The organism is Paraburkholderia lebeckiae, from assembly GCF_014201005.1.
GTDB classification, from domain to species: Bacteria; Pseudomonadota; Gammaproteobacteria; order Burkholderiales; family Burkholderiaceae; genus Paraburkholderia; species Paraburkholderia tuberum.
This window is the reverse complement of sequence record NZ_JACHDK010000004.1, coordinates 1-55,119: the sequence shown is the minus strand read 5'-3', so window position 1 is coordinate 55,119 and position 55,119 is coordinate 1. Positions and strand designations below refer to the sequence as shown.

Annotated in this window: 57 protein-coding genes and 9 pseudogenes (1 of these 66 only partly in view); 28 read left to right on the top strand and 38 right to left on the bottom strand. The window is 62.5% G+C overall.

Translation table 11 applies throughout. From position 1 onward, the window contains the following. Positions 1-345, top strand: partial view of an aldehyde dehydrogenase family protein gene (locus HDG39_RS09445; protein ID WP_184005339.1) — the end only. Its footprint begins 1,098 nt before the window's first position; the window shows 345 of its 1,443 coding nt (coding positions 1,099-1,443); the start codon falls outside the window, past its left edge; it ends in the stop codon at positions 343-345. A gap of 153 nt (positions 346-498) precedes the next feature. Here the strand turns inward: HDG39_RS09445 and HDG39_RS09440 are convergent, their stop codons facing one another. From HDG39_RS09440 to HDG39_RS09430, 3 genes are all read right to left on the bottom strand, one after another. Beyond that, positions 499-765 carry a DUF4148 domain-containing protein gene (locus HDG39_RS09440; RefSeq protein WP_018422720.1) on the bottom strand — a complete coding sequence of 89 codons (267 nt, stop codon included), beginning with the start codon at positions 763-765 and terminating at the stop codon, positions 499-501. A 197-nt stretch (positions 766-962) separates the two neighbouring features. Next, complete coding sequence (locus tag HDG39_RS09435) at positions 963-1,796, bottom strand: DUF2182 domain-containing protein (RefSeq protein WP_184005337.1); 834 nt, start codon at positions 1,794-1,796, stop codon at positions 963-965. After that, positions 1,793-2,557: a DUF899 domain-containing protein gene (locus tag HDG39_RS09430; protein ID WP_184005335.1), complete on the bottom strand. Its 765-nt coding sequence runs from the start codon at positions 2,555-2,557 to the stop codon at positions 1,793-1,795. Before HDG39_RS09430 ends, HDG39_RS09435 begins: the two co-directional genes overlap by 4 nt. A gap of 167 nt (positions 2,558-2,724) precedes the next feature. On the opposite strand from HDG39_RS09430, the gene HDG39_RS09425 reads away from it, so the two are divergent. The 5 genes from HDG39_RS09425 (at position 2,725) to HDG39_RS09405 (ending at position 9,956) form a co-directional block, all read left to right on the top strand. Then, complete coding sequence (locus HDG39_RS09425; RefSeq protein WP_184005333.1) at positions 2,725-3,954, top strand: helix-turn-helix domain-containing protein; 1,230 nt, start codon at positions 2,725-2,727, stop codon at positions 3,952-3,954. 14 nt (positions 3,955-3,968) lie between these two features. Further along, positions 3,969-4,643 carry a Vgb family protein gene (locus HDG39_RS09420; RefSeq protein ID WP_184005331.1) on the top strand — a complete coding sequence of 225 codons (675 nt, stop codon included), beginning with the start codon at positions 3,969-3,971 and terminating at the stop codon, positions 4,641-4,643. Positions 4,644-5,254: 611 nt separating this feature from the next. Continuing rightward, a complete protein-coding gene (locus tag HDG39_RS09415; RefSeq protein ID WP_184005329.1) occupies positions 5,255-7,654 on the top strand; it encodes an alkaline phosphatase family protein in 2,400 nt (799 codons plus the stop codon). A gap of 121 nt (positions 7,655-7,775) precedes the next feature. Then, positions 7,776-9,257, top strand: a complete 1,482-nt coding sequence (locus HDG39_RS09410) for a cytochrome-c peroxidase (protein WP_184005327.1) — start codon at positions 7,776-7,778, stop codon at positions 9,255-9,257. Positions 9,258-9,284: 27 nt separating this feature from the next. Further along, positions 9,285-9,956 (top strand): SEN1982 family lipoprotein, encoded by a 672-nt coding sequence (locus HDG39_RS09405; protein ID WP_184005325.1) that lies wholly within the window; start codon positions 9,285-9,287, stop codon positions 9,954-9,956. An 87-nt stretch (positions 9,957-10,043) separates the two neighbouring features. On the opposite strand, the gene HDG39_RS09400 is transcribed toward HDG39_RS09405, so the two are convergent. The 7 genes from HDG39_RS09400 to HDG39_RS09370 are packed head-to-tail and all read right to left on the bottom strand — an operon-like array spanning position 10,044 to position 15,599. Further along, positions 10,044-13,139 (bottom strand): complex I subunit 5 family protein, encoded by a 3,096-nt coding sequence (locus tag HDG39_RS09400; protein WP_184005323.1) that lies wholly within the window; start codon positions 13,137-13,139, stop codon positions 10,044-10,046. Then, positions 13,133-13,507 (bottom strand): sodium:proton antiporter, encoded by a 375-nt coding sequence (locus HDG39_RS09395; protein ID WP_018422729.1) that lies wholly within the window; start codon positions 13,505-13,507, stop codon positions 13,133-13,135. Before HDG39_RS09395 ends, HDG39_RS09400 begins: the two co-directional genes overlap by 7 nt. 16 nt (positions 13,508-13,523) lie before the next feature. Continuing rightward, the gene (locus HDG39_RS09390; RefSeq protein ID WP_184005322.1) at positions 13,524-14,228 is read right to left on the bottom strand and encodes a Na(+)/H(+) antiporter subunit B; all 705 of its coding nucleotides are present in this window, start codon (positions 14,226-14,228) and stop codon (positions 13,524-13,526) included. Continuing rightward, entirely contained in the window at positions 14,225-14,569 is a 345-nt protein-coding gene (mnhG, locus tag HDG39_RS09385) for a monovalent cation/H(+) antiporter subunit G (protein ID WP_090810583.1), read from the bottom strand. Before mnhG ends, HDG39_RS09390 begins: the two co-directional genes overlap by 4 nt. A gap of 3 nt (positions 14,570-14,572) precedes the next feature. Continuing rightward, positions 14,573-14,815, bottom strand: a complete 243-nt coding sequence (locus HDG39_RS09380) for a hydrogenase subunit MbhD domain-containing protein (protein WP_018422732.1) — start codon at positions 14,813-14,815, stop codon at positions 14,573-14,575. Between the two features lie 3 nt (positions 14,816-14,818). After that, positions 14,819-15,079: an MrpF/PhaF family protein gene (locus HDG39_RS09375; RefSeq protein WP_184005320.1), complete on the bottom strand. Its 261-nt coding sequence runs from the start codon at positions 15,077-15,079 to the stop codon at positions 14,819-14,821. Beyond that, entirely contained in the window at positions 15,072-15,599 is a 528-nt protein-coding gene (locus HDG39_RS09370; RefSeq protein ID WP_184005318.1) for a Na+/H+ antiporter subunit E, read from the bottom strand. Before HDG39_RS09370 ends, HDG39_RS09375 begins: the two co-directional genes overlap by 8 nt. Before the next feature lie 461 nt (positions 15,600-16,060). Here HDG39_RS09370 and HDG39_RS09365 point away from each other — a divergent pair, with 461 nt between their 5' ends. Both HDG39_RS09365 and HDG39_RS09360 read left to right on the top strand, forming a co-directional pair. Next, the gene (locus HDG39_RS09365; RefSeq protein WP_184005316.1) at positions 16,061-16,843 is read left to right on the top strand and encodes an ABC transporter substrate-binding protein; all 783 of its coding nucleotides are present in this window, start codon (positions 16,061-16,063) and stop codon (positions 16,841-16,843) included. A gap of 255 nt (positions 16,844-17,098) precedes the next feature. Next, positions 17,099-17,425 carry a DUF190 domain-containing protein gene (locus HDG39_RS09360; protein ID WP_184005872.1) on the top strand — a complete coding sequence of 109 codons (327 nt, stop codon included), beginning with the start codon at positions 17,099-17,101 and terminating at the stop codon, positions 17,423-17,425. Here the strand turns inward: HDG39_RS09360 and HDG39_RS09355 are convergent. Beyond that, positions 17,371-17,754, bottom strand: a complete 384-nt coding sequence (locus HDG39_RS09355; protein ID WP_260327713.1) for a DUF2252 family protein — start codon at positions 17,752-17,754, stop codon at positions 17,371-17,373. The genes HDG39_RS09360 and HDG39_RS09355 overlap by 55 nt on opposite strands. Positions 17,755-17,981: 227 nt before the next feature. On the opposite strand from HDG39_RS09355, the gene HDG39_RS09350 reads away from it, so the two are divergent. After that, positions 17,982-18,266 carry a hypothetical protein gene (locus HDG39_RS09350; RefSeq protein ID WP_184005314.1) on the top strand — a complete coding sequence of 95 codons (285 nt, stop codon included), beginning with the start codon at positions 17,982-17,984 and terminating at the stop codon, positions 18,264-18,266. A 293-nt stretch (positions 18,267-18,559) separates the two neighbouring features. Here the strand turns inward: HDG39_RS09350 and HDG39_RS09345 are convergent, their stop codons facing one another. From HDG39_RS09345 to HDG39_RS09310, 8 genes and pseudogenes are all read right to left on the bottom strand, one after another. Beyond that, on the bottom strand, positions 18,560-18,988 hold the full coding sequence (locus HDG39_RS09345; protein WP_184005312.1) for a VOC family protein: 429 nt from the start codon (positions 18,986-18,988) through the stop codon (positions 18,560-18,562). Positions 18,989-19,128: 140 nt separating this feature from the next. Next, on the bottom strand, positions 19,129-19,608 hold the full coding sequence (locus HDG39_RS09340) for an SRPBCC family protein (RefSeq protein ID WP_184005310.1): 480 nt from the start codon (positions 19,606-19,608) through the stop codon (positions 19,129-19,131). After that, a complete protein-coding gene (locus tag HDG39_RS09335) occupies positions 19,601-19,936 on the bottom strand; it encodes an ArsR/SmtB family transcription factor (RefSeq protein ID WP_184005308.1) in 336 nt (111 codons plus the stop codon). The genes HDG39_RS09340 and HDG39_RS09335 overlap by 8 nt, the downstream gene beginning before the upstream one ends. A 596-nt stretch (positions 19,937-20,532) precedes the next feature. After that, positions 20,533-20,934, bottom strand: coding sequence for a c-type cytochrome (locus HDG39_RS09330; protein WP_260327648.1), 402 nt, complete (start codon positions 20,932-20,934; stop codon positions 20,533-20,535). Between the two features lie 77 nt (positions 20,935-21,011). Then, positions 21,012-21,467: a hypothetical protein gene (locus HDG39_RS09325; protein WP_184005306.1), complete on the bottom strand. Its 456-nt coding sequence runs from the start codon at positions 21,465-21,467 to the stop codon at positions 21,012-21,014. Between the two features lie 157 nt (positions 21,468-21,624). Beyond that, positions 21,625-21,765, bottom strand: coding sequence for a DUF3563 family protein (locus HDG39_RS09320; protein WP_184005304.1), 141 nt, complete (start codon positions 21,763-21,765; stop codon positions 21,625-21,627). A gap of 649 nt (positions 21,766-22,414) precedes the next feature. Beyond that, positions 22,415-22,974: pseudogene (locus HDG39_RS09315) on the bottom strand (MlaC/ttg2D family ABC transporter substrate-binding protein). 201 nt (positions 22,975-23,175) lie between these two features. After that, entirely contained in the window at positions 23,176-23,577 is a 402-nt protein-coding gene (locus HDG39_RS09310; RefSeq protein ID WP_184005301.1) for a hypothetical protein, read from the bottom strand. Between the two features lie 569 nt (positions 23,578-24,146). On the opposite strand from HDG39_RS09310, the gene HDG39_RS09305 reads away from it, so the two are divergent. After that, entirely contained in the window at positions 24,147-24,416 is a 270-nt protein-coding gene (locus HDG39_RS09305) for a MoaD/ThiS family protein (RefSeq protein ID WP_184005868.1), read from the top strand. A gap of 83 nt (positions 24,417-24,499) precedes the next feature. Continuing rightward, the gene (locus HDG39_RS09300) at positions 24,500-25,636 is read left to right on the top strand and encodes a WD40/YVTN/BNR-like repeat-containing protein (protein ID WP_184005299.1); all 1,137 of its coding nucleotides are present in this window, start codon (positions 24,500-24,502) and stop codon (positions 25,634-25,636) included. A gap of 712 nt (positions 25,637-26,348) precedes the next feature. On the opposite strand, the pseudogene HDG39_RS09295 reads toward HDG39_RS09300, so the two are convergent. The 3 genes and pseudogenes from HDG39_RS09295 to HDG39_RS09285 all read right to left on the bottom strand — a co-directional run bounded on the left by HDG39_RS09295 (position 26,349) and on the right by HDG39_RS09285 (position 28,733). Continuing rightward, positions 26,349-27,474: pseudogene (locus HDG39_RS09295) on the bottom strand (IS91 family transposase). A 16-nt stretch (positions 27,475-27,490) separates the two neighbouring features. Then, positions 27,491-27,643 (bottom strand): annotated as a pseudogene (locus HDG39_RS09290) (integrase); the annotation flags it as partial. A gap of 175 nt (positions 27,644-27,818) precedes the next feature. Continuing rightward, positions 27,819-28,733: a tyrosine-type recombinase/integrase gene (locus HDG39_RS09285; protein ID WP_184005298.1), complete on the bottom strand. Its 915-nt coding sequence runs from the start codon at positions 28,731-28,733 to the stop codon at positions 27,819-27,821. 441 nt (positions 28,734-29,174) lie between these two features. On the opposite strand from HDG39_RS09285, the gene HDG39_RS09280 reads away from it, so the two are divergent. From HDG39_RS09280 to HDG39_RS09270, 3 genes and pseudogenes are all read left to right on the top strand, one after another. Continuing rightward, on the top strand, positions 29,175-29,501 hold the full coding sequence (locus HDG39_RS09280; RefSeq protein WP_018424319.1) for a hypothetical protein: 327 nt from the start codon (positions 29,175-29,177) through the stop codon (positions 29,499-29,501). Between the two features lie 751 nt (positions 29,502-30,252). After that, entirely contained in the window at positions 30,253-30,393 is a 141-nt protein-coding gene (locus tag HDG39_RS09275; protein ID WP_184005296.1) for a hypothetical protein, read from the top strand. 28 nt (positions 30,394-30,421) lie between these two features. Beyond that, a pseudogene (locus HDG39_RS09270) lies at positions 30,422-30,598 on the top strand (sigma factor); the annotation flags it as partial. A 549-nt stretch (positions 30,599-31,147) separates the two neighbouring features. On the opposite strand, the gene HDG39_RS09265 reads toward HDG39_RS09270, so the two are convergent. Next, a complete protein-coding gene (locus HDG39_RS09265; protein ID WP_184005294.1) occupies positions 31,148-32,338 on the bottom strand; it encodes a TIGR03118 family protein in 1,191 nt (396 codons plus the stop codon). A gap of 562 nt (positions 32,339-32,900) precedes the next feature. Between HDG39_RS09265 and HDG39_RS09260 the strand changes: the two genes are divergently transcribed. Continuing rightward, positions 32,901-33,212, top strand: a complete 312-nt coding sequence (locus tag HDG39_RS09260) for a DUF4148 domain-containing protein (RefSeq protein WP_184005866.1) — start codon at positions 32,901-32,903, stop codon at positions 33,210-33,212. A gap of 597 nt (positions 33,213-33,809) precedes the next feature. Here the strand turns inward: HDG39_RS09260 and HDG39_RS09255 are convergent. Further along, positions 33,810-34,325, bottom strand: a complete 516-nt coding sequence (locus HDG39_RS09255; protein ID WP_184005292.1) for a DUF2867 domain-containing protein — start codon at positions 34,323-34,325, stop codon at positions 33,810-33,812. Between the two features lie 208 nt (positions 34,326-34,533). Continuing rightward, positions 34,534-35,109, bottom strand: a complete 576-nt coding sequence (locus tag HDG39_RS09250) for a TetR/AcrR family transcriptional regulator (protein ID WP_184005290.1) — start codon at positions 35,107-35,109, stop codon at positions 34,534-34,536. A 183-nt stretch (positions 35,110-35,292) separates the two neighbouring features. On the opposite strand from HDG39_RS09250, the gene HDG39_RS09245 reads away from it, so the two are divergent. The 3 genes from HDG39_RS09245 to HDG39_RS09235 all read left to right on the top strand — a co-directional run bounded on the left by HDG39_RS09245 (position 35,293) and on the right by HDG39_RS09235 (position 36,563). Then, positions 35,293-35,931 carry a glutathione S-transferase gene (locus tag HDG39_RS09245; RefSeq protein ID WP_409259231.1) on the top strand — a complete coding sequence of 213 codons (639 nt, stop codon included), beginning with the start codon at positions 35,293-35,295 and terminating at the stop codon, positions 35,929-35,931. 111 nt (positions 35,932-36,042) lie between these two features. After that, positions 36,043-36,348, top strand: coding sequence for a DUF6966 domain-containing protein (locus HDG39_RS09240; protein WP_184005286.1), 306 nt, complete (start codon positions 36,043-36,045; stop codon positions 36,346-36,348). A gap of 2 nt (positions 36,349-36,350) precedes the next feature. Next, complete coding sequence (locus HDG39_RS09235; RefSeq protein WP_184005284.1) at positions 36,351-36,563, top strand: hypothetical protein; 213 nt, start codon at positions 36,351-36,353, stop codon at positions 36,561-36,563. A 562-nt stretch (positions 36,564-37,125) separates the two neighbouring features. Here the strand turns inward: HDG39_RS09235 and HDG39_RS09230 are convergent. Then, on the bottom strand, positions 37,126-38,031 hold the full coding sequence (locus tag HDG39_RS09230; protein ID WP_184005282.1) for a lipid A biosynthesis lauroyl acyltransferase: 906 nt from the start codon (positions 38,029-38,031) through the stop codon (positions 37,126-37,128). Between the two features lie 420 nt (positions 38,032-38,451). Next, positions 38,452-38,775 (bottom strand): annotated as a pseudogene (locus HDG39_RS09225) (transposase); the annotation flags it as partial. Between the two features lie 43 nt (positions 38,776-38,818). Between HDG39_RS09225 and HDG39_RS09220 the strand changes: the two are divergent. Both HDG39_RS09220 and HDG39_RS09215 read left to right on the top strand, forming a co-directional pair. Continuing rightward, on the top strand, positions 38,819-38,986 hold the full coding sequence (locus HDG39_RS09220) for a hypothetical protein (RefSeq protein ID WP_184005280.1): 168 nt from the start codon (positions 38,819-38,821) through the stop codon (positions 38,984-38,986). A gap of 10 nt (positions 38,987-38,996) precedes the next feature. Beyond that, a pseudogene (locus tag HDG39_RS09215) lies at positions 38,997-39,332 on the top strand (FAD binding domain-containing protein); the annotation flags it as partial. Between the two features lie 96 nt (positions 39,333-39,428). Here HDG39_RS09215 and HDG39_RS34975 read toward each other — a convergent pair. Then, positions 39,429-39,758, bottom strand: coding sequence for a hypothetical protein (locus HDG39_RS34975; RefSeq protein ID WP_260327643.1), 330 nt, complete (start codon positions 39,756-39,758; stop codon positions 39,429-39,431). An 87-nt stretch (positions 39,759-39,845) separates the two neighbouring features. Beyond that, positions 39,846-40,298: a MarR family winged helix-turn-helix transcriptional regulator gene (locus HDG39_RS09210; protein ID WP_184005278.1), complete on the bottom strand. Its 453-nt coding sequence runs from the start codon at positions 40,296-40,298 to the stop codon at positions 39,846-39,848. A gap of 156 nt (positions 40,299-40,454) precedes the next feature. Here HDG39_RS09210 and HDG39_RS09205 point away from each other — a divergent pair, with 156 nt between their 5' ends. Continuing rightward, positions 40,455-40,874, top strand: coding sequence for a PPC domain-containing DNA-binding protein (locus tag HDG39_RS09205; protein WP_184005276.1), 420 nt, complete (start codon positions 40,455-40,457; stop codon positions 40,872-40,874). Between the two features lie 38 nt (positions 40,875-40,912). On the opposite strand, the pseudogene HDG39_RS09200 reads toward HDG39_RS09205, so the two are convergent. Further along, positions 40,913-41,395: pseudogene (locus HDG39_RS09200) on the bottom strand (LysE family translocator); the annotation flags it as partial. A gap of 531 nt (positions 41,396-41,926) precedes the next feature. Between HDG39_RS09200 and HDG39_RS09195 the strand changes: the two are divergent. Next, positions 41,927-44,575, top strand: a complete 2,649-nt coding sequence (locus HDG39_RS09195; protein WP_184005274.1) for a glycosyl hydrolase family 28 protein — start codon at positions 41,927-41,929, stop codon at positions 44,573-44,575. A 141-nt stretch (positions 44,576-44,716) separates the two neighbouring features. On the opposite strand, the gene HDG39_RS09190 is transcribed toward HDG39_RS09195, so the two are convergent. The 4 genes from HDG39_RS09190 to HDG39_RS09175 form a co-directional block, all read right to left on the bottom strand. Then, on the bottom strand, positions 44,717-45,103 hold the full coding sequence (locus HDG39_RS09190; RefSeq protein WP_184005272.1) for an MAPEG family protein: 387 nt from the start codon (positions 45,101-45,103) through the stop codon (positions 44,717-44,719). A gap of 187 nt (positions 45,104-45,290) precedes the next feature. After that, the gene (locus tag HDG39_RS09185; protein ID WP_184005270.1) at positions 45,291-46,973 is read right to left on the bottom strand and encodes an alkaline phosphatase family protein; all 1,683 of its coding nucleotides are present in this window, start codon (positions 46,971-46,973) and stop codon (positions 45,291-45,293) included. A gap of 108 nt (positions 46,974-47,081) precedes the next feature. Beyond that, complete coding sequence (locus HDG39_RS09180; RefSeq protein WP_184005268.1) at positions 47,082-47,573, bottom strand: hypothetical protein; 492 nt, start codon at positions 47,571-47,573, stop codon at positions 47,082-47,084. After that, entirely contained in the window at positions 47,518-47,922 is a 405-nt protein-coding gene (locus tag HDG39_RS09175) for a DUF427 domain-containing protein (RefSeq protein ID WP_184005267.1), read from the bottom strand. Before HDG39_RS09175 ends, HDG39_RS09180 begins: the two co-directional genes overlap by 56 nt. 349 nt (positions 47,923-48,271) lie before the next feature. Between HDG39_RS09175 and HDG39_RS09170 the strand changes: the two genes are divergently transcribed. Next, positions 48,272-49,258, top strand: a complete 987-nt coding sequence (locus HDG39_RS09170) for a hypothetical protein (protein WP_184005265.1) — start codon at positions 48,272-48,274, stop codon at positions 49,256-49,258. 51 nt (positions 49,259-49,309) lie between these two features. On the opposite strand, the gene HDG39_RS09165 is transcribed toward HDG39_RS09170, so the two are convergent. Beyond that, entirely contained in the window at positions 49,310-49,852 is a 543-nt protein-coding gene (locus tag HDG39_RS09165; RefSeq protein WP_184005263.1) for a DUF4142 domain-containing protein, read from the bottom strand. A gap of 165 nt (positions 49,853-50,017) precedes the next feature. On the opposite strand from HDG39_RS09165, the pseudogene HDG39_RS34970 reads away from it, so the two are divergent. From HDG39_RS34970 to HDG39_RS09150, 4 genes and pseudogenes are all read left to right on the top strand, one after another. Beyond that, positions 50,018-50,280 (top strand): annotated as a pseudogene (locus tag HDG39_RS34970) (hypothetical protein); the annotation flags it as partial. Between the two features lie 225 nt (positions 50,281-50,505). Continuing rightward, positions 50,506-50,694, top strand: a complete 189-nt coding sequence (locus tag HDG39_RS09160) for a hypothetical protein (protein ID WP_184005261.1) — start codon at positions 50,506-50,508, stop codon at positions 50,692-50,694. 54 nt (positions 50,695-50,748) lie between these two features. After that, positions 50,749-50,970, top strand: a complete 222-nt coding sequence (locus HDG39_RS09155; RefSeq protein WP_018422788.1) for a DUF2795 domain-containing protein — start codon at positions 50,749-50,751, stop codon at positions 50,968-50,970. Beyond that, positions 50,963-53,479 carry a membrane-bound PQQ-dependent dehydrogenase, glucose/quinate/shikimate family gene (locus tag HDG39_RS09150; RefSeq protein WP_221305679.1) on the top strand — a complete coding sequence of 839 codons (2,517 nt, stop codon included), beginning with the start codon at positions 50,963-50,965 and terminating at the stop codon, positions 53,477-53,479. The genes HDG39_RS09155 and HDG39_RS09150 overlap by 8 nt, the downstream gene beginning before the upstream one ends. 41 nt (positions 53,480-53,520) lie before the next feature. On the opposite strand, the gene HDG39_RS34605 is transcribed toward HDG39_RS09150, so the two are convergent. Next, positions 53,521-53,628: a DUF2474 domain-containing protein gene (locus tag HDG39_RS34605; protein WP_221305678.1), complete on the bottom strand. Its 108-nt coding sequence runs from the start codon at positions 53,626-53,628 to the stop codon at positions 53,521-53,523. 1 nt (position 53,629) lies between these two features. Continuing rightward, positions 53,630-54,448, bottom strand: a complete 819-nt coding sequence (locus HDG39_RS09145; RefSeq protein ID WP_311667991.1) for a cytochrome d ubiquinol oxidase subunit II — start codon at positions 54,446-54,448, stop codon at positions 53,630-53,632. Positions 54,449-54,510: 62 nt separating this feature from the next. On the opposite strand from HDG39_RS09145, the gene HDG39_RS09140 reads away from it, so the two are divergent. Beyond that, the gene (locus tag HDG39_RS09140; RefSeq protein ID WP_260327640.1) at positions 54,511-54,849 is read left to right on the top strand and encodes a hypothetical protein; all 339 of its coding nucleotides are present in this window, start codon (positions 54,511-54,513) and stop codon (positions 54,847-54,849) included. Here HDG39_RS09140 and HDG39_RS09135 read toward each other — a convergent pair. After that, positions 54,837-55,031 (bottom strand): annotated as a pseudogene (locus HDG39_RS09135) (DDE-type integrase/transposase/recombinase); the annotation flags it as partial. The gene HDG39_RS09140 and the pseudogene HDG39_RS09135 overlap by 13 nt on opposite strands. Positions 55,032-55,119 lie beyond the last annotated feature (88 nt).

Sequence of the window (55,119 nt, the reverse complement as noted above, 5' to 3'; positions counted from 1 at the left end):
ACGGAGACGACCCCGGCTATGCGCATCAACCGTGAAGAGGTATTCGGGCCGGTGGCGTCGGTCATCAAGGTCAAGGACTACCAGGAAGCGCTCGCGGTTGCCAACGGCACCGAGTTCGGGTTGTCGGCTGGCATCTGCACGACATCGCTGAAGTACGCGAGTCATTTCCGCCGCCATGTACAGGCCGGCATGGTGATGGTCAACACCGCGACGGCGGGGGTCGATTATCACGTGCCGTTTGGCGGGCGGAAGGGGTCGAGCTACGGTCCGCGCGAGCAGGGCGCCTACGCCCGCGAGTTCTATACGTCGGTGAAGACCGCGTATATCAACCCGGGCGCGGTCTGACGCAGAACTAACAACAGAGCTCCCCAAAACGGAACTGGCCCGCCATCGCATTCAATCGCGATGGCGGGCCAGTAGGGGAAGCTGCTAGAGCGCTAAGCCGAGCGCTCCGGCAGGTACAGCTACATCAACAGCAACTTTCCAACCTGCAACGCCTTACTGCGCTGCGTGACCTTGCTGCGACGAACCGCTGGTCACGCCGCCGACCGCGCTGTTTTGCGCCGCGACGCGGGCTTCGGCAGCCTGAATGTTCGACGGATATTCGTTCGGGTTCGAACGTGCCGGGTTGTAGCCGGCTTTTTCGATCTGAGCCAGCTCTTCACGGACTTGCGCGCGGGTCAGCGGCTGGTTCGATTGAGCGAAAACGGCAACCGGAGCAGCGAGGGTAGCGGCGATAACGACAGCTTGAACGAGCGATTTCATTTTTATACCTCCAGGTTTTGTCTTGTTGGGCTGCGAAACCATTGGTTTGCAGCAGTGATGACAGTCTAGGGGGAGCTGAAACTAGGGTAAATACCTAATTTCCGAACTCACTGTTTCCGAAACCAAAACAATAATGAGACAGCAAGGCCGTCGAGCATCGATTTGCGAAGCGATCGGCGACAGCTGGCGCGCATGAGTCAGCCGGCTGAGATGGCCTGGATGAGCAGCAAGCCCGCGCCGGCGACGGCTATGGCGCCGCTCGCCCGGGCGACGAGTGCGCCGTCCGGCGCGAGTCGCTCGGCCGTAATGGCCGTAGTCACGGCGGCCATCAAGCGCAAATCCGTCATGCCGACGACCAGCAGAATTGCCGTGAGACCCCCGCAGCAACCGGCGCAATCGATGCCGATGCGCAGACCGTATCTCCACGCGCTCGGCGCATCGGCGGGAAGGCTGGGCGTCGTGCGGCTGCAGGCGAGGCGGCGGGCTTTCCATGTGCTGAACTGCAACGCGCCCGCGAGCAATACGACCACGCTGACCGCCAGCGGCATCGAACGCGCGAGTGCTGGCCACCGCAACTCGAGCGCCGCGAGCGACGCGCCCAGCGCGAACACGGCCACGCCGAGCGCCGTCCATACGACCGCATACGCGCCGCTTACGAGCATCGTCAGCAGGGCCAGTCGCTCCGCACTTGCGCGCGAGCCGATCGCGTCGCGATAGCGCAGCAGCGTCGGCATCAACGACGGCAGCATCATCGCCGCCATCATCACGATCCACATGCCGACGAACGATGCCGCGGCGCGGGCCCACGTGCGCCCGCAGGTCGGCATCCACAGCGTCGACATCGACCAGCCGCCGGGCATCGGCAACGCGCCCATCGCCGCCATCGACGCGCCGTGGGCCAGTGTCGCCGCGACGCTCGCGGCGAACATCAGCACGCAGACGCCGACGAACACGCGCTGCGATGAGCGCGCCGCGCGCCGTGTGGCAAGGCGCTGCCCGCTCAAGCAGACAGCGCGCACGAGCGGGCTCATGACCGCTCGTACTCGTCGTGACGGCGCCACCAGATGCCCGTCTCGTTGCGCCCCTTCGGCGCGCGATCGAGCCACTGGTACATGCCCCACAGCGCATCGACACCGCGCGCGTAAGTCGAGTACGTGTGATAGACGACGCCGTCTTCGAGCACGAACGCGCTCATGCCGGGCCGGTCGCGAGAATAGGTGGCCGCGTCGGTGCCGCAGGTCGCCGCGAATTGCGCGACGGGTTCGGGCGCGGGACTCGCGTCCATCGCGTGACTGTTGCGTGCGTAGTTGTACTCGATATCGCCATTGCGCTGCTGTGCCTCGGTGAACGAGACGTTGAAGTCGAAATTGAAATCGCCGCTTGCCGACGAGGCCCATGGAAACGTCCAGCCCATGCGCCGCTTGTACGCCCGCAGCTTCTCCAGCGGCGCGCGCGACACCGCCGTCAGCATCACGTCGTGATGCGCGAGATGCACGGCGAAGCCGGCGAAGCCGTCCGCGATCGACGAGCATGACGGGCAGCCCGCCTTGTAGTCGGGGCCGAACATGAAGTGGTAGACGAGCAGCTGCGAACGTCCTTTGAACAGATCGGCGAGCGACGCACTGCCTTCGTCGGTATCGAAGCGGTAGGCCTTGTCGACCCTGACCCACGGCAGCGCCTGGCGTTGCCGTGCGAGCTCGTCGCCGTGTCGCGTGTGGGCTTTTTCCGCGTCGAGCAGCGCGCGTCGCGCGGCGAGCCACTGTTCGCGTGTTCCGATCGGATGCGTAGTCATCGTGGGTACCTCCGTGAGTCGTGCCGCGCCGCGCGAGCCGTTGCCCGACGGCGTCGGTGACGGTTGATGGTCGTGCTAGATTAGGGCTGGGCATCGATCAGGTGGGAGTGACAAGTGTGGCGGGATTCGCTTGATGCATTGACGTGCTACGCGCGGACTCGCACGCCGTGGACGCGCTGATTTCCGCGGCGGCGCGCGCGCTCGCGGCCGGCGATCCGCTTGGCGCGCTCGACCGCGTCGCGTTGCGCGACGACGCGCCGGCGCTCGCGCTGCGCGGCATTGCGATGGCGCAGCTCGGCGATTTCGGGCGCGCCAAGGCGTTGGTGCGCGATGCCGCGCGCGCGTTCGGCGCGCAGCATGCGGTGGCGCGCGCGAGATGCGTGGTCGCCGAAGCGGAGATCGCGCTGGCGTCGCGCGATCTCGCGTGGCCCGCCAAAACGCTCGACATCGCGACCGCCACACTCGACGCGCACGGCGATCGCGTCAATGCCGCGCATGCGCGGTATCTCGCGGCGCGGCGTCTGCTGCTGATCGGTCGTCTCGACGAAGCGGAGCGCAAGCTTGGCGCGCTCGATCCTCGGCCGTTTCCGCCCGCGCTGCGTGCCGCGCATGAGCTGGTGGTCGCAGGGGTCGCGCTTCGGCGTTTGCGCAGCGGCGCCGCGCGTGCCGCGCTGGCGCGGGCCGGACGAGCGGCACGCGAGGCCGGCATTCCGGCGTTGATCGCGGAAGTCGAAAGCGCGTCGGTGGCACTGGGCAAACCGGCCGCGCGCATGATCGCGCATGGCGAAGAAGAACCGATCCTGCTCGATGAAGTCGAGAAGCTGTTGACCTCGAATCGCGCTGGCGGCGCGTTGATCGTCGACGCTTGCCGCTACGCGATCCGCGATGCGAACGCGGCGGTTGCGCTCGCGAGCCGACCGGTGCTGTTTGCGCTCGCCCGCATGCTCGGCGAGGCATGGCCCGACGATGTGCCGCGCGACGCGCTCGTCGCACGGGCGTTCCGCGCCAAACGCGCCGACGAATCGCATCGCGCGCGGCTGCGCGTCGAGATCGGCCGGCTGCGCACGGCGCTCGGCACGCTCGCGAACGTCGGCGCGACGACGCGCGGCTTCGCGCTCGCGCCGCGTCACGCGCGCGAGGTCGTCGTGCTGGCGCCGCCGGTCGAAGGCGAGCATGCGGCGCTGCTCGCGTTTCTGTCGGATGGCGAAGCGTGGTCGAGTTCCGCGCTTGCCCTCGTGCTCGGCGCGAGTCAGCGCACCGTGCAGCGCTCACTCGACTCGCTCGCCGCGGCCGGCAAGGTGCAGCCAGTGGGCGAGGGGCGCGCGCGCCGCTGGATGACGCCCCCGCTGGCCGGATTCGCGACGGCTTTGTTACTCCCTTCCCCGTTCCCTTCATGATTAGGATGGCCACCATGAACCGCTCTGCCGCCAGAATCGTCCGTGAATATGGGCCCTTTACGGGCGTCGATAAAGTGCATGGCGTCACCTACGACGGCCGACAGGTGTGGATCGCGACCGGCGAACGGCTCGACGCGTTCGATCCGGCGAGCGGCGAGACACTGCGCTCGATCGCGGTGCCCGCCGACGCGGGCACGGCCTTCGACGGCGAACACCTGTTCCAGATCGCGCACGGCTGCATCCAGAAGATCGACCCGCAGAGCGGCCGCGTGCTGTCGACGATCGCGGCGCCCGGCGACGGCGGCCACTCGGGGCTGACATGGGCCGAAGGTTCGCTGTGGGTCGGTCAGTATCCCGAACGAAAAATCTATCAGGTCGATCCGGACACTGGCGCGGTGCTGCGCACGATCGAATCGAATCGCTTCGTGACCGGGATCACGTGGGTCGACGGCGAGCTATGGCATGGCACGTGGGAAGGTGACGAGAGCGAGCTGCGCCATCTCGATCCGCGCAGCGGCGAGGTGCTCGAGCGCGTCGAGATGCCGGCCGGCGCGGGCATTTCCGGACTCGAATCGAACGGCGCGGATCTGTTCTTCTGTGGAGGCGGCGGCAGCGGGCTCGTTCGCGCCGTGCAGCGTCCCGTGCGAGAGAGCGACTCGCAATTGCCGGTCGATTCGACGAACGAGTAATTCGTTATGCAAGCAGCGCGTCCTCTTACCGGCGCTGGTGTTTGGCTTACTTGTACTCGGCGATAACGTAAGTAATCGTTGGTAAAAGAAATATTACATTGCGTTACTTTAATCGCGAGACTACTTCCCATACGCGGGCCGCCTGCAGCGACTTCTAGCAGGCCGTGGCAAAGCACTCAGCCACCGCCGGATAGCGGTCCCGTCATCTCGTTTCTTCGGCCTCGCCCCACCAGTGCTCGCATCAGACCCACCGACGCGGCGCATGCGCCACCACCCGGTACTCGAAAGTCCAAACCGCAACACACTCGGATGCTGCACCGCACACGCGAAGCATTCCGACTGTGTATCAATAGTAGCGGGGCATTGAGAGAGCATTTTCGTTGCACCCGCAACAAGTCCGACGATTGGTTCTCAGCTTTATTTCCGTCTTCGTTGCTTGCCCGTGCATTGCGGCTTTTCGAAAAGATGTGATCAGAACCAAGCCAGATTCTCACTCCAATCCTTATCGCGTGCAGACATACCTTTTACACAATCTGTTCATATTATTCGCTGGTTTTACCAAGTCTTGCCCCACACAAGCGGTTGCCGATACAACTAACAAGGGTCCCCAAATGTCATCGCATCACAAAATGCGCCCAGCGCTTTGTCTAACGTCCGTTGCCGCCGCCTGTGTGCTCGCAGCTTGCGGCGGAAATTCGGATAGCCCCTCTGCCAGCAACAACGGTGGCACGACTTACTCGGGCGTGGTCGCCGCAACTGCCTTCGTCCAGGGCAGCTCGAGCGGCAACCCGACCTTGAAGGCCGGCTACTACTCTGGCGCCACCGTGTTCGTCGATGCCAATGGCAACGGCGTGCTTGACAGCGGCGAAGCCTCCGCGAAGACCGACGGCAACGGGCATTTCTCGTTGACCACGACCGCGACCGGTCCGCTCGTCGCTGACATCACGACCTCGGCCACCAACACGGCATCGGCCGCCAAGGTCGCCAGCCACCTGATCCTGCGCGCTTCGCCCGACCAGATCGCCGACCAGGGCGCCACCAAAGTCGTGATCAGCCCGATGTCGAGCGAAGTGCAGCGCCTCGTCGAAGCCAACGGCAGCAAGTACGCGACCGAGAAGGCTAATCTGTCGACCCGTCTGTCCGGCCCGGCATTCAACAACGCCTCCGTGACGGTTCCCGCCGGCGACGTCCTGGCCGACGCCAACACCCTGTCCGGCGCCGAGCAGTACGCGGTGCTGTTCGAAGAAAACGCACTGACGAACCGCTACACGTACGCCACCGCGAAGCTCGATCGTGGCGACAAGTACCCCGACGCGCTGGCCGTTGCAGGTGGCGACCCCACCCTGACCGGCGTTTCCGGCATCACCGCTGGCGAAACCATCCCGACGGATACGCGCAAGGCGATCACCTTCGCACAAGCCCAGCAGGCTGCGTTCAACGTCGAAGCGATTCCGCGTTACGACAACGTCTTCGTGATCATGCTGGAGAACAGCAGCACGAACCGCGTCAAGGGTTCGCCGTACATGCCGGCGGTCAACTCGATGATCACCAACGGCAACTACTTCTCGACCTACTTCGCGACCGGCAGCCCGTCCGAGCCGAACTACACCGCCCTGGGCGGCGCCGACGACTTCGGTATCGGCGACGACAACTGGTGGGGTTGCGCCGCGACCGGCGCCAACGCCCCGACGGACAAGGTTTTCGCCGGCGGCACGGCTTCCGACGGCCAGCCCCTGCCGTCCCACGTCGCGCTGACGTCGAACGACCCGATCATCGGTACCACCGCCGGCGGCGCCACCGTGGCCGTTGGATCGCTGCTGTCCAATTACACGGCGGCCAGCAACCAGGCGTGCTCGACGGACGGCACCGGTTCCGTCGCCAATCACAACATCATGACCGCGCCGAACCTGTTCACGCAGATTTCGAGCGCGGGCCTGACGTGGCGTACCTACAGCGAATCCATGAACCCGGGTCAGGATCCGCGCGCCGACAGCCTCGGTGACACGGGTGTATCGCAGGCCTACAACCAGACGGACGGTAGCATCACCGTGACGGGCACGCCGTTCGCCATGCCCGGCTCGCTCTACAAGACCAAGCACCATCCGGGCATGGCCTATCAGAACGTGCGTAACCAGCCGGAGTTCTTCGCGAACAACCGCACGATCTTCGGTACCCAGTACTACACGAACGCGGCTGACCTGACCAACACCACGCTCTACAAGGTTCCGACCGGCTACAACGTCGACCAGTTCAGCACCGACCTGGCCAACGGCGACGTCGGCACCCTGAACTTCATCATGCCTGACCAGTGTGATGACCTGCACGGCACCGGCAGCGACGGCACCTGTAAGGACAGCACGACCGCCTCGGGTTCCGTTCCGGCTCACGCGCTGCTGACCCGCGCCGACTACTACACCAATGCCGTGGTGCAGAAGATCAAGGCCTCGCCGCTGTGGCAGAACAAGCAGCGCAACGTTGCCATCGTGGTCATGTTCGACGAAGGCAATGGCACGTCCAACGGTGCCGGCAGCTCGTGCTGCGGCTGGGACGTGGGTGGCAAGGCTACGCAGATGCAGAACGCGGACGGCAGCTGGACTCCGGTTCAGGCGAAGTACGGCAACGGCAACAAGGGCCATGGCAACTCGATCTTCGTTCTGCTGACCAACCAGCAAGACGTGGGCGCCGCGCCGAAGGGCATCGCCGACAGCGATACGTACAGCCACTTCTCGTTCGTGCGCACGGTGCAGGACATGTTCCAGCTGGCCGACCCGGCTGTTCCGACCTCGTACGCCAACCGTTCGAAGTACACGGAGTCGTACATTGCGCAGAACATCGCCAACCTGCCTGAGTACGCTGGCAGCGCCGACACGCACTACGACGCGGTTCGTCCGATGAACCACGCCTACGTGATTCCGGCCGGCTACACGCAGAAGTTCCAGACGGGTGACGTGAGCGATCCGGCGCAAGTTGGTCCGGACGCGACCCAGAAGAACCTGTGGGCGACGAAGTAATAAAAAGCACTAAACGGTAAGCACGCGCAAGCGTGCCATTCATCAGGCAGTAGCCTGCGCGGGGGAGCGGTTCGGCCGCTCCCCCGCCAGCTGTTTTATCGAACAAAGGCGGGGAGTAGCGATGCGCAAGGTTTATGCGGGGGCGCTGTATGTCATCTTGTCGACACTGGCCGCTTGCGGGGGCGGGGGCTCGTCACAGTCTGCTTCGACGGACGCAGGCACGGGCTCCACGGGCTCCACGGGGTCGGCGCCCACGAGCAAGCTGAGCGCTGCGGCCCAGATCGGTCAGCAAATGTTCTTCGACAAGAACCTGTCCGGCGGCAAGAACCAGGCATGCGCGACCTGCCACGATCCGGCGTATGCCTACGGCCCGCCCAACAGCCTGGCGGTGCAGCTGGGTTCCGATGGCGTATCGGAAGGCCAGCGCGCGGTTCCCTCGCTGCGCTACAAGGCCGTGACGCCGGCCTACGACGACAACGCCTCGAACCCCGACGGCATCACGGCGAACGCGCCTGGCGGCGGGTTCATGTGGGACGGCCGCGGCAAGACGCTGGCCGACCAGGCGGCGCTGCCCCTGCTCAATCCCATCGAGATGAACAACGCCTCCAAGGACGCGGTGGTGCAGGCGGTGAAGAGCTCCTCGTATGCCGCACAGTTCACGGCGGTGTACGGCCAGGCCGTGTTCGGCGATACGGACACGGCGTTCCAGGACATCGGACTCGCGCTGCAGGCCTACCAGAATGAGGACCCGAGCTTCGCGCCGTATTCCAGCAAGTTCGACCTGTATGCGAACAACAAGATCGGCGGCACGTTGACGCCGGCCGAATTGCGCGGGATGAACCTTTTCAACGATACCGGTCACGGGGCCGGCTGCGTGGCTTGCCATTTCATGGGCGCCAACTTCAACGGCTCGAACGCGCTGGGGACCGACTTCACCTATCAGGCGATCGGTGCCCCGCGCAACGACACGTCGATCCCGGACAATCCGAACCCCATCGCGGCCAACCTGAACGCGAGCTACTACGACATGGGGCTGTGCGGCCCGATCAATAACGGCAGCTATGACAGCCACACGCCGCTTTCGGCCACCAGCGGCGCCGGCCCGGACCCCTTTACGGGCGTGAACAACCCGGATCCGTATTGCGGCCGCTTCAAGGTGCCGACGCTGCGCAACGTCGCCGCGCGCAACGCCTTCTTCCACAACGGCGTATTCCACTCGCTGGAGCAGGTGGTTCGCTTCTACAACACGCGCGACACCAACCCCGAGTACTGGTATCCGTCAACGGGTGGCGATTCGACCAAGCTGACCAGCAACCCGAGCTATGCGCTGCAACCCACCTATGCAGCGGGAGCGACGGTGAACATGTTCAACGATCTGCCGGCCGCCTACCAGGGCAATATCGACGAGGAACTGCCGCTGGGGCAGGGCCAGACCGACGCGGGCGGCACCACCGCGTTGAACGGTGCGCAGCCGCGCGCCGTCCATTCGGCGCCGCAACTGTCGGATCAGGACGTGCAGGACGTGATCTGCTTCCTGAATACTTTGAGCGACGGCTACCAGCCTCCCGCGACCCAGCCCACGAGCGGTAGCTGCGTGAATTGATCTTTTTCAATACTTGAACTATCCACGATGATGCATTTTTCGAATGCGGTGCGCTGCACTGCGATTGCGGTTTCCCTGACGGCGTCGATCCTGCTGGGCGGTTGCCAGAACAAGGCCGAACCTTCCGCGGAGAACTTCACCAACACCATCACGCACTACCTGGCCGATCGCGGCCACCTGTGCGTGGCGAAATACGATTGGCCCATCCACGTGGCCGATCAGGATATCGTGGTCACGCATTCCCGCGATGCGCTGCAATTGCCGGTGATGGAAAAGCTGGGCCTCGTCAAGAGCACCGTCATGACGGTCGAGCGCACTGGCGAGGACGGGGCCAGGATCGAGGCGCCGGGTCGCGAGTATGTGCTGACCGACGAAGGCAAGCAGTTCTACCTGCACAAGCCTGTGGTGGTGGCGACGCCCGGCAAGACGGTCACGCACGACGCCGATTTTTGCGTGGCCACGCTGACCCTGGACAAGGTGGTGGGCTGGGAGCCGCCCCAGACTCACGACGGGGAGACCAGGACCTCGGTGCTCTACACCTATAAGATCGACCCGGCGCCTTTTGCCAGGACTCCCGAGTTCCAGCGAGTGTTTCCCATGGTGGCGCGCGTGATCGAAGGCGCGGGCACCATGCAACTGCGCGAAGGCGTGCGCTTGACCAAGGACGGCTGGGTAGCGGAAGAATATCTCGTTCGATGATCGTTGAGTTCGCCGACGCCCTGCTGCGAGGCGATCGTTGCAGCACGTGGGCCGGTCCATGCCGCTGCGCCAGGACCAGGCGCACCCTTATGGTGTCCCCGCTGGACTCAGCCCCGTGCTCGCAAAATAGATCACGAGAAAATACAGCAGCACATAGAGCGCGTAGGTCTGCCCGTTGCCGGTATAGACGCGGCGTATCCGAGCCGCCGCCACGAGCGCGAAGTGCGATATGCCGCGCCAGAACATCTGCGCGACCGGCGGCACAGTGCGGCTCAGGATCGGCCGGTAGAAGTGGTAAAAATCCGGGGCGTTGCGCGCATTGCCGCGGCGACTGCGGTAGTACAGCACACCGAGCCCGAACACGATCGCCGTGACGATCAGCACGACGATCACGACCGGCGTCGGATTCCAGAACCCGTAGATGCTTTCGAGCGACATGCCGCCCCACACCAGTGTCGCCGCAAACTGCGGATCGATCGCGGCCGACACCGGTTCGAGCAACACCTTCGGAAAGAACGACAGGATCACGATACCGACCACGAACAGCAACTGCGGCACCAGCAGCATCACAGGCGCTTCGCGCACCTGCGGCCGCTGCGGCGGGCGCGGTTTGAGGAAGACGCCGTTCAGCAGGCGCAGCATGTACAGAAAGCCGGCGCAGGTCGCGATCAGCCCGCACACGGCGAGCCCGTACCAACCCTTGTCGGTCATTGCGCTCAGCAGTAGCCATTTGCCGCCGAAGCCCATCAGCGGCGGCAGGCCCGACATCGAGACGAGCGCGATCACGACCATCGCGAACGTGAGCGGCATCTCGCGCGCGAGGCCGCCCACATCGGCGAAATTGCGCGTGCCGGTGCGCGAGATCACGCCTGCGAGCGCGAGGAACAGGATGCCCTTCACGAACATGTGATTGGCGACCAGATACAGCGCAGTGACCCAGCCGAGATGGCTCATCAGGCCGATCGCGGTGACGATATAGCCGGTCTGGCTCATGCTCGACAGCGCGAGCATCCGTTTGAAGTCGTTCTGCCGCAACGCCATCAGCGCGCCGAACAGGGCCGTCAGCATGCCTATCCAGGTCATCGCGTGCGCGAGTTCGAGGCCGACCTCCGAGCGTATCGTCAGATAGGTGCCGATCAACAGGCCGAACATCGCGACCTTGCTGACCACCGCCGACAGCATCGCGGTCACGTCGTCTTCCGCTTCGGTGTAGGCGCCCGGCAGCCATACGTGCACGCCGATCGCGCCGGCCTTGATCAGGAAGCCGGCCGCGAGCAGCACGAACGCGCGGTTCGCCTCCGGTCCCGAGCGGATCAGCGCCGATAGCGCGATGGTGTCGTCGACCGCCGCGACGCTGGCAAAGCCCGCGAGCAGGAAGAACGCCGCCAGCAGCGAAAACAGCAGGAAGGTCAGCACGTGCGGTCCCGCGCGCCGGCACTTCGCGATCAGGAAGCACGACGACAGCGTGATGATTTCCCAGCTATAGAAGAACTCGAGCGAGGTGGATGAGCGCAGCAGCGCCGGAATCGACAGCGACAGCACGACGAGCATCGGATCGAAGCCGGCGCGCACGTCGTCGCGATAGAGACTCGCCGCTGCGATCACGAGGCTGCCCGCGAGCAGCAGCCAGGCGAACAGTCCGGCGATACCGCGCGAGCCCTCGCAGAGCAGACTGCCGATCAATCCAATCGCGATCACCGCGAGCACGCCTTTCACGCGCCCCGGCAGACGATCGGCCGCATAGAACAGCGCGCCCGCCGCGAGCGGCGAGAAGATCCACGCCGACGTGACGCCCGAGAACACGGCTGCCATATAGGCCGCCGCGATCAGCAGCACGGCGACGCCGAATAGCGGCAACAGCGCGGCGATGTTCGGCCGGGCTTTGGCCTCGACGTCGGACGGAGCCAGCGCGCGCACGAACCAGTGGAACATATAACCCGCCTCGAGCAGCGAGCCGGTCAGGATCAACACGATCCAGTACGGCTTGCCAGCCGCGGTCAGGCGCATCACGAGTTCCCACTTCGCCCAGAAGCCGGGGAATGGTGGCAGTCCCGCGATCGCGACCAGGAAGAGGCCGAGCAGACCGATCAGCAACGGGCTGCGCGACAGGATCGCGCGTGCATCGTCGCCGTGCCGCCGCAGCACGCCGATCAGCCAGAACAGCCCCGCCTTCGCGAACAGATGGTTGATGAAGAGCCCGCCGACGACGAGCGGGATCGATGCGTCCGCGCCGATCTGGCGCAACAACGCGAGCGACAGCATCAACAGCGCCATCTGCCCGATCGACGAATAACCGAGCAAACGTTGCGGCTTCGTCTGCTTGATCGCGAGCAGGTTCGAGAACAGGAACGTGACGCCGCCCGAGACGGCGAGCAGCGTCAGCAGGCCGTCGAACAGCGGCAGCAATTTCAGCAGCGCGAAAAACACGCCCGCCGATACGCCGACCGATACCATCGCGCCGACGCCGCTCGGCGCGGTCTCGTAGACGTCGAGTCCCCAGCCGTTGGCCGGAAACGGTTTCAGCTCGATCACGAGACTCGCGAACACGAGCAGAATCGCGGTCGTGCCGATCGGGCCGCCGAGCTGGTCGCGCAGCGACAGCAGTTCGTCGATGTTCAGCGTGCCGCTCACGTAGTAGAGCAGCACCGTGCCGAGCAGAAAGAGCGTCGACGCGATCACGGTCGCAAAGATGTACTTGAACGCGGCGGCGAGCGCGGCGGGCGTGCGCTCGAGCCCGAACAGGCCGTATGTCGCGATCGACACGATCTCGAGAAACACGAACAGGTTGAACAGGTCGCGGGTCATCACCATGCCGTCGATGCCCATCACCAGAATCAGGTACAGCAGCAACGCCGCGTAGTTGCCGCGCAGACGGTCCCACAGATGCAATGCGCCGAGCAGCGCGACCACATTGACGCTGAAAGTGAAAAAGCCTTCCCACAAGCCGAAGCGCAGATTGATCGACACCGGCGGCAGCGCGCCCGCGGTCAGCACCTCGATCGTGTCGCCGCCGTCGAGCAGGCCGTAGAACGACACGCCGGAGACGAGCACGATGCCGCACAGCGCGATGAAAAAGCCGAGCGTGAGCCATGGCTTGCCGAGCCGGTACAGCAGCGGAATGACGAAGCCGCCGCCGAGCCCGAGAATGAAGATGTGCAGCGGATGAAACAGCGCGGCTACCATTTCGACTCGGTGAAGGCGTCGATGGAAAGCGTCTTTTTGGCGGCATGAAGACGGATCGCGAACGACAGCATGATGGCGGTGACCGATAGCCCGATCACGATCGCCGTGACGACGAGTGCCGATGGAATCGGATCGATCGCGCGGTGCGCGGCCGCGGATTTGCTGAGCGCCGCGTCGATGATCGGCGCGGTGCCGCCCGTGACGTAACCGGTCGCGACCATCACGATGTGCAGGCCCGTGTCCATCACCGCGAAGCCGATGATGATGCGCAGGATGTTGCGGTGGGTCAGCATGCCCCACAGGCCGATCAAGGAAAGGCAGAAGCCCGTGATCAGCAGGATCTTCGAAACCGGGATGCCCGTGCTCATGCGCTCTCCTTCTCGTTCAGCTTCTGAACCGGTCGATGATGACGCTAAGCTCCGCGCCGACCTTGACTCCGAGCAGCGTGGAAATCAGCGGGATCGCGCCGGCGCTGAAGAACGCGCCGAACTCGCCGCGCGGAAGAAAGCGGGCGTCGAGAAAACCGCCCGCGAGCACGAGGCCCAGAATGCCGATGCACACGTAGATCACGCCCGCGAGCGACTCGACGACGCTCAGCAGCGTGACGTTCAGCGTCGAGCGGGGCCGCGCGAGTAGCATCAGCATCGCGGCGGACGCGACGATCGCGCCGCCCTGGAAACCGCCGCCCGCCGACAGATGCCCGTTGACGATCACGTAGCCGCCGAAGGTGAAGATCATCGGCAGCAGCACCTGCTTGCCGGTATGTACGATCTCGCCGGTTGGGCGGCGCGCGGTCGCGGATTCGTCTGCCGCAGCGTCGGAGGTCGCGTTGCTTTCCTCTTTCAGCAGCACGCCGACGCTCGCCGCGACCATGAACAGCACCGCGACTTCGCCGAGTGTGTCGAAGCCGCGAAAGGTGATCAGAATGCCGGTCACGATGTTCGGCGCGCCGAGTTCGAGCGGCCCTCTGACGACGTAGTACCAGGCGAGCGGGCGCAGCGCCTGCAACTCCGTGTAGCCGCCGACGAGCCGCCAGAACACGACCGCGAACAGCAGCACCGTCAGCAGCGCAAACGCGCGACGCATCATGATTCGGCCTCCCCCGCGGTGCGCCCGCCTTCGTCGGCGAGTGCGTCGGTGATCGTGGACGAGGTCATCGGCGTGCGGATCAGCCAGGCGGCGCGCGATAGCGCATGCGAGGACACCGGGTTGGTCACGAGCACGAAGTAGATCAGCAGGATCAGCCGGAAGGTCCAGTTCGGATGGTAGAACGCGAGTCCGATCAGCACGAGCATGTTGCCGAGGGTCGACGCCTTGGTGCCGGCCTGAATGCGTGTATACGCATCCGGCATGCGCAACAGCCCGAGGCCGGCGGAGAACAGAAAGACGGCGCCCACGAGGATGAACACGCTGCCGATCAGTTCGAACATGCGCTAGCCCTTCTGATAACCGGTTTTGCGGATCGCGTACAGAAAGATGAAGGTCGCGAGTCCGGAACCGATCGCGGCTTCGGCCATCGCGACGTCGGGCGCGGCGAGCAGCAGGAAGGCTATCGCGGCGAACAGGCTCGCGAGCCCCGAGCTCACCATCGCGGCCAGCAGATTCTTCAGGCAGACGGCCAGTACGCCGCTCACGAGGATGCTCGCGCACATCAGCAGCAGGAGCAGTTCGAGCATGGCTCACAGCCCCCTTTCGAGAAAGCGCGCAATCGCGAGCACCGCGAGAAAGCTCAGCAGTGCATAGACAAGTGCGACGTCGATATAGACGAAACGACCGGAGACTTGCGCGTACAGCGCGATCAGCGACAGCGAGACGACCGTCAGCATGTCGATCGCGACGATGCGGTCGACGAGGGTCTTGCCGATCACGAGACGGATCACGCCGAACAGCATCGCGAAGAAGATCAGCACGGCGGCGATCCGGAGCATGATCTCAGCCAAAGACTTTCTCCAGATGCTTTTCGAACGGTGCGACGAGTGCCTCGGTCGCTTCATCGATATCGGTCGTCTTCACGTCGAGCAAGTGAATGAATAGTATGTCGTCCCGAATATCCATGACGAGCGAGCCCGGCGTGAGCGCAATCGAATTGGCGAGCGCGAGACGGCCAAGCGGTGTTTGGAGGCGCGTGCGAACCCTGACGATGCCCGGCTTGATGTCGATACGCGGCGAGTACACCAGCGCCATCACGTTCAGATTGGCGCGTACGAGCTCGACGACGAAGGTCGCGCTATACGCGGCGAAGTGATACGGTGCGCCTGGCGTTAGACGTAGGCGCTGCCATGCTTCGCTCGACGATACGAAGACACGCGCGATGACGAAGGTAATGACGAGACCGACGAGAGCGGGTTCGACGGCGAGCGATGCATTGGCGATCATCCAGATGACGAACAGGACGACCCAGAGGCCAGGCATTCCCCGAGGAACGAACGACGACACCGGTTTTCCGTTGTTCGAAGCCATGTCATCGGTTCCTGAGGAGGCCTTGCGGAAAATTCTAAGTGACAACTTATGGCAAAGCAACCGGCGCACGGTTGTCCGCTGGTGGTCGTTTTGTGTGCGTAAATCCGCGCGGCGCTTATCGGCTGCTCATCGAGTGAATTAGTGTCATTGCGATCTTTTCAATAAAATGGCGCGGCGAAAAGCCGACGCCGATCGACGCGCATTTGTCTTGAAACAGACTGCGTTGCCGCGATAAGACGCGACGTTGAATCTCTGAGCGGCGCCGTACCGTTTTTGATCACCTGTGACCGATCGGAATCTGGAAAGTCTTGTCGCCAATCTATGCGCGCGCTGCATAAATTGATTTTTTTAATGAATTTGCGCCGGCGACCAGATGCCGGTCGAATGTCGGGTTTCGCGCGGTCCGCGTGTGTCGCCGTGCCGCCTGTTTGAATTCTTCAAATGACCAATAAGGAGCAACAATGAAAGCCATGCTGGCAACCCTGACGATTGCGCTGCTGGCCGTCTCGTCCGGAAGCGCAATCGCCAAGGATTGGTCGACCGTGCGGTTCGGGGTCGACGCGAGCTACCCACCGTTCGAATCGAAAGCGGCCGACGGCAAACTCGTCGGCTTCGATATCGATCTCGGCAATGAGATCTGCCGCCGGCTCAACGCGAAATGCGTGTGGATCGAGAATTCGTTCGACGGCATGATTCCCGCGCTGAAAGGCCGCAAATTCGACGGCGTGCTGTCGACGATGTCGATGACGCCCGCGCGCCAGGCCCAGATCGCGTTCTCGTCGAAGGTGTTCCGCATTCCGACGCGTCTGGTCGCGAAGAAGGGCTCGCCGATCGAGCCGACGCCGGAAGCGCTGAAGGGCAAGCGCATCGGCGTCGAGCAGGGCTCGATTCAGGAAACCTACGCGAAGACGTATTGGGAGCCGGCCGGCGCCGCGATCGTGCCGTATCAGGATCAGGATCTGGTGTATTCGGATCTGCTTGCCGGCCGTATCGACGCGTCACTGCAAAACGCGGTGCAAGCCGATATCGGCTTTTTGCGCACCGCGCGCGGCAAGGACGTCGGATTTGCCGGCAATCCGCTTTACGACGCGAAAACGCTCGGCAGCGGCACAGCGATTGGTTTGCGTAAAGAAGATACCGATCTGCAGGAAAAGATCGATAAAGCCATCGCCGATATCCGCGCCGATGGCACTTACGACCGCATTGCGAAAAAGTATTTCGATTTCGACGTGTACGGTCAGTGAGCCGGGGCCGCGCCGCACGTGACCAGTTTCGACCTGGCACCCGCGCGGCCCGACACCTAAACTTGTGTCATGACCGTCCCTGAGCCGTGCTGTGGCAAGCCGGGATGCCCGAATCGGTTGCAACCGGCGCCTCACGCGGCGCTGCAGGTTTCCGCTTACAAAAGTAAGCAGGCAGGGGACGGCGCAATGCGGCCGCAGGCTCGCGTGCGGATCGCCTCGCGCACACGGCGCGATCCGCATCGGGGAGGCACCGACATGCACGGCTTTCAGATCACGTTCTTCACCCAGCAGGGGCGCAGCCATCATGGCAAGCCGCTTGCCGACTGGCTCGTGCGTCTCGCGAGCGAACTCGGCCTGCGCGGCGCGACCGTGATCCCGGCTTGCGAAGGCATCGGCCATCATCATCGCATTCACTCCGCGCACTTCTTCGAGCTTGCCGATCAGCCGTTGTCCGTCGTGATGGCGGTGACGAGCGACGAAGCCGAACGGCTGTTCGATCGACTGCGCGCGGAGGGTTTGCATCTGTTCTACGTGAAGACGACCGCCGAGTTCGGCGTCGTCGGCGAGGCCGACGGGGCTTGAACGACCGGCCCTCGATGGCAAGCCCCACGCCTCGCTCGTCCAGGCGACGAAGACGGCCGCCATGTCGGAGTCGGTGCGTGCTTCCAGCTTGCCGCTGCGGCACGCGTGGCGGAACACCTCGTCGTCCTTCTCGGCCTGGTCCGCGTACGCACGCGCGAGTCGAGGATCAGCGCTACCGTCATCTGATCGCCGTTGCGGAGACAGGCGGCAACCTGGGTGGCAAGCCCGCCCGCTTTCGCATGCGCCCGCGCGAGCACCCAGCCGCACATGGCCGCGTACTGGCGGAACGTTTCCTTCGCAAACGGTTCGAGCGTCGCCGAAATCTTCATGTCAGCGGTTGCCGGCGCTGCCGACACCGTCAACGCATCCGCAACAGCATCGCGAAAGCGTCGCGCCGCACGCACGAGACGATCCTGCCGAAGGTCGCGAGCCAGCGTGAAGACCTATGGCAAATTCGCGACGTGCCGCCCACGTTTCACGTGCACGGCAAGAACGCGCTATTGGGCATGGCGCATGCTTCGCTGCAAGAGGCGAGTCATCCCAGGGAGAGCGAATCATGCGGCAGGTTTCGGCAAACATGCTGATCGCGCTGTCGGCCGTTGCGTTGCTGGCGGGCGCGTCCGGCTGCAAGCGGACGGCCGGGAATGGCGGTATCTCGACGGGCCAGGTGAGCAGCGGTGTCATGAGCAATTCGGCGAGCCCGCGCGGCACGCCGGGCGATAGCGACGCGGCAAATCGCGCGAACGGCGAGGCGGGCGCGGCGGCGAGCGCAGCGCCCGCCGCGAGCGACGCCGCGTCGGTCCACAGCACGCCGGCGAGCACGGCGTCCGCGACGCAGTAAGCGTCGCTTAGGCGCGGCGACGCATTGGTCACCGTTCCATGCGCGCAGGCTTCCTCTCGGTCCCGCGCATGGCGAGGCGATGAGGCGAGATGGGTGTCGTCGGCAACTCCGGCACACCGCCGGGGTCATCGAATCGGTTTCGCCGCCATAGAACGAGACGCGGAACCGCGCGCGGCAGGCGCCGCCTTCCTGGCAGACATGACTCATGAAAAGACGGAACAGGCAGGTAGTTGCGCCGCGGCGAAGCGGCGTTCGCGTGAGCATGTGATATGGAACGCAGGCCCGCTTCAATGCTATGCCGTGGGCTCTTCGTGCCGCACATTGACCATCCACGGCACGCCGAAGCGGTCGATCAACGTGCCGAAGCCGCTGGTCCAGAAGGTCTGCTGGAATGGCATCGTGATCTGTCCGCCGTCCGCCAGCGCGTTGAAGTATTTCTCGCCGGACGCCTGGTCGGCGGCGGTGACCGACAGGCTGAAGCCCGCATGCACGGCATTGCCGCCGCGGCAATCGCCATCCGACATCAGCACGTGCGTGTTACCGATGACGAGCGTCGCGTGCAGGATCTTGTCGGCGTGTTCGGGCGCCACCGGGCGAGCGGGATCGGGCGGCGCGTCTTTCACGCGCAGCTTCAGCAACTCCTGCGCGCCGAGCGCCGAACGATAGAACTCAATGGCTTCCTCACAACGGCCATTGAAGAACAGATAAGGCTGGATTTCCATGCTGATTTCCTGAGACGGGCGAGGGTCGGGCGGACGATTCTATCAGCGTGGTTTCGCGGACGGACGGCTGTCGAACCTGCGATGGATCGATCGGCCCCACGATGAACCCACACACCTGATGCTCTACAGCGTATCCCGCATCAGGCCTTCCCGGCATGACTCCCGCCATTGGCCGGATAAGCCTCCTGCAACGCGATCGAGCCTGTCTCCAGCAGCGATTTGAGGTTGGACATGATCTTCGGCCAGCCACCCGACACCGCCTCGATGAATTTCGACTGATCGCGCTCAATCGTATGCGTGAGCGTCAACTTGACCGCCGTTCCGCTCGGTTCGAGCTCCATCGTGCAGCGCGAATCGCCTTCGGCCTGCAACTCGGGACGAATCTGGTGCTGCCAGCGGATCACCAGACGCCGCGGCGGATCGGCCTCGACGATCTCGCCCGCGTCGAAGATTTGCCCGCCGCTCGACACGAGTTTCCACGACGAGCCCGCCGTCCATTCGCTTTCGCAGTGCATGCCGAACCAGTACTGCTTGATGAACTCCGCGTCGGTGAGCGCCGACCACAGCTGTTCCGGCGTAGTGCGGATATAGGTCACATAGACGAACGTCGATCTAGTCATTGCCTTTCTCCAGGCGTCGTTTCAGGGTCGAGAGCGCCTTCAGGCGCGGCTTTTCGAACTTGGCAATCCAGCGCTCGTAGATCTGCTGCAGCGGCACCGGATTGAGGAAGTGCAACTTTTCGCGCCCGCTGCGTACGGTAACGACGAGGTTAGCCGCTTCCAGCAGGCCCAGATGCTGGGTCACGCCTTGCCGCGTCATGTCGAGGTGGTCGCACAGGTCGTTCAGGGTCTGGCCGTCGTGCGCGTGCAGCACATCCAGCAGCTTGCGCCGGCTCGGATCGGCGAGGGCTTTGAATAGCAGGTCGGTGTCGTCGGGGCGCTCGGTCATGAACGGCTACAGGCAAGTAATCTGTTGCATTTACTATAGGCAAGAGATTGCTTGCATGTCAAGCAGGCGCGAGGGACACTCGGCAGGTCCTATGGGCGCACAACAAAGTTTGCGGCTTTCCAAACGGAGGCTTTCGGAGTCAACAAAGTCACCGCACGTACAGGAAATGGCCAAGTGCGTTCGCGATCAATTCTGGCTCTACACGCCGGGCAGCGCTGTGGCGGAACCGTTCAAGGGCCGTTGCAACCTTTCCGGAGTGCCTCGGCGGTACTCAATCGCTTCCACGATTATGTGCTCAGTTAGGACGGGTTCGATTGGCGTTTGAGTTCTGGATTCACCATGGGGGACGGGTGATCGGCCTGAGCGGCCATTGGGACGGACCTGGTTCTACGTCGGCAATATGGCGGACTGCTGACGGTGGCGGCATCGGGCAGCCGGGCGGCAGCTTCCTGCATCAGCGAAATCACACTCTCGACCCATTGCGGGCTGTCGGGACAGGAAGTTGAATGACCGATCTTCGGAGTACAACGGCCGTTTCGTGTTGTGACCCGGAATGCAGGGTTCCGGGCTGGGCATCCCTGGCGCATCACTGCCGCTTAAGGCCGCGGATCGGTGCGGATGGTGCCGTCGGCACGGCCGAGAAAGTATCGGTAAATATCGTCAATGTGGTCGGCAATCAAGGAGTTGTCGCGATACGCGGGCATTCCACGAGACAGGTCACCGTCAAGGACCATCCGGACAAACATTTCACGGCTCTGCGTGCGCGCGTAATCAACGATCGAGGGTGCGGCCAACCCGTCATAATCCTTGCCATGGCAGCGCGCGCAGTCGACGGCGCGCAGGATACGCCAGGCTCTAACGATGGCGTCATCGGTCCATGGACGGCCAGCATGCTCGGCGTTCACATCGGCCTGGGCCGGCTTTGCAACCGCAATCATGACTACGACTACAACCGCGCAGCGCCTTGACAACAGTCGCGCGCTATTGGGGTTGTCCATTGCATTGTCCTTTACCGGTGCTACGATCCAGCGTTGCGTCGACTCCGCGCGGCTGAGGGGCTCCGCCTCGCGCGGCGCTATTTTATTTGGTCAGTGATACGGCCGACGAACTTCCAGCCTTGGTCGCGTATCCAGACGTATGTGTAGCCGCTCGGACCGTCGATGAATACCGTTAGTGGGCGGTTTGCGATAGCGCCTTTCTTCTGTTGTGACGCCACCGCTGGCGTAACGCGCCCTTCGGTCTGCTCGAGACTGGCATCGCGGTCGTCAAACATCCAACCGTCGTCCTGGATGTAGGTGAGCCGGACCGTGCTGCCACTGGGGGACTGAACCAGCAACGTGAGCGGTGAATGCGTGATAGCCGTTTCCTGTTGATGCTTTGCTGGAGCATTACGCGTCGCCGCAGTTTCCGCCCGAATGGCATCCGGACTGTCGCCCATGGTGGCAGCCAGCGTGACCCCGTTCAAGGTCACAAGCGTTACGGTCGTCAGCGTCGCAACGAGCAACCGTGCGTCAATATTTGAGCGTTTCATTGTGCTACCTCTGCTAGTGAGCGGGGCGGGGGGGGGGGCGCGGCGCTTCCCATGCGCCCCGGCCGCCCCGTTAGTTAGCGAACGAAGTCGCCGCGCCCCGATAGTCTCCACAACTCATGCCGTCGGCGGTCCGCTTCGAGATCGCATACCTCAGCGGTCAAATCTCCATCGTGTGCATGCGGCGTTCGAGTTCACCGATGTCGACGGCGGACGCGAGATACGCGTCGCGACGATTGTGTTCGGCACGGTCAAGTGCCTTCTCCAACAACGTGTACAGATAGACGAACAGGATGAACACAGCGTCCTCCGGTCGGGCTGGTCGATTGCGTATCGGCCCGAACGGGGCGCGATACATGGGGCCCAGGCGTGCATTCAGTGCGGGACATCCGGGTTGGATTGATGCGCGGTTCGTACTACGGCTGGACGCTGTGTAATGCAGCGTCCATGCCACATGGCGGCAGACTTGGCTGGCGCGGGTTTCAGCGTTATCGGCGGGATGCGGATTGGCGAAGTGTTGTCGTGTGGCCGACGAATATCGGATGAAAGTCGGGCCGTGCCAAACATGTGTTCAATACGGTATCGCGCTGTACTTTCTGACCGGCCCAGGATACCCAGGCACGGATCACGCAGCGGAACTCATCACCAATATGCTCGGTGTTCGACGCGCTGGCGCGACGGAAGCGGCGTTGAAACCGCAGGACCTTGGGCTCAGCCATTACAGCTATGGCCGTATTGAGGGCCTTGACCGATCTAGCCTCGAAAGGCGCGTGTGCGAGCGTTATCGCGTTCAAAGGACTGCTCATCCCGCGCGAGCGGGCGTTCGAGAAAGAATAGCGAGGGACCGTATATGGCCGCGTCAGGACATATCACACATTCTGCCGCAATCACCGTGACTCTCAAATATCGACCAGGCCTATTCATTTATTGTCACCACACTGAAGCGCCTTTTACCGTTTGCTCGAAGCAAGCTGTTGGTTCCGCTCGGTGAGAAACTGGATCAGACCGTCCACGCCGCTTTGCTTGATCTTGTCGCTGAACTGCTGCCGATAGGTTTGGATCAGCCAAACGCCGAGGACGTTCCGATCATATAGACGCCACCCTTCCGGGGTCTTGTACAAACGGTAGTCAATCTCCGCCTGCTGTCCGTTCCTGTCCGCAACTGTGCGCACCACCACATCCTCATCGGTCGGCGCGAAGTGCGAAGACGGATAGTCGATCCGTTGATCCGCACGGAGCTGACCCACGGCGCCTGAATACGTGTAAATCAGAAGCATCTTGAACTGCTTGACCGCCTCTTGCTGCTGCGCAGGCGTCGCCGTTCTCCAGTAACGCCCCATCGCGAGCGAGGTCGTGCGTCGAAAATCGGTGTAAGGAAGAATGTCCCGGTTCGCGATATGCATGATGCGGGGGATATCGTTCGGCTGGAGTCTGACTGGTCGACTTCGGGATACGCCACGCCGAGCGAGAAAAACGCCGCGCAAAGAGGCAACAGAAAAAGATTCTTCATATGCGCAAACCTTCTGATCCTTCACTGCACGCAATTCATAGGTGCTCTGCCCATGTCCGGGCATGTCGCGTCGCGTCGTGTCAATTTCGTGCCGCTAGCCGATCGGACGCCGCGCAGAATTATGTCCGTGCTCCCGCCCGACAGATGCGGTAGACCGCCATCAACAACAACAGAGAGGTGTGGGGACTGTGATTTTATTCGCTATCGAGGAACGCCATAGATGCCATAGATGCCATTGACCAGCCAATCGTATGCATTTTGAAGGTAGGCATCCGTCGCGATGGCTGGACAATTGCTGTAGGAACCCCAAGTCCTGCCTCCAGCCGTAATCATGTCTTCGCAGAAAGCAACGCAGTTGTGCGGAAGCACCCACCAAGTCCAGGACTTTGACATTAATTCTTCAAGTTTGAGTAGTGCTCCGTTTGGGTCCGGAATGTCAACGGGTCGGCGAATCAACTCGACCTTTCCGCTCTCTTTCAAACCGGCGACTTGGAAATAAAACCCGCCACGGCTGTCAGCATATAAAAGCAGATGCCCGCACACGTTCGGACCGTCTCCGCTCACCGCGACAACGCTCGTTTCTGAGAAATCGACGTTGACCACACCACAGGCATCCAAAACTTCGCCTTCTTACGACATACGCCCTCCGTCTGATTGGAACATCCTGGCTGAATTAACTAGGCCGCCTGTTACCACGGATAGGTAAATGCTCAGCATGTTCAACGAGCAGGATGGACCCCGAACAGGGCCGAAGCATCTAGGGAAGCGTTGTTCCAATCAATGGAGAACTCCGTCTGCGAGGCGGCGTAGAGCGCAAAAAACTGGGGCGAAAGCGCCGCAGAAGTGAAAATTCTCAGTGGCTACCGTCACCAGTTTTCCCAGAAGGCCGCCGCAGACGAAGCTGGGTCATCGGAATGGCAGCGCAAAAACAGGGACGACACCGGGCCGGAACTTCGGGAGGGCACCCGTCCTAATCGCAAAGACCGGCGGCACCGACCTTGAGCCGGAATCAGAAGCGGGTCCCCCAAGTCTCACAAGGCCGCCGCGAAAGACACGGCGGTTGCCGCGCTCGTTTAACCTGTCGTCTGGTGTCTGGCTATGCCCCGAAGCACACGGCGGATCGTCTAAACTGCAGAATTGACGAACATGGCCAACCGCTCGGCTACCCCGCCATGGCGCACATCTTCTTCGCTGCTTCGATTCAACGGCATATCGCAACGCCCGAACGCGAGATCGACGCGTGCACGCTCGGTGAAGCACTCGAGGCCGTCTTCGCCGCGCAACCTCGACTGCGCGGCTACATCCTTGACGATCAGGGTTCACTGCGAAGGCATCTCGCCGTGTTTGTCGACGGCCGGCCGGTGCGCGACCGACAACATCTGTCCGATGCGCTCGGCGAGGAAAGCCGGGTTTACGTCATACAGGCGTTGTCGGGCGGATAAGAAGGTTCCACTCGTACTTGAGCTTTGCATGGGACCAAAGTAAGCGCTAAAGCGCCAACTCTGCTCGACAGGAGACACTCGACATGAGCGATCGATTGCTTGTTGCAACCCGCAAGGGATTGTTCGTTCTGCAAGCCGACGGCGAGGGGGGCTGGACCCTCGGTGAGCCGTATTTCGTCGGTGATCCGGTGAGCATGGTGCTGCCTGATCCGCGCGACGGATCGCTGTATGCCGCGCTCAATCTCGGCCACTTCGGCGTGAAGCTGCATCGCCGGCGCGCGGGCATGGCGGATTGGGAAGAGTGCGCGGTCCCCGTCTACCCGCCGCAGCCTGCCGACGAGACGCGTACCGGTGGCGGCGCGGACAATGCGAACGCGGCCGCGCCCAGCCAGCCGCCGCCGTCCTGGACGCTTCAGCAAATCTGGTCGCTCGAAACCGGCGGCCCGGACGAGCCGGGCGTTTTGTGGGCCGGCACGATTCCCGGTGGGCTCTTCCGTTCTGACGATGGTGGCGACACATGGGTGCTCGACCGTGCGCTGTGGGATCGCCCGGAGCGCCGCGAATGGGTCGGAGGCGGCTACGACGCGCCGGGCATCCATTCCGTGATGGTCGATCCGCGCAACAGCCGGCACGTGACGATCGGCGTGTCGTGCGGCGGCGTCTGGCAAACGGCCGACGGCGGTGCGACCTGGCGCCCGAGTGCCGAGGGCATGGAGGCCGACTACATGCCGCCAGAGCGGCGCGGCGACGCCAACGTGCAAGACCCGCACCGCGTCGTGCAATGCGCGGCAAACCCGGATGTGCTGTGGACACAGCACCACTGCGCGATCTTCCGCTCGACCGACGGCGCTGTCCACTGGCAGCGGATCGAAGCGCAGCCATCGAGCTTCGGCTTCGCGGTTGCCGTGCACCCGCGGGAGCCGGACACCGCGTGGTTTGTGCCCGCCGTGAAAGACCAGTACCGGATCCCGGTAGACGGCCAGTTCGTCGTCACGCGCACACGCGACGGAGGCCGCACGTTCGAGCGTTTCTCGAACGGGTTGCCGCCTGCACCGGCGTATGACCTCGTGTATCGGCACGGGCTCGCTATAGATGACTCCGGCACGCGCCTCGCGATGGGGTCGACCACCGGCGCGTTATGGACGTCCGACGATGGCGGCGAAAGCTGGCATTTGATTTCAGCGCATTTGCCGCCGGTATATTGTGTTCGGTTTGGATGAGGGCGCGCGGCGGACTGGCGAGACATGAAACGCCTCCATTGCCATTCATGCGCCGGACATAGCCTGAATGCGTGCATCGGCGTGATGGATCGATACTTCGAGCCATACGCGCCGGCGAACCGCTTTGTGTAGCTCGGCTTGTCACAAGAGACCTTTTGACACTTCGCCGAACGTCTGATCAGCACCAGCAGTCACGCGGACGCCCCTGCGCGGGAGCAGCTTGTGGGAGGACGCAGTTCATTTTCGCCAATCGAACGGCACGTTTGCACGTGCGGAGCCGCCCCCTGTACGTCCGGAGAATGATTCTGACGAATGCCCCTTCTTGCCCGGCTGCCGCCCGACAGCGATTGGCGGCACACGTTAAGGGTTAATCGACGCCTGCCCTCATTCACATGGCTGCGCGCGTGCTGCGGCGCGTGCGGGCAGGCGTCGATTAAGCCTCGAGGGAGGAAACCGCGGAGTGGTCCGTGGAGGTCGGAAGCTTCATGGCTATGGCGATTGATAGCCTGGCAGCCTCAGCCGTGCCCGGGCAAGATGGTCAAAACGTGAGGCTGGAGTGGCCCAGGCACCTGGACGATGGGGTCCATTTGGGCGATGGCGAGCGTGAAGTGGATGTGCCTGAGACGCCATGAAGCGCCATGCGCAAACGTCCGCTCGTAGGCCGCGTTGCCGCAAAGCCGACGTTGGTCTGGTAAGCACAGAACCGTAGCGTTCATGTTGCGCCCCGCGACATTGGTGGTGCCCGAATGGGTGCAGTGCGCGCGATGATATCGATGACGATCATCGGGGCACCGCAGTGCCGGCATACGAAGGTAGGTTGGGCCTGGATGACGGAGTCGTCGGATGGCGGGTCGAACCGCGGCGCGACGTGCAGCAGGTCGCGCACCTTCGCGAGATTCGCGCGGCGCACCGGATTGGCGAGCAGTCCGTAGTGGCGGATGCGGTGGAAGCCTGCGGGCAGCACATGAAGCAGGAAACGGCGCATGAACTCGCTGGCCTGCAGCGTCATGGTCTTGTAGCGTGTGCGCCCCGTCGCACGGTAATCCTTCCAGCGGAACGTCACGCCGCGCTCATCCAGGGCGAGCAGACGCTGGTTGGAGATGGCCACGCGGTGCGTGTAGCGCGACAGGTAGGCGAGCACCGCTTCAGGTCCCGCAAAGGGGCGCTTGGCGTACACACACCACTCGCAGGTCCGCAGCGGTGCCAGCCACTGCGCAAAGGCGGCGCACCGGTGGGCATCGGTGAGCGCTTCAAGGAAGCGACGCCGGAACAGGCGCGAGAGCACGCGCACCGGCAGGAAGAAGCCGGGACGGCAGGCAATCCAGCGCCCGCCGTCGGACGACAGCCCCGCGCCAGGGACGATGCCGTGTACGTGCGGATGATGCGTGAGCGCCGAGCCCCAGGTGTGCAGCACGAGCGTGGCACCTATCTGGGCTCCGAGGTGGCGGGGATCGGCGGCGATCGTGCGCAGCGTGTCGGCAGCGATGTCGAACAGCAGCCCATAGATGACGGTCTTGTTGTACTAGGCGATCGCGCTGATGGCGGCGGGTAGCGTGAAGACGACGTGGTAGTACTCGACGGGCAGCAGATCAGCACTGACGTGCGTCGAGCCAGCGGCGTGCGGCATTGCCCTGGCACTTTGGGCAATGACGGTTGCGGCAGGAGTTGTACGCGATCTCGGTGCGCGTGCAGCCGGAACAGCGCAACACATGTCCACCCAGCGCCGCGCTGCGGCACTGTTCGATGGCCGACATGACCTTCAGCTGCCCGAGACTCAGGGGGACCGTGCGTCGCCACGCTGGGCCGTGGGCGCGGAAGATGTCCGCGACCTCCAGCATGAGTCACTGCGCCGGGTTACTCGGCGGGCAGGCGCTCCAGGGGACTGGTGACTTCTCGCAGCAGGTCGGTGGCCACCTGTGCGTAAAGCGCGGTGGTCTCGAGCTTCTTGTGGCCGGGCAGCACCTGGATCACGCGGATATCGACCTTCTGTTCGGGCAGGTGTGTCGCGAAGCTGTGCCGCCTATGTCTTCAACGATATAGGAGACCTATGTGCCCTTCCTGACTATGTCTTGTAAGTCTGCGACAGCCCTGTTTTTAGGGAAGATGCGTGAGGTTTGATAGAGATAGTCTGACTCCTTCAATCACTGTCCGGAGTCGGGGAAGGCATCCGCGATGCAATACATCATCGAGAATAAGCAGCTTTATCACGAGCCACTGAAGCCTCACTTGCATCCCATATCAAATATTCGACTTCCTTCGTAGACGGAAGAGTAGAGAAACTATGTCGTGTGATTGGCTGGGCATGTCTGCTCCACAACCCGCAATCTTCGGCCGGTCGAGGAAGCTCGTCCACATTACCCGACATAGTCAGGAAGGGCACATAGTGGCGCAGGGTGTGCATCGACACGCGCTTGTCGATCTGCGCGGCCTCGGCAGCGGCATGGATGGCGCGGTTCAGTTGCCGGGTGCCGAGCGGATCGATGGGATCAAGCCCGGGAAACAGCCACCCGCCGTCGGGCATCCTGCCCTGGGCACGGGCGACGCGCCACCAGACCCGAAGGCGTTCGAGCAGTACCGGAGAGAGCATCGCGTAGCGGTCCTTGCGGCCCTTGCCCTGTTCGATACGTAGCGTCATGCGCTGACTGTCGACGTCCGTGACCTTTAGCCCGACCACCTCACTGACGCGCAGGCCGGTGCCATAGGCGAGCGAGAGGGCCGTCTGGTGCTTGAGATTGCCCGTTGCGGCGATCAGCCGCCGTACTTCATCCGGGCTGAGCACAACCGGCAGTGTGCGGGGCACGCGCACGGGTTGCATGCGGGCCATCAGTTCCGGTTCGTGGAGGGTGGTCTCGAAGAAGAACTTCAGCCCGGTGATCGCGGCGTTCAGCGACACCGGTGACGTGCCGTGATCGACCAGATGCAGCTGGTAGCCGCGCAGGTCCTCGACGGTCGCAGTATCAGGCGAGCGCCCAAGGTACCGGGAGAACTCGCGCACGATGCGCAGATAGTTGGCTTGCGTCCTGGGGGAAAGCTGGCGCATTCGCATGTCGTCGATCATGCGCTGACGCAGCGGGCTGGCACTCGGTTGAGAGGTCATGATTCGGCTCCTGCTGGCGAACGAGGCGGATTGCCTCATTCGCCAACATACGGAACCGCGCAGCCGACCCCTCACAAACCACCACGTCTAGCCGGAGCCCCCTACCGCGCGAGCGGTTTCGTTCCACGACCCACAGCCGCCCTTCGACCCCACCTGAACTCAACGGCCGCTCGCAAGGTGCTACGGCCACTTAAATAACACGTGGGGTCGGTCGTCAGATCGTTGGCTGGAGCGGACGTTCGGCGCCGTGCCTGCGCGAGCAGTGGCAACGCCTATACTCAAAGTCATGCCACCCTTCGATCGGCTCCGGAGCACCGACGCTGCACGATGACGGCCGGCCCAAGCGCACGGGGGTGGCAACATAGGCGCCAGGGTGGTAAACCGCAATCGCGCCAGCCTCGTTTTAGAGTTTCGGACACGCTTTCACAAAGGAGCGTCACCATGATGCAAGCCAGCGAAATCCAGAAGCGTTTCACGCATCTACAGCAATCCATCGAACAGGCTTCGCAAACCTGTCATGCCGACTCCACCCTCCCCAAGGACCTCATCGAGTGCGTTGATGAGCTAGATCAACAATCCGCGTCGGCAAAGAAAGTGATGGCTTCGAACGATCAGGATCGCATGCGCCAATGGGTGGACGATCTTGAGCGGATCGGCGACAGCGCGGAAAAAGCGTGCGAACGCGCTGCGAATGTCAATGCCAGGATCAAGAAAGCAGTCAGTTCGGTTCACGCCGAACTGAGCGATCTAAAGAAACAGCTACATTAATCTCATTCACGTCATGTGAGCGGTCGCCGCGTGCGTGAGCGACCTGCGGCGGGGACATTCACGCTGATCGGCCCCGCCGCCAATATTTCACGCAGTTCTTCCCCGCGTCGAACACGATGCCGATCGCGACGTTTGGCTGGTGCGAGCAGGAATGCCTTACTTGCGTATAGGCTTTCGAAGCCTGATGCCCTCCGGTGGCGCCACAAGGAATGAACGTCCGGTGCTCCAATGGCCGTGCCGCAGTCTCAGCTCCCACACTACCGCCGTCGACGGGCGCTGAACGACCCGCATTAGCCGGTCATGGGGTTGCGATACTGCGATACCATCGGCCGCTTACTGGGGCTTCAGACATCCGCCGCGCTTCACGAACAAGGTATCGTCGGCAACGCGCGAACACCGTTCTAGCGATGCGGGGCTATGCCAGCCAACGGTCGCGGAGCTTGCGCAAAATCCGTGCCGCGTCGAGCGTGCATCGTCCCGAGGCGATACGTGTCACAAATAATCAATGCGGTGGAATAATGCCGCGCCGTGGGCGTTTGTAGATTAGGCGTCGCGTGCAAGACCGCGAAGCCGCGAAACGGAATCGTCGGCCGCGCACAGCGGTTGCGTCCCCGTTTTGCAGGGGTTTGTCTGTCCTTTTTGTAAACGTTCACCGGCGTCGCGGCACTTGCCGCGAGCGATCCGCGACTCGCCGGCTCAACGCGTGGCCGCGCGACAAGTCAGTCGCGTTGGCCGTGCAGGAGAGTTCTACATGAAAGTATCAAGACTGCTATCGGCCGTATTCGTGATCATCGCGCTAGGAGTCGCATCGTTGTCGTTGGCCGCGTGCCAGTCCACGGGCGACACGAGCTCGTCGGGCAGCAGCAGCGGCACCAGCAGCAGCGGCTATTGATGCGCGCTCGCGCGGCCGTCAGCGCCGCGTGAACTTCGAAACGGAAGTGATATCGCGGCTCCCGCAGCCGCGGCGCTATGCGCGTGCGCTGACGGACGACTCAGTCTGGGCTGACCATCTGGTTCACGATACGGCCGAGCGGGCGCTCGCGCGCTGGAAAGGCTTTTGGCCCGACTGCAATCTGCGTGCGTGGCTGCTGACGATCCCTGCGACACATTGTCTGACAGGCTCGTGAGGAAAATGCCGACATCTTCTTCTGGGACGAATCTGGCTTTCGGGCCGCTTCTTGAGTAGAGCAGCCGGTTGAATGACCATCTAAGCGCAAGGGCGAACGACCGTAGGTGGCCGACTGTACTCATTCACAGAAGCCGCCCGAAAGCAGCCGCCGAAGATTTCAACAGCTGCTCTACAGTACCTTCATTGAACTGACGCTGTCGGCCATGAAGCGCCATTCGCTCCCATCATCGCTCGGCCACTCAGAGGACGGCTCCACCTAATCACCGGCCGTTCCATCCCGCGAAGATGAACTCTGCATCATCGTGGCATTGCTCGCTCAGACGGCGGAGGACAGTGCGCAAGGTGAAGCCTCCCGGAGCAGGGCCGGCGATTCATCAGCGTCGAGCGAAGCGCCGGTCGCGTCCGGTTAGTTCGCGACCGGCTGATTTGTGAGTCTTCGGCTCGAACTGCAATCTAAATCGTCAATGGTCGGCGATGTCGTGCTTCTCGAGTTGCCCGGGGAGCAGAGCGCTGCCGGCTATTGCCCGTTCTGAGCAGACGCTCGTGCCTTCGAGCCGCTTGTCGGGGCGATGATACCGAAGAGTCCATTTGTCTCCTTGTTAGGACCTGCCGAGAAGTACAGCGTGTCCGGGCTCGAATTGCGGCCGCCACCAAGTGTCAGAGTCCACAGGCCGTCGATAGCCAGTGGATTGCCGAACTCATTTTCCAGCTGATCGACGAATGTGCCGTCGTTGTTGAAGACATTGATTCGACCATCGCCGAAGTTGCCAATGAGAATCTTGCCGCTGAAGCGGCCGAACGCAAACGATGCGCGCGCGATACCCCACGGCGAGTCGAGCGGCCCTCGGCTCGCAAAGCGACGCAGCAGGTGGCCGTCGGTATCAAATACGTCGACGAATCCATGACCGCGGCCTGCATCGTCGTCGTGCTTCTGTTTGTCCTGCTTCGCGTAGGTGACGAAAAGGTCCCCCTCGATGTTCGCGATGCCAAACGGGGCGTAGCCAGCCGGGATGTTCGGGTCGGCGAAGCCACCGTCCGTCGCCGCAGGCGTGAACAGGCCGTCCGAACCGTTCGGCCCAAATACATCGATCCGACCCGAGCGGAAGTTCGTCGCAAACAGGAATCCTCCTTGCGCATTCACTCCGAAGACGAGCCCTTTGTAGACCGCCCCGCTGGCGGCGGAGGGATTGGACGAGTTATCGACAGCGATCACGGCGTTGTTCGCCGGATTCAACCCGCCGGCCCAAGCGGAAATCGTGCCGTCTTCCGTTGCGAAGATGAATACGGCCGGGATCTTGGTACCTGGCACGAGAAACGCCGACGAAGGATTCCATACAATCCCGGTTGGCGCCGCGGGCGTGGGATTCGGTGGACTCTTGGGAAGGACGGGATGACAGGCGCCGGCCGGTATGACGTTGCCTGGCAGCGGGATGGACACCTGCAGCGTCGTCACCTTTGTCCCCTCGCCGTCATACAGCGTGGAGCAGCCTGTGGCATTGTCGTTGATCCAGAATGGACTTCCTGCCGGACTAAAGGCAATACCCCAGGCGTTCTGCAGTACCCCGTCGACCTTCGGGGCAGCGCCTGCGACGTTGGACACGAGCGGTGTGACGACATAGGCATCGTCAGCGGCGGCATGCGCGATTGTGAAACCGGCGGCGAGGACAATCTTGGCCGCCGCTTTGAGACCCCACGAGATCTGAGACATAACTTTCCTCCTCGTCTGACTGGCGAGAAATCGCCGCAGGCTAAACGAACGCTGTACTTCAAATATTCCCGCCCGGCTCCCAAAAATTCACTGGTCACCCGGTCGACTGGCATGAATGGCCCGCCGGATCACGGTTGGGGCGCGGTACTGGCCGTGGCAGGCATCTGTTTGCCAGGGCCGCTGCTCGTGTTTGCGGCTTTGCCTTCCAGAAGGGCTCGGTTGGGTCGAAAAGAGCGACTCTCGAGGACCGAGACTCCGCCGATGCGAACCTCGCGCGATCCTGTTCACCGCGCGCCTCGCTGACCAACCTCCGCGGTAGCCGGGAGGAACGATGCTTGCTGGTCCTTCGGCGGATCAACCGAAGGAGCGTGATAGGGCCGAAGGGCACAAAGCGGGCGAGAAGCTTCAGACGTGTGGCATCTACAAGGTGGTGAGAGAAGGCGACGCCGGCCCCGGCTTCGAAGTGACATGCGTCGAAGGCGAGCATTTTCCGCCCACACGCAGCGGCAAGGGTGCGCACTGCGAGTTGGTTCACGGCGCGGCGCAGGGAAGGAGACATACTATGAGAAATTGGCCTGGAACACGGTCAATACTTGCCGCTCTGGTGATTTTGCTCGCCGGCTGTGTCGCTGGTGGCATGCCGTATACCGGGCCGCACCTCACTCCGACAGAGTGCCGCGACCTGGCGGCGCTCAAGACAAACGCGCCCCCTTCGATGGCGCAGCACCAAAGTGAACTCGCTGCCTTGAGGAAAGCGGGCTACGACCCGTCACCGTGGTTTGATGATCCGTATTACCCGGATGATCTACAAGCGGCACAGCGCCTGGTCGACTATTGGTTCCAAACGGAGTGCCAGCACCTTCAACCCGGCTGAGATAGAGAGATCGAGGACTGACCGGGATGTCACCGAGCGGCGGCCAAGAGGCGTCAGTTGCCCACGGTATTAGTCAGTCGTTCAAACGTCGGCTACGCATCTCGTTTCGGCCGTTGGTGCCGCCCTTCGATACCTACGAATTCAAGCGGTTGATATCAACGGCGACTGCAGGCGGTGCCACCGCCTGCTGCGAAAACATCGCTGCAAATTGTCTGCTTCTGACAAGGTCTTGCTAAAGCCGTCTAAGTTGCGCACAGAATGGGCAAGCGCTGCACCTACATTCAGGTTGATGGCAATGCCGCGTGCCACCGACAGTTCTTCCGCCGTCGCGCCCGCCTCGTCGCTTCACTCGCGTGAAACGCAATGCAGCCATCGCGGCGCGTAGTCATGGCAACGGCGAGAGAAACTAATTCTGACAGTTAGTCGGCACGGCTAGGATCGCGCGGTCACACACTTCATCGGGTGTTGGCGAAACCTTTGCCCTGTGCGAGAAATCGATCGTCAGCAGTTGATGACCACCAGGCACGGAATGACTGCCGGATCGCGAGCGGGTCGAAGTCTCTGGCCGAGCCGCGCAGACGGCTCAGTGGATCGCCGTTATGCATTGGGCCATCCTAGCAGCTGCGCTCGATGAAGCGAGGCTCGTACGACAACCCGATGAAAAGGTGCGATGAGCGTAATATAGGCTCGCCCCAGCGGACGATTGTAGAAGACGAGCGTCGTCACTATGAGGCGGGATCGACCGTGAGATGACGGCTGCACGAGGACCGACACGCGGAAATCCAGATGCGTGTCATCTTCGCCGAGAACGATCTCGTCGTCATATCGTTCGAATACGTGAAATAGGCTTATCCTGTCGCCTCCTTTCTGCTTGAGGTCAACTGCTGTCTTCAAGCCGAACGGCCGCACGAGAATGTCCCGGAATCTCAGCAGCATGCCAATCCATGCGGGCTGCCTGGCAAAGACGTGTCGTGCGAGAGCCTCTGCGTCGTGGCAGGCTCTTTCTGGCAGGTCCACCGAGAACGCGTCCGCGAAATCAGCCAGGCCGTACGACCATCTCAGCTGCGAGGCCGGGGGCAAATCGGACTGTTCGATCTTCGGATAGCAATACATGTGCGATCACCAATGCGAGGCTCCTAGGCTGAGACATTACAGCAGCGAGATGCCGCCGTCGACCACCGACTCCGCGTCCAACATGTCCGCGAAACGTCAGTCGCCAGAAATAGCGTCGCTGTGGCGATATCGCTCGCTTCGCCCATCCGGCCCACCGGCACCTGCACGTCGAAGGCTAGGAGGCGTCGCACCGACTTTTTTTCTGCTGCTATGCCGGCAAAAGACCAGCAATACGATAGCTTTCAATTAACCCATCATAGACAGAGATATCCGCGCGACTTCTGGCGATGAGTTGAGCGCCAGCGACGGCTGCGAAGATGGCGCGAGCACGCCCCTCGCGCTCCTCGGCGCGGGCAATGGCCGCGGCGGATAGCACCTTGCTCAGCCATGCAACATTCACATCAGCAAAGGCTTGGACCTCTTTCGTCACCGCCTCCGACAAGTCATCAGATTCGGCGGCCATGAAGCTGCAGAGGCATATGCGATTACCACGCTCCAGTGCCTTGCGAAATGTATCCGGATAGCGGCGCAGACAGTCGATCGGATTCGCGGATTCGGCCCAAAGTGCATCCAGCGTGGCTGCCGAGTCCTCCCAATAACGCCTCGCCACCGCTGCTCCGAGATCGGACTTGCTAGCGAAGTGATGGTAGATGCTCGCGGCCTTGATGCCGACAGCCTCAGCAAGATCACGAAAATTCAGGCCGCTGTAGCCGTGTGCTTGCGCAATCTCTGTAGCAGCCACCAGGATTCGTTCCCTGGAGCTCAAGCCCGAATCGTTCTTCACTACGACCGCCTCCGCAAACTGGGATGACTGTTGACACAGCGCATTATACCCTCTATGGTGAACCTAACAAGCGTTAGGTAGGTTGATGGATACTTCCCCATATCCTCCGATCCCGAGTAACAGCCACCTGAAGAGGTAAGCATGACATCTAGCATCATTCATTCCGATGTAACCCAACTCCCCATGACGATTTACGATTTCCCGAAGGGACCTTATCCGACACGCGTGCGCATCGCCTTGGCCGAAAAGAATCTGCAATCGCGCGTCGAGTTCGTGATGGTCGATCTTTACAGGGGAGAGCACAAAAGGCCCGAGTTCATCTCAGGGAAAAACTACTCGGGTACGCTGCCGGTCCTCGAACTCAATGACGGAACCTGCATCGCCGAATGCACCGCCATCACCGAATACCTCGATACGCTCGATGGCGCACCCACGCTGACCGGCAAAACACCGCTCGACAAGGGCGTGATCCACATGATGAGCAAGCGCGCCGAGCTGGAATTGCTCGACGCCATCAGTGTCTATTTCCACCACGCCACGCCTGGGCTCGGGCCCGAAGTCGAGCTTTATCAGAACCCCGAATGGGGGTTTCGTCAGCGCGACAAAGCCCTCAGGGGCATGCAGTACTTCAATGACGTCCTGAAAAAGCAGCCGTTTGTCGCCGGGGATGCGTTCTCGATGGCCGACATCACCGTCATTGGCGGCCTGGTCTTTGCGTCGATCGTGAAGCTGCCGGTGCCCGCAGAGTGCGAAGCCCTTCTCGCCTGGTACGCGAGAATGCGCGAACGCCCGAGCGTCAAGAGCCAGCCGGCATTTGCCTGAAATCGCAGCTGTCGTCGGACTTCATTGATGAGCGACCAATCTTTGGTTGCAAAACTGGGGCGACCGGTACGCATGAGTTGGACTCGCAACCCCTAATGTCGAGGAAGATTAATGCCTTCGGAAATAGATGCTCTTGCCCAAATGCTCGATCAGGCGGAAGCATTGCTTCGCTCCTACGGACAGGTTCGATGGGCGGAATGGTTGACCAAGGATGCGAGGCTGATTCGCTCTCTGGATGACTATGGCCTCGAACATTTGCTTTCCGCATACGGAGGAATGGGCAGCCTGAACGACGTGGTTCTGCAGCGAAGTAACGGTGGCATCGGAGCGCTGCTCGACGTGGGCGACAACGAGCGTTTCGATAAACTTCGAAGCGAAATTTACGACCTTGCGAGAAGACTCAGAACGGGCGAATGACAATGACTCAGCGTTACAGCTCGGAAACCTTGCAAAGAACGGCGAGGCTCATCCAAGAGCGCTTTAAGATGTCGGCTGCCCGCTCGGAGCAACTGGCTACCCAAGCGCTGAACGGAATCGACGCGCACGGCCTCGATCCTGACGATTGGAATACTGTCGCCGCCACTGTTGATGTCGTCGTTCGGACTTGGATTTCTGGCGACGCTGGTCAATAGGCAATTCTTTACCGAAAGACGATGAAGTCGACAGCGCGGATCAAGTCCTCAAGTCGACCAAGTTCCGTACTGGGAATCTCCGCACGACAATCTGCTCGCACTGTTCGTAAGGCATCACGAAGTGCACCCCAATCGTCGGTCAGGCCACTCGTCAGTGGCCATGCGGATAGTAAATGTCGCAAAGGGCGAACGGCACGACGTTCGCACCACGCATCAAATAGCTCAGCGCATCCTGCGTTGATTTCGTCTGGGGACATAGATCGGTCAGTAATCAGCCACTTTTGTTGATGATGCCGCCAATGATGCAATATTTGAATGGCCGTTGCTGGGTGAGCCGAAGGTCCCTATAGGGTCGAATTCTGTCCGACGCGGCCGGCTCGACGATGCCCCCGTCGCCCCGTCACGCATCGGGCGGTAGTCGGCCATACGCTCGAGCATTCGGACAGACACTCAAACGTCCGGTCCACTCAGATAGTGGACCTATGCCTGTCAGGCGAGCTCATTGCGTTACCTCACGGAAGCACACAACCAGGAACGGTCGCATGCCTTACGGACGGTGTGCTCAGTACACACCTGGCACGCCCGGTGGACGATTCTTGAAGCGTCGATGCACCCAGTAATATTGCTCTGGGCACCGATTGATCTGCGTTTCAAGAAATTCATTCATTCGGCGCGCGTCGATCGTCTCACTTTCTGAAGGAAAGTCGCTGAGCGGCTCGAAGATGGTCAGCTTATACCCGCGGTAGTCGGGCAATACTTCAGTCACGAATGGTACAACCCGCGCATGGGCCAGTCGAGCAAGGCGCGAAACCGAAGTGAGTGTGCACGCGGGGACGCCAAAAAACGGCACAAAAACGGAGTTGTGTATGCCGTGATCCATGTCAGCAGCCAGCATGACTGGTTTGCCTGAACGAAGTAAGCCGACGATCTTTCTGGCGCTTGTCGAACGTTCAATCATCTCGGCGCCAAATCTGCCGCGTTGCCGCTTGGCTAGACTGCAAAGGCGCGCGTTCGACATGCGTGTATATAGTGAGGCGGCGGGCGCGCGCGTTGAGTAGAGTATGCAGCCGACCTCGATGCTCACGAAATGGAAGCCAAGAAAGATGGTCGGCGAAGCGTTCCTGTCTTCCAGATCGATTCGACTTTCGATGTGGACCAGCTTTCGTATCCTCCGCGCGCTGCCGAACCATTGAATGCCTCGTTCGAGATAGCTTCGAACGACGTGGCGAAAATGGTTTCTGGCAAGGTCGTCGTACTCGCACTCGCTTTTGCCCGGAAAACAGAGACGCAGATTGACGAGAGCGATATGTTTTCGGGAGCTTGGAAGTGCATATAACATTGCCCCAAGCGCGCTGCCGAACCTTGCGACGAGCGCATAGGGAAGGACTGCGAAGACGCGCAGCAGCACTACAATCAAGACATAGCCTAATCGCCCCAAGAACCTCCCCCGCTCGTGAGAATCACTCATCGCGACACGGGAAAATACGAATACTTACGGATGTATAACAAAATTCGAGATCCTGGTGGCATAGCATGGCGGAGAAGTATCGCACGTACTGCTTTGTGACGGGCTACATAGGTGGACGCTAGGGGTTCTCGGTTCTCCCTAGCGAAAACGACTGCGTATGGGCGGCAAGCGCCTGCACCGCGGATGCGCCACCAGGCGGCCGTTCTACTTTGAAAGCCGCCGCCGAGTCCGCATTGGGGCGAAGGGCAGATCCGGGTCGATTTGGTGCGTTCGCCGTCGGCCCGCGTTCGGCCGAGGCCGTGTAAAAGCGTGTGAGTCGGCAGTCTGTCGAGCATCTGGTGAGGCCGCGCCTTCGCAGTTCCCCTGTTGTCTACGACTGAACTGATTGCGCCGCGCCAGCGAGCATAGGCAGGTGTGAGATTACGCGCCTGCGAGCTTCATCGCACGCAGTGTCTTTGCAAATCCGAGGATCTTCATGACGCGTTTGAGGTTGTACGCCAGCACATGCAAGCTCATTTCAGTCGAGACGTACCCAAGCCTGCGCATCTGGAAGTGGGTTGAGCCCATCCAGTGCTTCAGAGTGCCAAACACGTGTTCAACTGTTCGTCGCCGTATTGTCATCGCGTCAAGCTGACGATCCAGTCTGCGTTGCATTCTGTCGAGTACCGCTTCGTGTTCCCACCGACGAATGCGCCGATAGGGCGCCGGCGTGCACTGCTTTCTGAGCGGACAGTGTGGGCAGGCACGCAGTCATACCGCCCGATCGGCGGACCTGTCGCGACAATGTTTGCTGCAATCGGCCGGCGCTGCTTCGGCTGAAGCGGCTTCGACCGAAGCAGAGTCCGGCACGCGACAACCCGACAAGCTTTATCCGGTCACGTTCACTGTCAACGGGTCGACGATGCGGCTCGACGTGACGGCGGATGCGATCCCGCTCGACGTCGGGCGCGCGTAGATAGTCGAAGCTGCGCAACAAGGCGACGACGGCCGGCAACATCATGCAGCGCGTGCGCTGCGTCTATTTCCGCGACGGCCTTTCCGCGTGCAACAAGCGGGCGCCCGGTTCCGGCTGCGCGGCGATCGAAGGGCTCAACCGCAACGTGCACGCGGTACTTGGCGGCAGCCCGCACTGCATCGCCGCGCACCCATCCGACATGTGCGTCGCGATGGTAGCGATCGACGCAACGATCCACGTGCAGGGGCCGAACGGCAAACGTGACATTGCGTTCGACGATTTCCACCTGCTGCCGGGCGACACGCCATGGAAGGAGCACGCGCTCGACGCGGACGAGATGATTACCCACGTGACGCTCGATGCGCCGATGCCGCACAGTTGGTCGGCGTATCTGAAGCTGCGCGACCGTGCTTCGTACCAGTTCGCGCTTGCTACGAGCCGCTCAAGTACGTTTCGGAATGTTGCCGCCATGCAAAGGACCGAACAGCCGCGCACAGAGCATGCCCGTCGCCAGGATACCGAGGCCGAATGGCACGGCATCACCCGTTGCCTCGATCCGAAAGTCGCCAACACGAAAAACCAGAAGATAGCCGACGACCATATTGAAGAAGCCCCACAGCACATTGACGGTCGATGACGACAGCCCTTTTCCGGACGGCTTCGCGAACGGGCTCTGAAATGGGTGGCCCATCACACCGCTGACGAAATGCGGCACGGCATTCGCGAACAAGACACCGCCGAAAAAATAAGAGACGACATGCGGCCAATCCATTTCAGTTGCTCCTTGATTCGAGTAAATCGATGAGGTCGCGGGCTGTGCCCGTTTCGATGCCGTTTCGGATGAAGTACTTGCAAACGTTCAGGAGTCAGCGAGCCGCTGCAGTAGTCCCACTGCGGCGGCGAGCGTGGCCTGTTCTCGCGGCGATAGCTGCGCTTGCAAGGCACGGATCAGCCAGTCCTCTTTGGCCGCCCGACTCGCCTGGAGCGTTCGTCTGAACGTGGGGGTGAGATCGATAAGGGTTTTGCGTCCGTCGGTTGGATCCGCTTCGCCTTTGACGACGCCCAGCGTCTCCAGACCGGCAACGGTAATGCGCATGGACTGTGGTTTTACGCGCTGCGCTCGCGCTAGCGCGGAAACTGTGGCTGGGCCGTCGCGCTCCAGATGAAACAGCACCAACTTCTGCGCCGACGTAAAGTCGCTCGATTGCGAATGTTCTCGCGCGCGGCGAACGAGTTTGCTCACGGCAATGCGCAGTTCGCCCGCAAGGGCGGCTAGATCGGTAGATTGGGAAGACGGTGATTGTCGTGACATGCCGGGAACATAGCATATGTACAGTTTAACTGTACATATAAGCTGAATATATTTTCGACGTCGAGTCCGCGCGAACCCAGCATAAACAAGCGCCTGTGAGATACTTCCTCATTCACGCATAATCTCTGAGTCCACCGCGTCTCAACCCGCCCAGGCATGCAAGCCCATCCCCTCCGACTCTCGCCCGACGACGACCTTCGCGTCGCCGTCGAAGACGCGTTTCGTCAACGCGACCTGCAAGCGGCCTTCGTCGTCCAGGGCATCGGCAGCCTCCACGTTGCGGCATTGAGGTTCGCTGGTGCGCAAGCGCCGACGGAAATTCGCGGCGACCTCGAAATATTGACGCTCGCAGGTTCCGTCTCGCCCGATGGCGCTCATCTGCACATGTCGATCGCGGATGCGCGCGGGCAGGTATTCGGCGGTCATGTGGCGCGCGGCTGCATGGTACGTACGACCGTCGAGTTGTTGCTCGTGTCGGTTCCGGGCTATTCGTTCGGGCGGGAACCTGATCCGCAGACGGGTTTTATGGAACTCGTGATTCGCGGCAGCGGCGCCCCGCGGTCCGGCTCCGCCTGATCACGCAAAGGCGTATCACTTCGCGCGCCGGTAGTCGCTCAACGCCCCGCCAACATCCGCCCGCCGACCCCCACCAACAGCACACCCGCTGCCGTATCCAGCACGGCCTTGCGCCGAACCAGCGTGCGCCGAACCGACGGATGCGAGGCAAGCAACGCCATCGCGCAGTACCACGCGCACGAAATGCCGATCGACAGCGCCACGACCGCGATATCGAGCCACAACGGCGCATGCGCGGGCACCATCAACGCAAAGATGCTGCCGTAGAACGCGATGGACTTCGGGTTCGTCGGGCTGACGAAATAGCCTTTCTTCGTCGCAACCCAGCCGGACGCGGCGCTGCCGACGTCCGCGGACAACGGCCGCCGCGCGGTCACGATCATCTTGATGCCGAGCCAGATCAGGTAAAGCGCGCCGGCGATCCGCAGCACGGCGCTGAGCCACGTCACGTGCGTGACGATCAGGCCCAGTCCCGCGATGGCGATCAAGGCCTACGTGCCGGACGCGGCGGCGAGGCCCGTGGCGGGCCGGCATGGTCCGAGCGATCGCTCCGACCCTTTCATCAAACCGTCGCGCTTCGGTCCGGCTGACCGTGTCCCTGATATGGGGAGGTGGGGTTTACTGTAATTGAAAGAGCGTGCCCTTCCGAAGCATGATCCGTCGTACGTTGTACGATGAATTTCAACGTTGCCCGACAACATGGTTCGCGAGCTCGCGGAGTCGGTTGCCGGCGAGGCTGCCGCATGGTCGGCTCGCAGACAGAAAATAACCTTCGAGACGCCGTCCCATGCTGGCAAAGCATTTCTCTTGCAATGCGTCGTCGAGATCCGGCCGGGAGCCGGATGGTTGCGTCGACATAAGTTGGGTGATCTGTGGTTTTCCGCTATCGCGCGTCGAAGTGGAAGCTCCCGATTTTCAGGTTATATCTTATACGATGTCTTATAACAAATATTGATGCTCCACATGCCCTGACGCTTTCCCCGCCGCATCCGCGCGAAGAGGGCGAGGCCTGCCAGGAACACGCAGTGGATCCACTCCCAAGGAGATAACTTATGAAGATGCGCTCAGTCCGAGAGCTTGCGATACTCGGCCTGTTTGTTCTGACCGTCGCCGGTTGCGGTGAGGGTAATAACATTTCAGGTCCGGGTACGAGCTCGACCACGCCACCCACCAACCCGACTTCGCCGACCTCCCCGGTCTGGACGCCCGGCCGCTACGCTGGCGACACGAACCTGCCGGATTCGCCGTCTTTGCCGGCGGACACCCAGGTTTGCTCGACGCTTCAGGCAAGCAATAACCTCGTGAAGAACGCGGACGGCTCGCTGCCGGTCACCTCGGATCCGACGCCGGTCACCTACGGCGGCGCAACCACGGCGCTGAACAACCCCGACCAGGCGCGTATCCAGGCCGCGCTCGACGCATGCGGCGCCGCCGTGGACGCGGAAGTTGGCGGGAAGATTACGCAGGCCGATCAGCAGGCAGCCGCTACGCAACAGGCGGCCAATAATCCGAACGTCAACATCGCGGGTGCATCGAGCGAAACGCTGTCGAACCCGACCTACAAGGCCACCAAGTTCGCGGTGCGTCTCGTCAAGAACAGCAGCGGCGCCGGCAATGCGTTCCTGAGCGGTCCGCTCGTTCTGCCGTCGGGCGTCACGCTGTGGATCGACGACGGCGTCACGCTGTTCGCGAGCCGCGACGTGGTCGTGTACGACAAGACCGCGCAGGATCGGCCGAACGCGATCACCTGCGGCGCCGCGATCAACAACCCGGCCGGGCTTCCCGCGCCTGTCGGCACCGCCAACGCGGGCGCGGCGACCATCGCGGGCACGAGCGGCATGCAGAACTGCTATCCGCTGATCCGCGGCACGCATACGGTCAACGCGTCGATCATGGGCACGGGCTCGATCGATGCGCGTGGCTACATGCCGCTGATCAGCTCGTCGCCGCAATATCCGACGATCCGCTGGGCCACCGGCGTCACCGAGGCGTTCACGTATTCGGGCAACAACATCACGGGCGTGACGACGCCGAAGTTCAGCTGCACGAACACGATCGCCGCTTACCGTGCGGGCACGCTCGCGCCGGAAGGCACCGCTTGCGACGTGGTCACCGCGATGGGCAAGACGACGCTGACCACGCCGGCCGTCACCTATGTGGTGAACCGCCAGGCAACCAGCATCCCAGGCGGCTACACGGTTACGGGCGGCGGCTGTACCGCTGGCACGGGCGGTTGCGCACGCTGGGTGCCGGCAAGCTGGTGGGATATCTCGTACCACGGCAACAAGGACATCGGCGGCGGCCCGTACAGCTTCCAGGGCAACCCCGGCATGCTGTGGATGCAGCAGTCGAAGAACCTGTCGCTGTATCAGATCACGTTGCGCAACAGCACGTTCTTCACCGTCGAAGCCGACGGCGTGGACGGCCTCACCGTGTGGGGCATCAAGATCATCACGCCGTTGCTGCCGGATGCGGCGAACCAGGCGAGCGTCGGCATGAACAACGACGGCTTCGACGGCGTCAGCGGTTCGTACTCGCACCTCTATACGGGCGCGACGATCGATGCCAGCTCGACGGGCGTGAAGAACACCGACGGTGTCGACCCGAGCGTTGCAGCGGGTCCGGAACACGCGGCTCTCGGCACGGGCAGCAAGACGACGTCAGCAGGCCAGGTGTACTTCGACGGCTACGTGAAGAACGTCGCGATCGTGTACAACTTCCTGAGCCCGTCCGACGACAACGTCGCGTTCAAGGGCGGTCTGCAGGATCCGCGTCCGGCGGCGGCACAGGGCGCGACGACGCCGGCCAACATGCTGTGGGCCATCGACGGTAACCGCGACGTTTCGTCGAACCGCACGTACGGCATCACGGTGGCGCACAACCACAACTACAACGGCCATGGTCTGTCGATCGGCAGCCCGACGAATGCAGGTGTCCGGAACATTCACTTCTACGACAACTACTTCGACAATATCTACGACGGCACCAATACGTCGACGGATATGGGCGTCGTGGGGCTGCGTATCAAAAGCGGTCAGGCACGCGGCGGCGACGTCAGCAACATCTACTATGACGGCGCATGTATGCGTGGCGTGAAGGATTTCCTCGTGTTCGACATGTACTACACGGGCCCGAGTGCCGATCCGATCTCGTACACGGGGTTGGGCTGGCTGGTGCCGAGCTTCCACGACATCAACCTCAGCAACATCCGCATGATGAACATCCCGGCCAACAAGACTGCGGGCAAGAACGGCGGCGGTGGCCTGACCTTCCGCGGTCTGCATGCCGACACGGCTTACGCCAATACGCAGAGCGTTATCCAGCTGAACCTGGATAACGTGGTCGCGGACAAGGATGTCACGATGTCGATTGCGAACCTGAGCAAGCCTGTCGTGAATATTGGCGCGCTCGATGGCTCGACGCAATCGAAGGCCGCCAACGCCACGCTGAACCTGGGCGCGAACGTGAGCCTGATTGGCTCGTCGATGGCTCACGGCACGGGCGGTATGCTGACGAACACGTCGAGCGGCGCGGGCAAGTACACGACCCCGACGAACACGTTGAACCTGACCGTCAATGGCAGCGACGACGCTGGCGCCGCGGGCGACACGAATCCGGCGGCCACGATCGTCTCGCAGAATGCGAAGCTGTCGCTGTGCGATCAGGCTTCGTCCTGGCCGGTTTTCCCGAATGTGAAGTAAGCGTGGTTGCTTGAAAGACCAGGACCCGCGGTGCCAGGCCACGGGTCTTTTTGAAGCCCCCACGGGTGACTGTGGGGCTTATTTTCTTTTGGGCTGGCACGGGAAGTCATCTATCCACTGTGCGTCGGTCCCGACCTTGCCTCAGCGCATTAGCGCCAGACACAACCCAATCCCCGCCCCATAAGTCCCAAGCGCACCGACGAACCGCAAAGGATTGGGCTTCGCCATCGTCGGAAATGCAAGCAGTCCGACGACGAGAAAACACCGGCACGCGGTCGCGATGACCATCAGCGACACGGTCACCGCGGACGGCGATCTCGCACCCAGAAAAAGAAACAGCACCGCCAGGAACGGCGCGTATTCCGCGGTATTGCCATGCGCCCGAACCAGCTTGTGCAGCAGGTTGCCCGGATCGTCGGCGCAGCCCGCAGTAGTGCGTTCGCGAAAACGCGTCATCGATACCGACAAGCCGAGGCCGAATAACAGCAGCCCCAACACCGCCACGCATCCGAGAGCAATGTCGTTCATAGCAATGCGGCTCCTTGTCAGGCAATCGACGCACGCCTGTTTGGCGAGAATCAGCCGGCTCCCATTCTCGCACGGGCCGGCACGCGAGGTCCGCGCGGCCGGACTCCGCAAAAACGACTGCTCCGCGATCGTTCCAACACCGATCGCGGAGCAGCTTACTACTCAAATACGTCGACTACGGCCACGCTTAGTCTTCGTGATCGAATTCCGGCAGCGCACGCGTTCCTTCAATCGCGACCGAATGCAGCAGCTCAGGCTTCAGATCGAGCAGACGCAAGATCGTCGGCGCGACCTGCGTGGTCAGCACCGGCTCGTCGTTGACCTGCCCGGCGTGATGCGTGTGAGGCACGTACATCACGAGGCCGAGATGGCTGTCGTCGGGCGCGTTGCCGCCATGCTCTTCGTCCTTGGACGTGCTCGACGTATAGATGACGCCCGGGTTCGGCTGAACGATGATGTCGGGCGTACGGCCGCGCGACGGGTCGCCGAACCGGTTAGCCAGTTGCGGGCCGGACAGGATGTACGCCTGGGGGCCGTCCGCGCAAATGCCGGGTGCGTTGCAGCTCAGATTGGCTTTCAGCGTCTTCACGACCGAGGACACCTGGCTTTGATCGCGCAGCCAGATCAGGCCGACGTCGTCGGTCTGCACTAAACCCGTGCCGACAAGTCCGGTGCCGTCGTTGAGGTTGCCGCTCTTCGTAGCGGCCTGCCCAAAATTGCCGCCCGAATCCAGGTAGTTGTTGGCTTCGAGCAACTTGGTCAGCGTATCGCCGTTCTTCACGAGCTTCGAATGATCGGTCGGCGACTGGCCATGCTTCGCGGTCACGATGATCGCCGTCGACGAATAGAGGTTGCGTTGCTTCAGTTCGGACACGATGCGTCCCAACGCGTCGTCGATATACGCGATCGCACCGGCGACTTGCGGACCCGGTGTGAAGCTCGCATCCAGATAGCCGCCGCCCGACGCGACCGTGGCCTTCTGCGCGACGCTCAGCGTCTGGAAGTTGGCGCCGAACACGGTCGGCACCGCGACGTTCTTTTGACCTGTCGAATCCTTGCCATCGATTTCATGGATCAGCGATTGCACGTGGTAGTTGTCGAACTTCTCCGTGTGCGTGTACGTGTCGAGGTAGTAGGTATTGGTATCTGGATCGATCGAATTTATTTCGGTGCGCGAAAGGTCGTCGACGCCCGCGCCCGATGGTCCGTTGAGCCAGTCGTAGCCCCACGCGTGCTTGTCCGCCCACGCGGTGCGCGCGCCGTTGACGTTGCCCTTGATCACTTCGAAAACCGTGTTGGTCTTCAGATAGTTGTGCGGATAGACGGGCGTACAGACGCCATTGACGAGCGCATGCGGAATCGCCTGCGGATTGAACGCGCCGCCGCCGTCGAGATGGATCAGCGCGCCGCCGTTTTCGCCGTCGATGCCAGTCGTTTCATCGAAGACGACATTCCAGCCGGTCGGGCCCGTGCAATGGGTATCGGACGGCGCATAGAGCGTGCGGTCGTAGGAGACGTCGTAGAACAGGCCCGCGGATTTCGGCGAGCCGCCGGTCACGAGCGCGGCGAGGCCCGGAAACGAATCCGACAGTCCCGGGGTATGCGCATTCGTATAGGTCGTGCCTGACTTCGCGAGCAGCGCCAGGTTAGGGCACGTATTCGCGCCGATGCAACGCGCGACGTCCTGCTCATGCAGACCGTCGAAGCTGATCAGCAGCACATGCTTGACGGACGCGCGATCGCGATCGTGATCGCGGCCGTGGTCGTGATCGTCGCCGGCTGTTGCGACTGCCGAGTACAACCCTGCGAGCAGTGCGACGGCGGCGTACATTGCGCTTTGCTTACGCTTCCATTTCATGATCGGTTTCATGTCTCGTCCTTTTGTTTGACAACGAATTTGGGTAGTGCGGGACGAATTTGAACCGTAAAAAAAGTCATTTGCGTGACCTGAAAATTAATACTTGGCAATACTGAGGTGTTAAGGTCTTGTTAAGGTTGGGGTGATCCATTCGACGCGCATGCGCTGTGAACCTGATTCGATTCCGCGCGTGATTTTTCGCGAGTCGTCAAGCATAAAAAACGGCACGGGCTGGGGCAGTGGACCTTCCATCGTCGAGCCGCACGCGCCGAGTTCAAGCAGGCCTTGCGAACCGCTGTCGGGGCCGAGCGCGATCACGAACGTGCAGTATTTCGGGTGGCCCAGATACTTGAGCACGTCGGGGACGTTCTGGCTCAGCAGCTTGCTGCGAAGCTGCGCGTAGCTGCGCGTGACTTCGAGAAAGGCGCGCCGAATTTTCGACAGCCCGTCGACGCCCGGCAGACACAGCAGCAGATAGCCGCCGTCCGCGCCGCTCGCGCCATGCCGGTCGCCGCGATCGTCGCGCCCGCACGCGGCATGACGCGCGTGCGTTCGCCTAGTGCGCGGCCGGCTCCTGCGTGATGGAATCCACGCGGTCGGGATAGAACGCAAGGTGCTCGCGGATCGGCGCGACAGCGTCGTATGGGTGCTCGTAGGTCCACACCGCGTTGGTGCCGCGCTCGCCGGCCGAAGGAATCGAGAAGTATGCGCATTCGCCCTTGTACGGACAATAAGTGGCGTGCGCCGTGCGTTCGAGCCGGGTCATGTCGACGTCCTTGCGCGGGATGTACAGCACGGCCAGATAGCGGGCTTCGAGCAGCGTCAATGCGTCGTGCGTATCGGCAATCACGTGACCGCCTGCCATGACGATCACGCGCGCCTGGTGGTGCTCGATCATGATTGGATGGTCCGGGCCGGGGATCTTGACGGGTTTGTCGTTCGGGACCGAATGAGTGGACATAACGAGGCTCCCTGAGAAAGTGGGGCTGCGAGGTTTCGTGAGTCGACGGCGATGTTCGTCGCCGAAGAGCCACGCAAGGGACTGAAGATTGCCCGTATTGCCGTACTACTTCCTTTCAGGTATTTCTATCACATACTAACGCAGACCTTCCAGGTGCTGTGAGCGGCGCAATGCCCGTCGGAATTGCATCGGTTGCGTGCGCGTGCTTTTGTGCAACGGGATGGCGACTTCGCGGAAGACGAACACGATCAGCCGACTGACAGGAGCGCGTCATGCTCGTTGGATATGCCGTGTATGACCCTGCAAGTGAGCAAGCAAACTCGTCGACAAATGGCGAGGTTGTTTGATTATGCCGGCACTTCGCAAGCGTTGGTCACTTCGCGCATTTGGGGCATGTGCCGCTCTAACCTTGAACCTGTTGTCCTGCCCTTCGCACGCACAGGTCGCGCCGGGGCAATTGTCGAGCAATACCGTGATCGGCGGCAATGTAAAGCAGCACGCAGACGCTGTGCTCGCGATCATGACCTACACGACAGTCCCGGACGTTACGACCAGTAACCTGTCGGTCAATAACGGCCTGACGGGTAATCCCGGCTTCGGGCAGACGCAATTTGGCGGCGGCTTCACGCTCAGCAGGTCGTTTCCGTTGTACATGGAGGGCACGCTCGCCTACAGCCGCTACGATCCGATCTTCATTGCCACGGATGGCGCCCAGCAGCGTGCGGTGCCGACGAAGTGGAACACCTTCAGTGGCACGGTCGGCCTGGGGTGGGATTTCCGCATCACGGACGAACTGGCGTTCCGTCCGATCTTGAACGGCACGATTGGGCGTGTTTCGAGTGACCTGAAGGTGGGGCAGACCCTCTTCAATCGTGTTACCGACAGCAACCTGCAGTTCCTCGAAAACGGGTCGCTGAACGCCTACGGCTATGGCGGCTCCCTGATGCTCGACTACGAGCATTACCGCGAAAACTACGAAATCGACGCCGAACTGCGGGCAACCGATATTTACCTGCGCAGCTTCGGCAGTTCTTCGGAGGCCGTTCAGGGCTCGGCCATGGCGCAACAAGTGAGCCTATGGACGCGCTGGCGCGCGCCCACCGGCTGGCACGCGCTGGACCGGCCGGTCCGCTATGTGCTCGAAGCCGCTTACTCGCATTATTTCGGCGACAGTGCCGGCGTGCTGGGTTTCAACGACCTCACGTCGCTGGGAGTCGGCCTCGAACTCGACAGCAGCAGGTATCCCGTCATCATCACGCGTACGCGCGCGATGGTGCGCTATGTGTTCGGTCACAACGTGCACGGGGTGTCGTTCGGATTCGCGATGAGTTTCTAGCCGGGCCAGCTTGCCAGACTACACGGATGGCGCAGATACCTGCCTTCGTCGCTACTGCGTCATCCCTTTCTTCGCCGCGAGATCCTGCGCCATCTTGTAGTGCTCCTCGATGGTAGGCAGCGCATTTTGCACGGCCTTCTTCAGATCGGCGTTCTGTCCGTCGGAGATTTCCTTCTTGAATGCGCTCAACGCCTGCTCGTGCCCCTGCAGGCCGACCTTCTGGATATACGCCTGATCGAATGCCTTGCCATGCAGGTTCTTCAGCGAATCAAGCATGGTGGTGTCGGAATTGTCCTTCGGCACTGCGACGCCGTGTGGCGCAGCCATCTTCAGTTGCAGCGTGAGCTTGGTGTGATCGAGCATCACGTGATGCGCAAACGATTTCACGTCCTTATCGCTCGAGTTCTTCGTCGCAAGCTTCGCCGCGTCGATTTCGGTCGACGACGACTGGCTCGCCGCCTGCACGAAATCCTTGTCGGCCTGGGGCAGCGGATTGGCGGCCGTGGTCGAGGCGGCCTCGGTTTGCGCGCAGGCAATGGTGGGGATGGCGGCAAGTCCACAGCAGATCGCGGCAATGGCAGTAAGGCGCTTCATGTTTTCTCCTCTGCGAAGTCAAAAGGATGAATCGAAGCGGGACGGATGACTCGCTTCGATCGACGTCCCGCAAGCGGCATACCATCATCGTCTGCGTCGCGTCTGGAATAGCGTACGAACAGCGAGGCAGGCTTGATCGGCAAAGGAATGACGGAGGCTCATATGCGCATCACGCCGACCAGGCGACCTGATCTCGCGATCGAGATCGCCCGCCGTTCGAACACACGGCTCGAGATCGCGGCCAAGATCGACGACGGCGTGACCGGCTTCATCGTCGATAGTGTCGATGAAGCCGTCGATGCGGGAACCGTATCGGCGAACTGGACCGGGCGCGCTGTCGCGAAGCATTCGAGCTGCGCTTCACCGCCGCGCGCATGGCCGACGAGTACATCGAGGTCTACCAGAAGCTGTTGGCGTCGAAGGGTTAAAGCGCAACGACGCGCCAGCTCGAGCGTGGAATTTTTCTAACGCGCGATGCCAATTTTGACCAACGCCATCGGCGTCTGACGGCCCCTGGAGCATGTCAGAGGTCCACGCGCCACGCGGCCCGGCCCCGCGCTCCATAGGCACGCCGGTTGCGAAGGCACGGGCATCCGCGCGGCCGTCCTCCGCGAGCCGCGAGTTTTCCAGCCATCCCGGCAAGGAGTCAGTCGATGCAGCAGACGCCCGAACCCGACAAGCCCGACAAGTCCTACAGGCCTGATAGCCGGCAAACCGAAATCGGCCGCGGCACGCCGCCGCCGCGCGTGCCCGAAGCGATGCCCGACACGGACATGCAGCCGGAGCAGCGGCCGGTTCGCGACACGCCGGACGTACGAGCACCAGGCTCGGCGCCACCGTGACGCGGCACGCCGGCCGGCACCTGATCCTTTCACGCAATCACTCAGGGAAACGAAATGACCAACTCCCGTTCGACCACGGGCGAGCGCCCGTTGAACCCGTTCATCGATGTGCAGAAAGCGCTGAAGGGCGCTTCCTATCCCGCCGACAAGAAAAGCCTGATCGAAACCGCGAAAGCGAATGGCGCCGACGACGACGTACTGCAACGGCTGCAGGATCTGCCCGACCAGCAATATCAGAGCCCCGCCGAAGTCTCGAAGGGCGTCGGCAATGAATAGCCCGCGAACTCCGCCGCCGGCCCCGCCAGGTCCGGGCTCGCCCGCGACCCGGTCCCCGCGTGGAGTGCGGGTCCCGGCCGCGCTCGCGGTGCCGGGGGGCGTGTTCGTCGTGATTGGCGTGCTGCTCGCGATAGGCGGCATCCGGCTCGCGATGCTCGGCGGGTCGTGGTACTACGTGCTCGCCGGCATCGCGATCGCGGCCACCGGCGTTCTGTTATGGCTGCGCCGGCGTGCCGCGCTGTTCGTGTTCGCGATCGTGCTGTTCGTATCGACGATCTGGGCGGTAGTCGAAGCGCGCTTCGATTTCTGGCAACTGCTGCCGCGCCTGTGGGTGTGGCTCATTCTCGCGATCTGGCTGCTGCTGCCGCCGGTGACGAACCGGCTCGCGCTCGGGCCGCCCGCCGTGCCGCGCGAAGGCGTGCTGCCGCTCGCGGGCGCGGTCGTGCTCGTGGTGCTGCTCGGCATCGTCACGGCGTTCAATCATCCGTACGATCACCCGGGCCAACTCGAAGTGACATCGGCCGCGCCGGCGGACGCGCCGCTCGGTCAGCGCTACTCGCCGCTCGCGCAGATCACACCGGACAACGCAGGAACGCTGAAGGAGGCGTGGCGCATCGAGACTGGCGACAAGGCCGGTCCCGGCGATCCGACCGAAACCACCTACGAAGATACGCCGATCAAGGTCGACAACAAGGTGTATGTGTGTACGCCGCACAGCATCGTGATCGCGCTCGACCCCGCGACCGGCCACCAACTGTGGCGCTACGACCCGCACATCCAGAGTCCGATCGGCAGCTTCAAGCACTGGGAGCATATGATGTGTCGCGGCGTGTCGTATCACGACGACGCGCTCTACCCGCCGCTGCCGGCCGCGGCCGAAGCCGCCCGCAACAGCGCGGCCGTGGCCGCCGCGAGCCCGGCGAGCGCCGCGGCGGCGGCGGGCCAGGGTACGGTGCCGACGTCGGTGCCGAACACGCCGCAAGACCGAGTCGCGACCGCGAGCGAGTGCCCCCGCCGCATTTTCGTGCCGACCGCGGACGCACGCCCGATCGCGTTGAACGCCGACACCGGCGCGATCTGCCCGCACTTTGGCAACAACGGGACGGTCGACCTGCGCACGCACATCGGGCCGTTCACGCCAGGTGGCTACTACTCGACGTCGCCGCCGGCCGTCACGCGCGACCTCGTGATCATCAGCGGCCACGTGACCGACAACGAATCAAGCAACGAGCCGTCCGGCGTCACGCGCGCGTTCGACGTGCACGACGGCCACCTCGTATGGAATTGGGACGCCGGTAATCCGAATGCGACGCAGCCGATCGCACCTGGCCAGATCTACGTGCGCAATTCGGTCAACATGTGGTCCGTGTACGCGGTCGACGAAAAGCTCGGCATGGTCTATCTGCCGCTCGGCAACCAGACGCCCGACCAGTGGGGCGGCCTGCGCACGCCGCAGTCCGAGAAACTGGCCGCGGGCATCGCCGCGCTCGATCTCGCTACCGGCCGGCTCGTGTGGAACTACCAGTTCACGCATCACGACTTGTGGGACATGGACGTCGGCGGCCAGCCGTCGCTCGTCGATCTGCAAACCGCGAGCGGCGTGCAGCCGGCGATCATCGCGTCGACCAAGCAGGGCAGCATCTACGTGCTGAACCGCCAGACCGGCAAGCCGATCATCCCGATCACCGAACGGCCGGTGCCGGACAGCGCGGCGCCCGGCGACCATACGTCGCCGACGCAGCCGTACTCGGCGCTGAACTTCTCGCCGCCGACGCTGCACGAGCACGACATGTGGGGCACCAATCCATTCGATCAGCTGTGGTGCCGCATCAAGTTCAAGTCGCTGCGCTATGACGGCATGTTCACGCCGCCGTCCGAGCAGGGCTCCCTCGTGTTCCCCGGCAACTTCGGCGTGTTCGACTGGGGCGGCGTGGCCGTCGATCCGGTGCGGCAAGTGCTGATCGCGAATCCGAGCTATCTGGCGTTCACGTCGAAGCTGGTGCCGCGCGCACAGATTCCGTCGAACAACGGTGACAAGAAGGGCAGCGAAACGAGCGGCATCAAGCTCGCGCGCGGCACACCGTTCGGCTTCGAACTGAATGCGTTCCTGTCGCCGCTCGGCATTCCGTGTCAGGCGCCGCCGTGGGGCTACGTGGCCGCCGTCGATCTGCGCCAGGGGCATATCGTGTGGGAGCACAAGAACGGCACGATCCGCGATAGCGCGCCGTTGCCGATTCCGCTGCCGCTCGGCGTGCCGAGCCTCGGCGGCATGATCACTACGGGCGGCGGCGTCGCGTTCCTGTCCGGCACGCTCGACTACTACCTGCGCGCCTATGACGTGCGCACCGGCGCGCGACTATGGCAGGCGCGTCTGCCGGCCGTCGGCCAGGCCACCCCGATGACCTACGCCGACAGCAACGGCAAGCAGTACGTGCTGGTGGTGGCGGGCGGACATGGCTCGCTCGGCACCAGGCAGGGCGATTCCGTGGTCGCGTACACATTGCCGTAGTCGTACCGCGGGAGTCACTCTGCAATCGCGCGCGGCCACGCTCAATGCGTGGCCGCGCGCAGCACCAGCTTCAGCACGCCGGCCGCCGACGCCACCGTGACGACGCCGGCGAGCCACAGGCCGGCGAACCACGCAAGGCGGCGCCACATGTCAGTGATACCCTTCGCCCGCGCGCATCTTTCCCTTGAACACCGCGTACGCGTACACGGTATAGCCGAGAATCATCGGCACCGTGATCGCGGCGCCGACCAACAGGAATAGCAGGCTCGCATGCGGCGCTGCCGCCGCGCGGAACGAAATCGACGGTGGCACCAGGTTCGGATAAAGACTGATCAGCAGCCCCGCGTAGCACAGCACGAAGATGCCGTATGAAGACAGCAGCGGCAACCCATGGCGGCGCGCCGACAGGCTGCGGAAAAAGGCTATGGTCAATAGCGCGAGCAGCAGCGGTACCGGCGCCGTCAACAGCAGGTTCGGCCAGCGGAACCAGCGCGCGGTGAGCGAGTTCGGCAGCATCGGCGTCCATAGCGTAACCATCACGATCAGCGCGAGCACGGTGACGGCCATCGTGCGCGTGTGTCGCCGGCAACGCTCGTGCAACGGACCTTCGGTGCGCCAGATCAGCCAGCATGAGCCGAGCAGCGTGTAACCGGCCATCACCGCGAGACCGCACAGAATCGTGAAGCCGGTCCAGTCCCACCAGCCGCCCACATACGAATTCCCGGAAACCGCGATCCCTTGCAGCAGGCCGCCGAGCACGAGCTCCTGGCACAGCGCGGCGAGCGCCGAGCCGCCGAAGAACGCGGCGTCCCACCATGCACGGCCGCGACCGATCGCCCGAAAGCGGAATTCGAACGCGACGCCGCGGAACACCAGCGCGAGCAGCATCGCGATGATCGGCGGATAGAGCGCCGGCAGAATCACGCCGTAGGCGAGCGGAAACACCGCGAACAGGCCGCCGCCGAGCACGAGCCACGTCTCGTTGCCGTCCCATACACCTGTTTCCCGCGCAATGGGCTGGTGCGAACCAGGTGATTCCGGATGCGCTCGAAACCGCGCTGGCGGTCACCGTTTCCCCTGAGCAGGTGTCGCCGGCGTTGCTGCGACAGGTCGGCACGGTGCTCGCGATGGGCGACGGCGCGCACGCGGCCTTGCAGCGCTTTGCCGAGGCCAGTGGGCGTGAGCCGCCAGCATCGGGCGGCGACGGCGCGCAGGCTGCGACGCATGGCCCTGCGCAACTCGCCAAAGGCGACGCGCTGTTATGGCGCGTCGGCGACGCCGGGCCGCAAGGAAAAGGGTTTTGTCGCGATAAGGAAGTCAGTGCGAGCGGATTTGATATGAAGAGGACTGCATATATGACCAGCGAATAGAATTGCTCGGCAGCGGTTCTGGTGTCGCCATCGTGCTGCATCTGCGCTTTGCGAATCATGTGCATCACCTCGATGCCGGACAGAATGATGCGCGCACACCGGAAACTCTTGAAGCCCATGATCGGCTTGATGACACGTTTGATGGCGCGGTGATCCTGCTCGATGACGTTGTTCAGATACTGATATGACTTTCCGTGTCAATCGCGATGTTGATTTTTCGCTTTTTCATAGGCGCGAGAATTCCCTGAGGGCGGCGTAGCAGTAAGGTCG

Coding starts and splice junctions, on each gene's coding strand:
- HDG39_RS09325 (WP_184005306.1), bottom strand. CDS start 21,467: ATGAAACGCTCAAATATTGACGCACGGTTGCTCGTTGCGACGCTGACG.
- HDG39_RS09175 (WP_184005267.1), bottom strand. CDS start 47,922: ATGTCCACTCATTCGGTCCCGAACGACAAACCCGTCAAGATCCCCGGC.
- HDG39_RS09245 (WP_409259231.1), top strand. CDS start 35,293: ATGACGATTTACGATTTCCCGAAGGGACCTTATCCGACACGCGTGCGC.
- HDG39_RS09235 (WP_184005284.1), top strand. CDS start 36,351: ATGACTCAGCGTTACAGCTCGGAAACCTTGCAAAGAACGGCGAGGCTC.
- HDG39_RS09155 (WP_018422788.1), top strand. CDS start 50,749: ATGACCAACTCCCGTTCGACCACGGGCGAGCGCCCGTTGAACCCGTTC.
- HDG39_RS09285 (WP_184005298.1), bottom strand. CDS start 28,733: ATGACCTCTCAACCGAGTGCCAGCCCGCTGCGTCAGCGCATGATCGAC.
- HDG39_RS09410 (WP_184005327.1), top strand. CDS start 7,776: ATGCGCAAGGTTTATGCGGGGGCGCTGTATGTCATCTTGTCGACACTG.
- HDG39_RS09150 (WP_221305679.1), top strand. CDS start 50,963: ATGAATAGCCCGCGAACTCCGCCGCCGGCCCCGCCAGGTCCGGGCTCG.
- HDG39_RS09170 (WP_184005265.1), top strand. CDS start 48,272: ATGCCGGCACTTCGCAAGCGTTGGTCACTTCGCGCATTTGGGGCATGT.
- HDG39_RS09420 (WP_184005331.1), top strand. CDS start 3,969: ATGAACCGCTCTGCCGCCAGAATCGTCCGTGAATATGGGCCCTTTACG.
- HDG39_RS09300 (WP_184005299.1), top strand. CDS start 24,500: ATGAGCGATCGATTGCTTGTTGCAACCCGCAAGGGATTGTTCGTTCTG.
- HDG39_RS09195 (WP_184005274.1), top strand. CDS start 41,927: ATGAAGATGCGCTCAGTCCGAGAGCTTGCGATACTCGGCCTGTTTGTT.
- HDG39_RS09380 (WP_018422732.1), bottom strand. CDS start 14,815: ATGCTCGAACTGCTCCTGCTGCTGATGTGCGCGAGCATCCTCGTGAGC.
- HDG39_RS09335 (WP_184005308.1), bottom strand. CDS start 19,936: ATGACCGAGCGCCCCGACGACACCGACCTGCTATTCAAAGCCCTCGCC.
- HDG39_RS09355 (WP_260327713.1), bottom strand. CDS start 17,754: ATGAAGATTTCGGCGACGCTCGAACCGTTTGCGAAGGAAACGTTCCGC.
- HDG39_RS09265 (WP_184005294.1), bottom strand. CDS start 32,338: ATGTCTCAGATCTCGTGGGGTCTCAAAGCGGCGGCCAAGATTGTCCTC.
- HDG39_RS34975 (WP_260327643.1), bottom strand. CDS start 39,758: ATGGATTGGCCGCATGTCGTCTCTTATTTTTTCGGCGGTGTCTTGTTC.
- HDG39_RS09210 (WP_184005278.1), bottom strand. CDS start 40,298: ATGTCACGACAATCACCGTCTTCCCAATCTACCGATCTAGCCGCCCTT.
- HDG39_RS09345 (WP_184005312.1), bottom strand. CDS start 18,988: ATGGAAATCCAGCCTTATCTGTTCTTCAATGGCCGTTGTGAGGAAGCC.
- HDG39_RS09330 (WP_260327648.1), bottom strand. CDS start 20,934: ATGGACAACCCCAATAGCGCGCGACTGTTGTCAAGGCGCTGCGCGGTT.
- HDG39_RS09190 (WP_184005272.1), bottom strand. CDS start 45,103: ATGAACGACATTGCTCTCGGATGCGTGGCGGTGTTGGGGCTGCTGTTA.
- HDG39_RS09230 (WP_184005282.1), bottom strand. CDS start 38,031: ATGAGTGATTCTCACGAGCGGGGGAGGTTCTTGGGGCGATTAGGCTAT.
- HDG39_RS09440 (WP_018422720.1), bottom strand. CDS start 765: ATGAAATCGCTCGTTCAAGCTGTCGTTATCGCCGCTACCCTCGCTGCT.
- HDG39_RS09340 (WP_184005310.1), bottom strand. CDS start 19,608: ATGACTAGATCGACGTTCGTCTATGTGACCTATATCCGCACTACGCCG.
- HDG39_RS09160 (WP_184005261.1), top strand. CDS start 50,506: ATGCAGCAGACGCCCGAACCCGACAAGCCCGACAAGTCCTACAGGCCT.
- HDG39_RS09360 (WP_184005872.1), top strand. CDS start 17,099: ATGCACGGCTTTCAGATCACGTTCTTCACCCAGCAGGGGCGCAGCCAT.
- HDG39_RS09400 (WP_184005323.1), bottom strand. CDS start 13,139: ATGGTAGCCGCGCTGTTTCATCCGCTGCACATCTTCATTCTCGGGCTC.
- HDG39_RS09350 (WP_184005314.1), top strand. CDS start 17,982: ATGCGGCAGGTTTCGGCAAACATGCTGATCGCGCTGTCGGCCGTTGCG.
- HDG39_RS09185 (WP_184005270.1), bottom strand. CDS start 46,973: ATGAAACCGATCATGAAATGGAAGCGTAAGCAAAGCGCAATGTACGCC.
- HDG39_RS09240 (WP_184005286.1), top strand. CDS start 36,043: ATGCCTTCGGAAATAGATGCTCTTGCCCAAATGCTCGATCAGGCGGAA.
- HDG39_RS09205 (WP_184005276.1), top strand. CDS start 40,455: ATGCAAGCCCATCCCCTCCGACTCTCGCCCGACGACGACCTTCGCGTC.
- HDG39_RS09305 (WP_184005868.1), top strand. CDS start 24,147: ATGGCGCACATCTTCTTCGCTGCTTCGATTCAACGGCATATCGCAACG.
- HDG39_RS09395 (WP_018422729.1), bottom strand. CDS start 13,507: ATGAGCACGGGCATCCCGGTTTCGAAGATCCTGCTGATCACGGGCTTC.
- HDG39_RS09275 (WP_184005296.1), top strand. CDS start 30,253: ATGAAAGTATCAAGACTGCTATCGGCCGTATTCGTGATCATCGCGCTA.
- HDG39_RS09365 (WP_184005316.1), top strand. CDS start 16,061: ATGAAAGCCATGCTGGCAACCCTGACGATTGCGCTGCTGGCCGTCTCG.
- HDG39_RS09405 (WP_184005325.1), top strand. CDS start 9,285: ATGATGCATTTTTCGAATGCGGTGCGCTGCACTGCGATTGCGGTTTCC.
- HDG39_RS09430 (WP_184005335.1), bottom strand. CDS start 2,557: ATGACTACGCATCCGATCGGAACACGCGAACAGTGGCTCGCCGCGCGA.
- HDG39_RS09415 (WP_184005329.1), top strand. CDS start 5,255: ATGTCATCGCATCACAAAATGCGCCCAGCGCTTTGTCTAACGTCCGTT.
- mnhG (WP_090810583.1), bottom strand. CDS start 14,569: ATGTTCGAACTGATCGGCAGCGTGTTCATCCTCGTGGGCGCCGTCTTT.
- HDG39_RS09165 (WP_184005263.1), bottom strand. CDS start 49,852: ATGAAGCGCCTTACTGCCATTGCCGCGATCTGCTGTGGACTTGCCGCC.
- HDG39_RS09370 (WP_184005318.1), bottom strand. CDS start 15,599: ATGGCTTCGAACAACGGAAAACCGGTGTCGTCGTTCGTTCCTCGGGGA.
- HDG39_RS09260 (WP_184005866.1), top strand. CDS start 32,901: ATGAGAAATTGGCCTGGAACACGGTCAATACTTGCCGCTCTGGTGATT.
- HDG39_RS09435 (WP_184005337.1), bottom strand. CDS start 1,796: ATGAGCCCGCTCGTGCGCGCTGTCTGCTTGAGCGGGCAGCGCCTTGCC.
- HDG39_RS09255 (WP_184005292.1), bottom strand. CDS start 34,325: ATGTATTGCTATCCGAAGATCGAACAGTCCGATTTGCCCCCGGCCTCG.
- HDG39_RS09390 (WP_184005322.1), bottom strand. CDS start 14,228: ATGATGCGTCGCGCGTTTGCGCTGCTGACGGTGCTGCTGTTCGCGGTC.
- HDG39_RS09280 (WP_018424319.1), top strand. CDS start 29,175: ATGATGCAAGCCAGCGAAATCCAGAAGCGTTTCACGCATCTACAGCAA.
- HDG39_RS34605 (WP_221305678.1), bottom strand. CDS start 53,628: ATGTGGCGCCGCCTTGCGTGGTTCGCCGGCCTGTGGCTCGCCGGCGTC.